Annotated in this window: 24 protein-coding genes; 7 read left to right on the forward strand and 17 right to left on the reverse strand. The window is 75.1% G+C overall.

Annotation, left to right across the window (positions count from 1 at the left end; all coding sequences use genetic code 11):
- The 4 genes from EF903_RS01445 to EF903_RS01460 form a co-directional block, all read right to left on the reverse strand.
- Positions 1 to 2,489, reverse strand: a 2,489-nt coding sequence (locus EF903_RS01445; RefSeq protein ID WP_125540768.1) for an SDR family oxidoreductase, incomplete at its 3' end; no start/stop codon positions are given.
- Positions 2,489 to 7,147, reverse strand: a complete 4,659-nt coding sequence (locus tag EF903_RS01450; protein ID WP_125540769.1) for a non-ribosomal peptide synthetase — start codon at positions 7,145 to 7,147, stop codon at positions 2,489 to 2,491. The genes EF903_RS01445 and EF903_RS01450, both read right to left, overlap by 1 nt.
- Positions 7,144 to 20,655, reverse strand: a complete 13,512-nt coding sequence (locus EF903_RS01455) for an SDR family NAD(P)-dependent oxidoreductase (RefSeq protein ID WP_125540770.1) — start codon at positions 20,653 to 20,655, stop codon at positions 7,144 to 7,146. The genes EF903_RS01450 and EF903_RS01455 overlap by 4 nt, the downstream gene beginning before the upstream one ends.
- 55 nt (positions 20,656 to 20,710) lie before the next feature.
- Entirely contained in the window at positions 20,711 to 26,812 is a 6,102-nt protein-coding gene (locus EF903_RS01460; protein ID WP_185902489.1) for an SDR family NAD(P)-dependent oxidoreductase, read from the reverse strand.
- A gap of 436 nt (positions 26,813 to 27,248) precedes the next feature.
- Here EF903_RS01460 and EF903_RS01465 point away from each other — a divergent pair, with 436 nt between their 5' ends.
- The 7 genes from EF903_RS01465 to EF903_RS01495 all read left to right on the forward strand — a co-directional run bounded on the left by EF903_RS01465 (position 27,249) and on the right by EF903_RS01495 (position 33,018).
- Entirely contained in the window at positions 27,249 to 27,968 is a 720-nt protein-coding gene (locus EF903_RS01465) for a 4'-phosphopantetheinyl transferase (protein WP_125540772.1), read from the forward strand.
- A gap of 264 nt (positions 27,969 to 28,232) precedes the next feature.
- Positions 28,233 to 28,982, forward strand: coding sequence for a HipA family kinase (locus EF903_RS01470; RefSeq protein WP_260614696.1), 750 nt, complete (start codon positions 28,233 to 28,235; stop codon positions 28,980 to 28,982).
- Positions 28,979 to 29,374: a DUF3037 domain-containing protein gene (locus tag EF903_RS01475; protein ID WP_125540774.1), complete on the forward strand. Its 396-nt coding sequence runs from the start codon at positions 28,979 to 28,981 to the stop codon at positions 29,372 to 29,374. The genes EF903_RS01470 and EF903_RS01475 overlap by 4 nt, the downstream gene beginning before the upstream one ends.
- Positions 29,375 to 29,589: 215 nt before the next feature.
- Positions 29,590 to 30,321: a TetR/AcrR family transcriptional regulator gene (locus EF903_RS01480; RefSeq protein ID WP_260614697.1), complete on the forward strand. Its 732-nt coding sequence runs from the start codon at positions 29,590 to 29,592 to the stop codon at positions 30,319 to 30,321.
- A complete protein-coding gene (gene facT, locus EF903_RS01485; protein WP_114508863.1) occupies positions 30,318 to 31,997 on the forward strand; it encodes a factumycin efflux MFS transporter FacT in 1,680 nt (559 codons plus the stop codon). Before EF903_RS01480 ends, facT begins: the two co-directional genes overlap by 4 nt.
- Before the next feature lie 55 nt (positions 31,998 to 32,052).
- Positions 32,053 to 32,388, forward strand: a complete 336-nt coding sequence (locus EF903_RS01490; protein WP_114059175.1) for a DUF6204 family protein — start codon at positions 32,053 to 32,055, stop codon at positions 32,386 to 32,388.
- A gap of 75 nt (positions 32,389 to 32,463) precedes the next feature.
- Entirely contained in the window at positions 32,464 to 33,018 is a 555-nt protein-coding gene (locus EF903_RS01495; protein ID WP_125540776.1) for a DUF2087 domain-containing protein, read from the forward strand.
- A 124-nt stretch (positions 33,019 to 33,142) separates the two neighbouring features.
- Here the strand turns inward: EF903_RS01495 and EF903_RS01500 are convergent, their stop codons facing one another.
- From EF903_RS01500 to EF903_RS01560, 13 genes are all read right to left on the reverse strand, one after another.
- Complete coding sequence (locus EF903_RS01500; protein ID WP_125540777.1) at positions 33,143 to 34,492, reverse strand: acyltransferase domain-containing protein; 1,350 nt, start codon at positions 34,490 to 34,492, stop codon at positions 33,143 to 33,145.
- 34 nt (positions 34,493 to 34,526) lie between these two features.
- Complete coding sequence (locus tag EF903_RS01505; protein WP_125540778.1) at positions 34,527 to 35,486, reverse strand: class I SAM-dependent methyltransferase; 960 nt, start codon at positions 35,484 to 35,486, stop codon at positions 34,527 to 34,529.
- A 27-nt stretch (positions 35,487 to 35,513) separates the two neighbouring features.
- On the reverse strand, positions 35,514 to 35,930 hold the full coding sequence (gene panD / locus EF903_RS01510) for an aspartate 1-decarboxylase (RefSeq protein WP_125540788.1): 417 nt from the start codon (positions 35,928 to 35,930) through the stop codon (positions 35,514 to 35,516).
- A gap of 14 nt (positions 35,931 to 35,944) precedes the next feature.
- Positions 35,945 to 37,150 carry a cytochrome P450 gene (locus EF903_RS01515; RefSeq protein WP_125540779.1) on the reverse strand — a complete coding sequence of 402 codons (1,206 nt, stop codon included), beginning with the start codon at positions 37,148 to 37,150 and terminating at the stop codon, positions 35,945 to 35,947.
- The gene (locus EF903_RS01520; protein WP_125540780.1) at positions 37,150 to 38,403 is read right to left on the reverse strand and encodes a cytochrome P450; all 1,254 of its coding nucleotides are present in this window, start codon (positions 38,401 to 38,403) and stop codon (positions 37,150 to 37,152) included. The genes EF903_RS01515 and EF903_RS01520 overlap by 1 nt, the downstream gene beginning before the upstream one ends.
- Before the next feature lie 75 nt (positions 38,404 to 38,478).
- Positions 38,479 to 41,799 (reverse strand): ACP S-malonyltransferase, encoded by a 3,321-nt coding sequence (fabD, locus tag EF903_RS01525; protein ID WP_125540781.1) that lies wholly within the window; start codon positions 41,797 to 41,799, stop codon positions 38,479 to 38,481.
- Complete coding sequence (locus EF903_RS01530) at positions 41,799 to 42,800, reverse strand: methyltransferase (RefSeq protein ID WP_125540782.1); 1,002 nt, start codon at positions 42,798 to 42,800, stop codon at positions 41,799 to 41,801. Before EF903_RS01530 ends, fabD begins: the two co-directional genes overlap by 1 nt.
- A 22-nt stretch (positions 42,801 to 42,822) precedes the next feature.
- Positions 42,823 to 45,918, reverse strand: coding sequence for a non-ribosomal peptide synthetase (locus EF903_RS01535; protein ID WP_185902490.1), 3,096 nt, complete (start codon positions 45,916 to 45,918; stop codon positions 42,823 to 42,825).
- Positions 45,915 to 46,706, reverse strand: coding sequence for a hypothetical protein (locus tag EF903_RS01540; protein ID WP_125540784.1), 792 nt, complete (start codon positions 46,704 to 46,706; stop codon positions 45,915 to 45,917). Before EF903_RS01540 ends, EF903_RS01535 begins: the two co-directional genes overlap by 4 nt.
- Positions 46,707 to 47,242: 536 nt before the next feature.
- Complete coding sequence (locus EF903_RS01545; RefSeq protein ID WP_125540785.1) at positions 47,243 to 47,416, reverse strand: CsbD family protein; 174 nt, start codon at positions 47,414 to 47,416, stop codon at positions 47,243 to 47,245.
- 103 nt (positions 47,417 to 47,519) lie between these two features.
- Positions 47,520 to 50,147, reverse strand: a complete 2,628-nt coding sequence (locus EF903_RS01550) for an RICIN domain-containing protein (RefSeq protein ID WP_125540786.1) — start codon at positions 50,145 to 50,147, stop codon at positions 47,520 to 47,522.
- Positions 50,148 to 50,189: 42 nt separating this feature from the next.
- Positions 50,190 to 52,553, reverse strand: coding sequence for a non-reducing end alpha-L-arabinofuranosidase family hydrolase (locus EF903_RS01555; RefSeq protein ID WP_125540787.1), 2,364 nt, complete (start codon positions 52,551 to 52,553; stop codon positions 50,190 to 50,192).
- A 467-nt stretch (positions 52,554 to 53,020) separates the two neighbouring features.
- Positions 53,021 to 53,568 (reverse strand): AbfB domain-containing protein (locus EF903_RS01560; protein WP_185902491.1); only part of this gene is annotated, 548 nt, incomplete at its 5' end.

Here is a 53,568-nt window from a genome sequence, read left to right on the forward strand (position 1 = left end):
GGCCGGGCAGGGGCGGTCGGGGCCGACGGGGCCGGCGCGTCCAGCACCGCCCGCAGGCGGTCCAGGTTGCCGTGCGCCACCAGGACGTGGTCGCCGTCGTGGCCGAGGGCCCGGTCGAAGGCCTCCAGTGCGGCGCCGGTGGGCATGGCCGTCAGCCCGACCCGGCGGGCCGTCCGGGCTGCCGCGGCCTCGTCTGCGTCGACGCGTATGCCCCCGTCGGCCCACAGCGACCACAGCACGGAGAGGCTGCGGCCGGGGCGGTCGCTGCCCCGGCGCCAGGCGGTGAACGCGTCCAGGAAGCGGTTCGCGTAGGCGTAGTCGGTCTGGCCGGGGCTTCCCGCGGCCCCCGACATGGAGGAGAAGGCGATGAAGAAGTCCAGCGGGTCGCCGGCGGTGGCCCGGTCCAGCTCGACGGTGCCGCGGACCTTGGGGCCGAGCACCTCCGCGGTCTGCCGGTCGGTCTTGCCGAGCAGCAGTGCGTCCCGGGTGGTTCCGGCGAGGTGCAGGACGCCGTGGAGCGGCCCGAAGGAGCCGTGGATCCGCTCGACGAGGTCCGCGGCGGCGCCGGGCACGCCCAGGTCGGCGGGCAGGTAGTGGACGTCGAGGCCGGCGGAGCGCAGCGCGGTGAGGTCGGCGTGTGCCGAACGGCCCGTCAGGACGTAGCGGGCACCGCCTCCCAGGTGGGCGACCAGCAGCCGGCCGAGGGCGCCGGCGCCGCCGGTGACCAGCACGGTGCCGCGCGGTGCGAGCGGTGCCGGGGCGGGGGCGACGGGCTCCCAGCGCGGCACCTGCCGGCCTGCGGCCGTGTACCGGACGCGGAAGGCGTGGGCGGCGCGCGCCTCGGACTCGACGGCGGCGGCGAGGCCGGCCGTGCCCGCGTCGACCGCGGCGACGAGGAACTGCGGGTCCTCGTTGGCGAGGGCGCGGGCGAACCCGTCCAGTGCCTCGGCCCGTGCGTCCTCGATCCCGCCGGACGCGCGGTACACGTGCAGGACGCGCACCGGGTGGCGGGTCGGCTGGGCCGCCCAGGACCGGTAGAGCCCGGTGAGGGCGGGCAGCGGGTCGCCGTCCGCGGTGTGGACGAGGAGGATTTCCTCGTCGCGGGGGAAGACGGCCTCCCCGGTGGTGCGCTCGGCGCCGGCGAAGCCCTCCTCGCCGAGCACGAGGGTGCGTACGGGCCGGGCGGCGGCCGGCGCAGGGGCGTCCTGCCACTGCTGGACCAGCAGATGGGCGCCTATGCCGCCGTCCAGGCGGGCGGCGCCGTCGACGGGCCGGGTGGCGGCGGCGCGCAGCCGCACGCGGACGCGGCCCTCGTCGTCGGCGAGCGCGATGTCGTGGCCCGCCGGGGTCCGCACGGCGTGGATGTGGCCCTGCTCGGGCAGCGGCCCGAAGATCTCGACCGCGTCGAGGGAGAAGGGCAGTTCCCGGGGGCGCGGGGCCGTGGGGTCCTCGTCGGTCCACAGGCAGGCCTGGAGCATCGCGTCCAGCAGGGAGGGGTGGAGCGCGAAACCGGAGAAGGGGAGGTCGGCCGCCGCGGGCACGGCGGCGTGCGCGAGGACCTCGCCCGGCGCGGACCGCACCGAGCGCAGCCCCCGGAGGCTGGGCCCGTAGCCGCCGCCGAGGGCGGTGAACACCGCGTAGCACTCCTCGGCGGTGGCCGTACGGGGCAGCCTGGCGCGGATCGCGTCCAGGTCGAGGCGCGGTGCCTCGGGAGCGGGGCCGAAGCGGAGGGTTCCGGTGGAGCAGAGCGCGCCCTCGGCGGCGGCGCCGGTGAGCCGGAGCTCGTAGGAGACCCCGTCGGCGGTGGGGGCGAGGTGCAGGCGCACGCGGACCGGCTCGTCCTCGACGAGCACCGGGCGCGCCCACAGCACGTTGGCGATGGCGGTGGCGCGGCCGTGGCCGGCTTCCTCGGCCGCGGCCACGGCGAACTCCAGGGCCGCCACGGCGGGCAGGATCCTGGTCCGGCCGAGCGCGTGGTCGCGCAGGTAGAACTCCTCCCCCGTCAGCAGCCGTTCACCGGGGCCGTCGGCCAGGGCGGCGGGCGGCTTGATCCAGTAGCGGCGGGTCCGCCGGGGCGGCTGCGGCAGGGAGAGCCGGGCCGGGGCCGGGCGGTCGCCGGAGGGCCCGGGCAGGACCACGTCCCGGCCGGTGACCCACAGGCGGGCCGCCTCGGCGGGGTCGTCGGGGGCCGCGGGCCCGGTGCCGCCGCCGGGGGCCGCGGGGGCGTCGGCCGCCGCGGTGCCGGTCAGGACGCCTTCGCCGTCGCGCAGGCGCGCGGCCAGTTCGGCGACGCTCCCGACGAGCAGGGCGGCGCGCTCGCGCAGCGGTTCCCGGCCGACGCGCAGGGTGTGCGCGACGGCGTCCAGGGAGGCCGACGGGTGCTCGTCCAGCCAGGTGCGGAGCTCGGCCCGGTAGCGGTCGAGCTCTTCGGGGCCGTCGGCGGACAGGAGGACCAGCCGGACGGTCCTGTCCTCGGTGGTGCCGCTCATCAACGCTGTCCCGCCTCTTCGACTACCACGTGCACGTTGCTGCCTCCCATGCCGAACGAGCTGACACCGGCCCGGACCGGTGTCCCCTCGCGTGATTCCCATGTCTGTGCTGCGGCCTGGATCCGGAAGGGACTGCCGTCGAGGTCGAGCATCGGATTCGGCGTCCGCAGGTCCACCAGGCCGGGGAGCGTGCGGTGACGCATCGCCAGCAGGACCTTCACGACGCCGGCGACGCCCGCCGCGGCCTCCAGGTGGCCGATGTTCGTCTTGACCGAGCCGACGCCGGTGCGTCCCGGGACCACCGGGATCCCCCACTCGGCGTACAGGCGGCCGAACGCCTCCTTGAGGGCGTCGATCTCGATCGGGTCGCCGATCGGGGTTCCCGTGCCGTGCGCCTCGATGTAGCCGATCGTGTCGGGCGCGACCCGGGCCGACCGGTGTGCGGCGAGCACGACGTCGCGCTGCGCCTGCGGGTTGGGGACGGTGAGCGAGTGGGTGTGCCCGCCGTGGTTCTCCGCCGAGCCGATCAGGACGCCGTGCACCGGGTCGCCGTCGGCCAGGGCCCGGTCGAGGAGTTTGAGGGCCAGGAGCACCACGCCCTCGCCCCTGCCGTAGCCGTCGGCGCGTTCGTCGAAGGTCTTGCAGCGGCCGTCGGGGCTGAGCATCCCGGCCCGCCGCAGGCCGGTGAAGCCGTGCGGGGACAGCAGGAGGTTGGCGCCGCCGGCCAGGGCCATGTCGCAGTCGCCCTGCTGGAGGGCGCGGGCCGCGCGGTGCACGGCGACGAGCGAGCTGGAGCAGGCCGTGTCGAAGACGGCGCTGGGGCCGTGCAGGTCGAACACGTAGGAGATGCGGTTGGCCGCGATCGAGGGGACGTTCCCGATCAGGAAGTGGTCGCCCATCTCCGGCGAGCCCGGTCCCAGCAGGCTGAGGTAGTCCGTGCCGCTCAGTCCGACGAACACGCCGGTCCGGCTGCCGGCGAGCGCGGCGGGGACCTGCCCGGAGTCGAGCACGGCCTCGTGCGCGGCGTGCAGCAGCAGCCGCTGCTGCGGGTCCATCTGCGCCGCCTCCCGGGGGGAGATGCGGAAGAGGGACGCGTCGAAGGCGTCGACGTCCTCGACGAAGGAGCCGCGCACGCCCTGCGGGAACACCCGCGCGGAGAAGCCGCGTTCCATGGGGTACGGCCGGGTGAGGTCGCGTCCGGCGGCGAGGTGCTGCCAGAACGCCTCCAGGCCGGCGGCGGACGGCAGCCGTCCGCCGATGCCCACGACGGCCACCGGCTCGTATCCGCGGGGTGCCGCTGCCGCGGGCTCGGACGGGGTGCGTGTGGCGGGCCGGAGGTCCGGCGCGGCGAACGCCCCGGGGTGGGCCGCCTCCAGGTGTGCGGCGAGCGAGGCGAGGTCCGGGTGGGCGTAGAAGACGGTCGGGCGGACCGTGACGCCGAACCCCTCGCGCAGTGCCACCGCGAGACGGGTGAAGCCGATCGAGTCGAAGCCCACCTCGCCCAGCGGGCGGTCGAGGGGGATCTCCTCGGCGGGCAGTCCGGCGACGGCGGCCGCGCTCCCGCGCAGCCGTTCGGCGAGGTCCGCGGTCTGGGCGGGCCGCGGCCCCCGGCCTGCGTCCCGGCGCGGTGCGGCGGGGCGGTCCCCGTGTCCGAAGCGGCGCACGAGCTCCTCGACGGGCAGGTGCGTCAGCGGGCCGGAGTCCACCTTGGCGTTGGGCGTCAGCGGGAAGCGGGCGAGCGCGACGGTGAGGGAGGGGACCATGTAGTCGGGCAGTGCGTCCCGGATCCGCGCGGCCGCGGCCTCCGCGGCCTCCGGGGCGGCCTGGACGAAGGCCACCAGGCGCGGCTGCCCCGGCAGGTCCTCGCGTACGGCGACCCGGACGTCGCGGATGCCGTCGGCGGTGCCCGCCGCCCCGGCGCGCCGGAAGGCGGCCTCGATCTCCCCGGGTTCGATGCGGTGGCCGCGCAGCTTGACCTGGCGGTCGGCGCGCCCGAGCAGCACCATGTTCCCGTCCGCGGACCAGCGGGCGAGGTCGCCCGTGCGGTAGAGCCTCTCGCCGGTCGCGGGATCGCGCACGAAGCGTTCCGCGGTCAGCTCGGGCCTGCCGCGGTAGCCGCGGGCGACGCCGTCGCCGCCGATGAGGAGTTCGCCGACGGCGCCGAAGGGCACGGCGGCGCCGTCGGGGCCGGCGACGCGGAAGGCGGTGTTGGCGAGGGGGGTGCCGACGGTGACGGGTCCGCCGCGCCGGATCCGCTGCGCCGAGGACCAGATGGTGGTCTCGGTCGGGCCGTACATGTTCCACAGCTCGTCGCACCGGTCGAGGAGCCGGTCCGCGAGTTCGGCGGTGAGGGCCTCGCCGCCGCACAGGAGCCTGCGCACGTGTCCGGTCCAGCCGGCGTGCAGCAGCATCTCCCAGGTGGCGGGGGTGGCCTGGAGGACCGTCGGACCGGCGGCGGCGATGAGGTCGGCCAGGGCGAACCCGTCGCGCACCGCGTCCTCGGGCGCGATGTGGACGGTGGCGCCCCGGGTCAGCGGGAGCAGCAGCTCCAGACCCGAGATGTCGAACCCGGCGGTGGTCACCGCCAGCAGGGTGTCGTCCTCGCCGCAGCCGGGCCGCTCGGCGGTCGCGGCCAGCAGGTTGACGAGGTTGCCGTGGCAGACCTCGACGCCCTTGGGCTCGCCCGTGGATCCGGAGGTGTAGAGGACGTACGCGAGGTCGTCGTCGCGGCGGGCGACGGGGGCGACGGTCTGGTCCTCGGCCGCGAGGCCCGCCGGGGAGACCCGCACGCCCGGGGCGTCCGCGGGCAGCCGGTCGGCCAGGTGCGGGTCGACGATCACGGCGGCGGGCGCCGCGTCGGCGGTGATGTGGGCGAGCCGGGCCGGGGGGAAGTCCGGGTCGAGGGGGACGTAGGCGGCTCCCGCGCACTGGACGGCGAGGAGGGCCGCGATCAGCGCGGCCCGCCGGGCGACGAGGACGCCCACGACGTCGCCGGGGCGCACGCCGTGTTCGGTGAGGATCCGGGTGAGGGCGTGCACCTGCCCGGCGAGCTCCCCGTACGTCAGCGGGCCGGCCGCGTCGACCACGGCGGTGCGCCCGGGGTCGCGCCGGGCGCGGGCGAGCACCAGGTCGGCGGCGGTGACGTCGCGCGGCCGTTCGGCGCGGGTGGCGTTGGCCCGCTCGACGGTGCGGCGCTCGGCGGGGGTGGCGGGGGCGAGGTCTGCGAGGCGTACGGAGGGATCGGCCGTGACCGCGTCCAGCAGCAGCCGGTAGTGCTCGGCCAGTCGTTCGACGGTGGAGCGGTCGAAGCGGGCCGGGTCGTACTTGAGGTAGAGGAGGACGCCGGTGTCGCGTACGACGACCTCGGCGACGAGGTCGTTCTCACCCTCCTGGGTGAGGTCGAGCGCGTCGCGGAAGACGGTCTGCCCGACCGCCATGTCCTGGTCGCCGCCGACCCCCTGCTGCATGTAGAAGCCGATGTCGAAGCCGGCCGCGGTGCCGCTCGCGCGGCGCAGGTCGTCGACGACGGAGGCGAAGGGGTACGCGCTGTGCTCCTCGGCCTCCGCCATCCGGGCCGCGACGGCGGCCGCGAGTTCGCCGAAGCTCCGGTCGGGGCCGCAGTCCACGCGCAGGACCACGGGGTTGATCAGGTAGCCGACGGTGCGGTCGAAGCGCTGGGCGGGCCGGCCGTCGGTCGGCACCATCACACTGAGGTCGCGGTGGCCCGAGTGGCGGTGCAGCAGGGCGAGGAAGGCGCCGAGCGCGACGCTGAAGGGCGTCACGCCGCGCGCGCGGGCGGTGTCCCTGACCGCCGCCCAGGTGGCGGGAGGCAGGCGCAGCTGCACCATCTCGCCGCGGGTGTGCGCGCCGGATCCGGTGCTCGGGCGGTCGGCGAGCGCGTCGAGGACGGGCGCCGTGGAGGCCCCGGCCAGCCGGTCGAGCCACCAGCGCCGGTGCTCCTGCGTCTCCGGGGCCGCGAGCATGGCCCGCTGCCACTGCACGAACTCGGCGTAGGGGGCGGCCGGTTCGACCGGCGGCAGTTCACGGCCCCGGTCGAGCGCCTCGTAGCAGGCGACGATGTCGCGCAGCAGCAGGTGGCTGGAGACCCCGTCGGTGATCAGGTGGTGGAAGACCAGGAGCAGCAGGGTGGCGCCGCCGGGGGCGGCGACGAGCCACATCCGGTACAGCGGGTCCTGCTCCAGGTCGAACGGGCGGCGCACCAGGTTGCGCACGCGGGCGGCGAACTCCCCGTCGGTCACGTGGCGCAGGTCCAGGCGGGCCACCTCCGGGGTGCGGCCGACGACCTCCTGGGCGGGTCCCGAGGCGTCCAGGCGTACGGAGATCCCCAGTTCCGGGTGCCTGCGCACCGTCGCGGCCAGCGCCTCGACGAGCCGGTCCTCCCGTACGTCCTGCCCGAGCCACAGGCCCAGCGGCAGGTTGTAGGAGACGGTCCGCGGCTCGTCGGTGTGCAGGGCCCACAGTGCGGCCTGTCCGCGGCTGAGCGGGTAGGGCCCGGTGGGCGCCTTCGGCGCGGCCGGGGCGGGTGCGGCGTCCGGAGCGGTCGCGTCGACCAGGCCCCGCAGCAGCAGCTCGGCCACCTCGTCGGACAGCTTGCCCGCGGCGATCGCCGTCAGCAGTTCACGCAGGTCGGTGCTCATCGGCCCGCCCCTCCCTTCAGTGCGGCCAGCGCGTCGTCCACGCGGAGGGTTCCGTCGCGCAGGCCGGCCAGCACGGCGGCCACCCGGTCCGCCGGGGCGGCGGCAGCCGGTCCGGGCTCCCGGTCGCGGGCCGGGGCCTGCGTCTGCTCCCGCTCCTGCGCCGGGACCGGCGCCTGCGTCTGCGTCTGCGTCTGCGTCCGGGGTGCGGGGAGCGGCCCGTACGCCTCGAACACGGCCCGGGCCACGGACCGGACCGTCTGGGCCACCCCGAACATCCGGGTCGGCACCTCCACCCGGTAGTCCGCGCCGAGTCGGCGGCTCAGGCGCCGCAGGCCCAGCGAGTCCACTCCCACGTCCGACAACGCCTGGTCCAGGGGCAGGCGTTCGGGACGCATGCCCAGATGGGCTGCGAGGAGTCCGCGGACGTGCGCGCGGACGGCCTCCTCGGCGCCCCCGGCCCCGTGTCCGACCGGCGCTCCCGGCCCGGGCACGGCGGCGGGTGCCCGCGGCCCGGCCGGGGCCGGGACGTCGGCTTCGGCTTCGGCTTCGGCTTCGGCTTCGGCTTCCGCGTCGGCCGCGGTGTCGGCGACCAGTCCCGCCTCGGCCGCCTGGAGGGCGTCGAAGCGGGGTCCGGGCGTGAGCCAGTAGCTCTCCCGGGCAAAGGGATAGGTCGGTGCGGGCACCCGTCGGGGCGCCGTCCCCGGCCACAGCTCCGCCCAGTCGACGGGGGCACCCGCGACCCACAGCCGGGCGACCTTGTCCAGCCGGCCGGCGTCCAGCACGGCCCGCAGGTACCGGCTGCCCTCGGGGCCGTCCAGCAGCAGGGCGGTGGTGGCGTCCTTGCCGTCCCCGGCGAAGACGCCCGGGACCGGATCGCCGGACCGCCACGCCTCCAGGGCGGCTGCCAGCGCACGGGGCGTGTCGGCGACCACCGCGAGCCGCTCGCCGAAGGCTTCGCGGCCGGTGCTCAGGGTGTGGGCCAGAGCGGCCGGGTCCACGTCCTCGTGGTCCGCTGCCCAGCGGGCCAGGCGGGCGGCGTAGTCGCGCAGCGCCTCCGGCGTCTTCGCCGACAGGACGAACAGCCTCTCCCCCGCAGCCGACCGGACCGGCGTCTCCCGGTACTCCTCCACCACCACGTGCGCGTTGACCCCGCCGAGGCCGAAGGAGCTCACCCCCGCCCTCAGCGGCGCCTCCGCCCCGTCGGCCGTGCGGACCGGGTTCCAGGGCTCGTTCCCCGACGGCAGGCGCAGCGGGCCGCCCTCCAGGCGCAGGTGCGGGTTGGGCTTCTCCAGGTGGAGGTTGCCGGGGATCCACCTGTGGCGCATCGCGAGCAGCGCCTTGATCAGGCCGGTGACGCCGGCGGCGGCCTCCAGGTGGCCGGTGTTGGTCTTCACCGCGCCCAGCACCACGTGCGGCTCGCCGGGGGCCGCGCCGTGGTCGGCGTACAGCTGCGCGAAGGCCGTCGTGAGGCCCTCGACCTCGACGGGGTCGCCGAGCTCGGTGCCGGTGCCGTGGGTCTCGACGTAGCCGACGGTCCGCGGGTCCACACCGGCGCGCCGGTGCGCCGCGACGATGCAGGCGGCCTGCGCGTCCGGATTCGGGGCGGTCAGGGAGTTGGTGCGGCCGCCGTGGTTGACGGCGCTGCCCCGCAGGACGGCGTGGATGACGTCGCCGTCGGCGACGGCCGCGTCGAGCCGCTTGAGCACCACCACGCCCGCGCCCTCACCGCGGACGATTCCGTCGGCGCCCGCGTCGAACGTGCGGCAGCGGCCGCCCGGGCTCAGCATGTCGGCCTGGCTCATGTCCACGAACAGCGTCGGCGAGGCGATGACGTTCACTCCGCCCGCGAGTGCGACCTCGCAGTCGCCGCCGCGGATCGCCTCCGCCGCCCGGTGGACGGCGACGAGCGACGAGGAGCAGGCGGTGTCGATGGTCTCGCTGGGGCCGTGCAGGTCCAGCAGGTACGAGATCCGGTTGGACATGATGGCGTGGGCCCTGCCGACGGTGCTGTAACCGTCGAGCGGGACGCCGAGGGCGTGCTGGAGCTCGAAGTAGTCGTAGGTGCTGCTGCCGATGAAGACGCCCGTGTCGGTGCCGGCGAGCGCGGAGGGCCGGATGCCGGCGTCCTCCAGCGCGCTCCAGGATGCCTCCAGGACGAGCCGGTGCTGGGGATCCATCGCGACGGCCTCGTGGGGGGAGATGCCGAAGAACTGCGGGTCGAACAGGTCGACCCGGGGCATGAAGCCGCCCCACTTCGCCGTCGTGCGGAACTCGCCGGGCGTGGGCTCCCCGAACAGGCGGCGCCAGTCCCAGCGGTCGGCGGGGATCTCGTCGACGAGGTCGTCGCCCGCCTTCAGGTGCTCCCAGAAGGCGTCCAGGCCGTCCGATCCGGGGAACATGCCGGCCATGCCGACGACGGCCACGGCGACGGCAGCGCCGGTGCCGGGCGCCGGGGCTGCGGCGCGGGAGGCGCCCGGGGCGGCGCCGGCGGCCGCGGATCCCGGGCTGGCGGGTTCCCCGGCGCTGCCGGGTTCGGGGCCGCGGCCGGGCTCGGGGCCGCGGGCCGGCGCGGCCTCCGGGTGCTCGGGGGAGGAGGCCGGGGCCGGGGCCGTGCCGGGCGCCGGGGTACCCGGCGTCGCCTCCCCCCTCATCCGCGCCTCCAGAGCGGCTCCGTGGTTCCGGAGGACCTTCTCGATCAGGTCCTCGGCGGTGGCCACCCCGAAGAACGCGGCCGGGGTCAGGTCGAGGTCCCAGCGGGCGTTCATCCGGGAGCTCAGCCGCGTGTACGTGATCGAGTCGAAGCCGAACCTGCCGAGCAGGTCGTGCGGTGCCAGCTCACCGGGCCGGACACCGGCCACCTCGCGGAGGAGGGCGAGCATCTCGTCCGCCGCCGCGGCGCGCCAGGCACCCCCCGCTCCCGCCGTGGCCGCCGTCCCTGCCGAGGGTGCGGCCTCCGCCTCGGCTCCGGCCTGCCGCCGTGCGTCGGCACCGGCGCCGGCGGCCGGGACTCCGATCCGGCCGAGGAACCCGTCCGTGCCCGAGACCACTGCCACCTGAACCTCCTGTCGGCCGAGCACCCGGCTCAGCGCTTCGAATCCCGCCTCCGGCGGGAGCGGGTGGATTCCGGCCGCGGCGAGCCGGTCCCGGTGGCGCTCGGTGAGGGCGGAGCCCGACCAGGCCCCCCAGTTCACGACGCGGACGGGGTAGGGGAGCCGCGCGGCGAGGGCGCGGCCGATGGCGTCCTGGGCGGTGCACCCGGCCGCGTAGGCCGCCTGGCCGGGGTTGCCGAGGAACGACTGCACCGAGGAGAACAGCGCCAGGAAGTCGGGCCGGCGGTCCCCCAGTGCCTCGGCGAGCGCCTCCGTGGTGCGGCTCTTGGCCGCCATGCCGCGCAGGAACGATTCCTCGTCCAGGGCCGCCAGCGAACGGTCGCTCGGCACGGTCACCGAGTGCAGGACCCCGTGGACGTCGCCCACCCGGTCGAGCACGGCGCGCAGCTCGCCCCGCCGCGCGGCGTCCGCCCGGTGGACCTCCACGCGGGTGCCCGACGGGTCGAGTGCCTTGATCCGGGCCGCCCTGTCCTCGTCCGGGGCGGAGCGCCCGACGAGCACGACGCGGGCGCCGTGCCGCCGTACGAGCTGCTCGGCGATGTCGAGGCCGACGTCGCCGGTGCCCCCGACGACCACGTACGTACCGCCCTCGCGCAGGACGGGCCGGGCCCCGGCCGTGTCGTCGACGGGCTCCAGCACCTCCCGGTACCAGCGTCCGGCGCGCAGCGCGTAGTCGCCGGGGGCGGCGGGGCGGACCGCCGCCGGGTCGCCCGGGCCGATGTCGACGGTGGCCACCCGCCAGCGCTCGCACTCGCTGCGCACCGACCGGGCGAAGCCCAGTGCGGCGGCCGAGGCGGGGTCGTCCGCGGAGCGGGTCACGACCGTCAGGGCGAGTTCGCCGCCCGATCCGGGGCGCAGCACCAGGTGGTTGACGATCCGGAAGAGGTCGAGGACGCCGCGCTCGCCCTCGATCACGGCGTGGACCGCGGCGGGGTCCGGCAGCGACTCCAGCGGTGCCGCACCGATCCGGTGGACGTCATCCCCCGGCAGGTCGGCGGGTCCGAGCAGCCAGACCGGGCCGGTGACCGGGCCGCGCAGGGCCGGGTCGGGGACCGGCTGCCGGCGCGGGGCGTACACGCCGGGCCCGGGCGGGACCGCCGGCACCGCGTCCGTGCCCGCTGAGGCCGGGGCCGCCGCAACCGCGGCCGCGGCCGGAGCCTGTGCCTGTGCCGACGGGGCGGCCGCGGGGGCCACCCAGCACCGGCGGCGTTCGAAGGGGTAGGTGGGCAGCGGGATGGCCACCCCGCCCGACGGCCAGTCGACGGGGCCCCCGGCCACCCAGCGGTCGGCGGCCGTCCCCCCGGAGGGCCGGGCCAGCGCCGGGTGGTCGATGCCCTCGGCGGCGGCCCGGAGGGCGGCGACGAGCGTGGGCCGGTCGGCGGCCGTGACCGCGAGCCGCTCGGCCATGGCGTCGCGGCCGTGCTGGAGGGTGTGGGCCACATCGGCCAGTTCCGGTGTCCGGTCGGCCCGTTCGACGGCACCGCGAAGTGCCGCCGCGTACCGGCGCAGGGCCTGCGGGGTGCGGGCGGACAGCGGGAACACCCAGGGGCCGCGCGCCCGCCGCACCTCGGGAGCGGCTTCCGCCTCCTCCAGGACCACGTGGGCGTTGACCCCTCCGTAGCCGAAGGAGCTGACGCCCGCGCGGCGCGGCCCGGCGGCCGGCCGGGGCCAGGGCCGCGCCGAGCGGAGCAGCTCGAAGGGGCTGCCGTCGAGCCGCAGGTGCGGGTTGTGCTCCCGCAGTCCGGCCAGCGGTGGCTGCACGCCGTGCTCCATCGCGAGGAGCACCTTGATCACTCCGGCGGCGCCGGCGGCCGACTCCAGGTGGCCGATGTTGGCCTTGACCGCTCCCAGGGCGCAGTACGGTGCGGCGGGCGCAGGGGTACCCGGGCGGCTCGGCAGTGCGTCGAAGGCCAGCCGCAGGCCGTTGATCTCCACCGGGTCGCCGAGCTGCGTGCCGGTGCCGTGCGTCTCCAGGTAGCCCAGGGTGGCCGGGTCGGTCCCGGCGCGCTCGTGGGCCCGTACTATCATCGCCGCCTGCGCGGCCGGGTTGGGGGCCGTCAGGGACCGGGCGCGGCCCCCGTGGTTGACGGCGCTGCCGCGCAGCCAGGCGCGGACCGTGCGGCCGCGGGCCGCCTCGGCGCGGGCGAGCACCACGAAGCCGTAGCCCTCTCCGCGTACGAACCCGTCCGCGCGGGAGTCGAAGGTCCTGCACCGGCCGGTCGGGCTCAGCATGCCGGTGCTGCTGAGGAGGACGTGGTTGTGCGGGGACAGCAGGAGGTTGATCCCGCCGGCCACGGCGATGTCGCACTCGCCGGAGCGGATGGACTCGGCGGCCCGGTGGATGGCGACGAGGGAGCTGGAGCAGCCGGTGTTCACCGGTTCGCTCGGGCCGTGCAGGTCGAGGTGGTAGGAGACCCGGTTGACGAGGATGGAGTGCGCGGTGGCGGTGGCGGCGTGCGCGTCGACGGGCAGGCCGCAGGCCCTGCGGATCTCGTCGTAGTCGCTCGATCCCGCGCCGACGAACAGTCCGACGTCGCGTCCGGCGAGGCTGCCCGGGGCCAGACCGGCGTCCTCCAGCGCCGTCCAGACCCCTTCCAGCACCAGCCGCTGCTGGGGGTCCATGCCCTCGGCCTCGTGCGGGGAGATGCCGAAGAAGAGGGGGTCGAAGCGGTCGACGTCGTGGACGAAGCCGCCGCGGGCCGCGTGCACGCCCTCCGGGAGGGCGCCGGGGTCCCAGCGGCCGGCGGGGACGTCGGTGACGAGGTCGTCCCCCGCGACCAGGTGCTCCCAGAAGGCGTCGAGGTCGGCGCTGCCGGGCATCCGGCCGCTCATTCCGACGACGGCGATCGCCTGCGGGTCGGCGGGGCGCACCGCCGGGGGCCGGGCGGCCCGGTCCTCCGGGGCCCGCGCGGCGGGCGGTGCCGGGGCGGCCGGCGGCGCGGCGGGGGGCGTCTTCGCGGGGTGTGCCGCGCGGTGGTCGCGCGCCAGGCGGTCGGCGAGGGCCCGCAGGGTGGGGGTCTCGTAGAACAGCGCGGGCGTGACGTCCAGGCCGAAGGCCTCGCCGAGGCGGCTGGCGAGGAGGTTGTAGCTGACCGAGTCGAAGCCGTAGTCGCCGATCTGCCGGTCGGGGTCGAGTTCGCCGACGGGGATGCCCGAGGCGTCCGACGCCAGGGCGAGCAGGGTGTCCGTGAAGGCGGCCGGGGCGGCCCCGGTGGCCGGCGCGGCTTCCGCGGCCGGTGCGGCCGTGGCGGCCTGCGCGGTCCCCGCCGCGGTCGGTGCGTCGGGTGCGGGGGCGCCGGCCGCCGCCCTGGCGACCAGGACGTGCTGGAAGTTGTGCGCGGTCCGGGCCGGGTCCGGCGAGGCCGTCACCGCCGCGTACCCGGCTTCGCGGAGCACTCCGGTCCAGCCGGGGACGTCCAGGAGCGGCGAGCCGGGCAGGCGCAGGCCGGTGTCGCCGTGGGCCCACCAGCCGTCGAACAGCCCGTAGGTGAGCGTGCCCGGCAGGGTGACCGTCGTCAGCTCGTTGAGGAGCAGTTCGCCGCCGGTGCGCAGCACCCTGCGCAGGTGGCGCAGGGCACGGCCGACGTCCGAGGTGGCGTGCAGGACGTTCGCGCCGACCACGAAGTCGAAGCCGCCCTCGCCGAAGCCCTGGCCGACGGGGTCGGTGTCGAGGTCGAGGCGCTTGAAGCGGACGAAGGGGTAACGGGCGGCGAACTCCTGCCGGCCGTGGGCGAGGAAGGTCACCGACAGGTCGGTGTACCAGTACTCGATCCGGCTGCCGTACGGCGCGAGGGCGCGCAGGAGTCCGGCGGAGGTGCCGCCGGTGCCCGAGCCCACCTCCAGGATGCGGACGGCCGCGCCGGCGGGCAGGCCGGCGAGGCGTTCCCCGACGTCGGCGACGAGGCGGTCGGTGAGGAGGTCGTTGTAGAGGTCGCTGATGGGGTTGCCGCGGTAGACGCGTTCCATGAGCGAGGTGCCGGAGGAGGGGAAGAGCAGGTCGGTGGCGAGGAGTTCGCCCCGCAGCAGTTCCGGGTAGCGCTCCAGGCACAGGGCCAGCAGCCGTACGAAGACCGCGGACTCGGGGTGCGCGGCGGCGAGGTCGGCGAGCTGTCCGAGGTGGCCGCCGAGGCGGGCGGCGGCCAGGGCGTCCGCCGCGGGGCGCAGGCGTCCGGCGTACGGCGTGAGCAGGCCGCCGTCCGCGAGCGCGTCGAGCAGGGTGCGCAGCAGGCGCTCGTACCGGGGGGTGACGCCGACCCGGCGCAGGACCTCGTCCGCGTCGGGGTCGGGGCCGTGCCATGCGCCCAGGCCGTCCAGCAGGGCGAGCAGGGCCCCGCCCGCGATGCGGGTCATCTCCCGGTCGAGCGCGTGGAAGTCCTCCACGACGCGCAGGTCGGCGGCGTCGGGCCGGCCGCTGGTGGGCGTCACGTCGGTGCTCTCCGTTTCCCTGTCGGCCGCCATGCGCGCGCGCAGGGCGGCCGTGCCGGGGACGACGACGCTCTGGGGCGCCGCCCCCCGGAGCGTCTCGACGAGCGCGGCGAAGCCGGCCCGGGGGGTGATCGACCGGAATCCGGCCGCGGTCAGGCGTTCGCGGTGGGTGTCGTCGGCGACGGCGCCGACGGTGCCCCAGAAGCCCCAGTCGACGGCGCGCACCGGGTAGGGCAGGCGGGCGTCGAGGGCGTGGGCGTAGGCGTCGAGGAAGGTCGATCCGGCGGCGTAGTTGGCGAGGCCCGGGTCGCCGAGGAAGGACTGGGCGGAGGAGAAGAAGACCAGGAAGTCCGGGTTCCGTCCGCGCAGGGCGTCGACGAGGGCCGCGGCGACACCGGACTTGGCCGCGAGGCTGTGGGCGAGGTCGGTGTCCGTGAGGTCGCGAACCAGCCGGTCGCGCCGTACCAGTGCCGCGTGGATGACGCCGTGGACGGGGCCGGCGCCGTCGAGGACGGCCGCCAGCCGGCCGGGGTCGGTGGCGTCGGCGCGGGCGTAGCGGATCCGGTCGCCGAGGTCGGCGCCTTCGAGCCGGCTGCGGCCGACGAGCACCACGTGGGCGTCCCAGTCCTCGGCGAGGCGGCGGGCGATGGCCAGGCCGATGCCGCGGGCGCCTCCGACGATCACGTAGGTGCCGCCGCGGCGCAGCGGGACGGGCCCGGCGGCCTCCGGGGCGGGCCGCAGGACCTGGGCGTGGCGGACGGTTCCGGTGTACGCGACGCGGGTTCCGCGGGGTCCGGGCGCCAGGAGGTCGGCGGAGGGGTGGGCGGGGTCGAGGTCGACGCAGGCGACGGACCAGCCGCGGTGCTCGTTCTCCATGACCCGGGCGAAGCCGGTGACGGCGGCGGCGTAGGGGTCGGTCAGGGTGCGGCCGGGCGGGGCGGCGGCCCCGGTGGTGACGACCACCCAGTCGAGGGTGTGCGCGCGGGACCAGGCCCTGGCGTACGGGGCGAGGGCCTTGACCCCGGCGTCCTCGCCGCGCGCGACCCGCTCGGCCTCGTTCGGGGAGGTGTCGGCGGGGTCGGTGGGCCCGGTCAGGACGTAGACCAGTCGGGGTGCCACCCGGACCGGGGTGCCGAGTTCGGCGAGGACCGCGCCCGGGTGGCGGGCGGCCAGCTCGCGGGCGAGGTCCGCACGGGCGGGCGCGTGGAGCACCACGACGGGGCCGTCCGCCGCCGTCGGCGGGGCGGGTTCCGGGACGGCCTCCCAGGCGGGCACGTCCAGCGGGAGCGGCTCCGTGCCGGGCTCATGGGCGGTCCCGGCGGCCGCGGGGCCGGCCTGCTGCGGGGCCGGTGCGTCGACCCAGCACCGCACGCGGGCGAACGGGTACTGCGGCAGCTCCACCTTGCGCGGCCGCCGGCCGCGGTGCAGGGCCCGCCAGTCGGGCGCGCCGCCCGCCGCCCAGCTGCGCGCCCACGCGGACGGGTCGTCGGCCGGGAGGGGGTCGGCGGCGAGCGGGCCGGGAGCGGCGTGCTGCCCGGTGACGGTGCCGCGGTGGAGGCCGGGCGCCGGCGAGCCGGCGAGGAAGGCCCGGAGGGCGGTGCGCAGTCCTGCCGTGTCGGACGCGACCACGGCGAGCCGCTCCTCCAGGGGTTCCCGGCCGATCTGCGTCGTGTACGCGATGTCCGCCAGCGGGGCTCCCCCCGCGGCGCCCGCCGAGACGGACGCGGCGAGGGAGGCGAGGGTGGAACGGGCGTCCACGTGCGGAGCGCGTCCGGGGAACCGGTCGGCGAGGACGCGCGCGAGCCGGCGCAGGTCGGCGACGTCCAGGCCGAGTTCGTCCAGCTCGGCCTCCGGGTCGGCGCCTGCGAGGCCGGCCGCTTCGGCCACGGCGGCCAAGGCGTCGAGCGGGTCGCCCGCCGTCGCCTCCGCGTACCGCTCGGCGAGTTCGCGCAGCGCATGCGGGGTGCGCGCGGAGAGCAGCACCACCTGCGGTCCGGCGGTGGAGGGGGCCGCGGCGGGCGGCGTCCGCTGCGCGAACTCCTCGACGACGACATGGGCGTTGGACCCGCCGGCGCCGAACGCGCTGATGCCTGCGCGGCGGGGCCCGCCCGCGGCCGGGACGGGCCACGGCTCGCTCTCGCGCTGGACGCGCAGGCCCGTGGCGGCCCAGTCGACGGCGGGGTTGGCCGGTTCGGCGTGCAGGGAGGGGACCAGGGTGCGGTGGCGCAGCTGGAGGAGGACCTTGGTCAGTCCGGCGATGCCCGCGGCCGACTCCAGGTGTCCGATGCCGGACTTCACGGATCCGATCCGGGGCCGCGCGCCGCCGCCGCCGTAGGCCTGGGAGAGGGCCGTGACCTCGATGGGGTCTCCGAGGGAGGTGCCCGTGCCGTGCGCCTCGACGTAGCCGACGGACGCGGGATCGACGCCCGCCCGGTCCAGGGCCCGGCGCACCACGTCGGCCTGGGCCGCGGGGTTCGGGACGAAGAACCCCCCGGCGCGCCCGCCGTGGTTGACGGCGCTGCCCTTGACCACCGCGAGGATCCGGTCGCCGTCGTCCAGGGCGCGGCCGAGCGGCTTGAGCACGACGGCCCCGACGCCCTCGCCGGGTACGTAGCCGTCGCCGCCCGCGCCGAAGGCGCGGCACCGGCCGTCGGAGGAGACGAAGCCGACCTGGCTCAGGTGCAGGTACTTGTACGGGTGGACGATCAGGTTCACCCCGCCGGCCAGCGCCAGCTCGCTCTCCCCGGACCGCAGGCTCTCGCAGGCCAGGTGCAGCGCGGTGAGGGAGGAGGAGCACATCGTGTCCAGGGCCAGGCTGGGGCCGCGCAGGTCGAGGAAGGCGGAGACGCGGTTGGCGACGGCGGAGGAGAAGGACGTCGGCAGGACGGGAAGCCGGTCCTCGGCGCCGAGTCCGAGCATCTGGTACTGGTTGAACATCACTCCGGCGAAGACGCCGACCATGCGGCCGGCCACGTCGGCGCGGGTGAGGCCGGCGGACTCCAGGGCGTGCCAGGAGGTCTGCAGGAACAGGCGCTCCTGCGGGTCCATCCCCGCGGCCTCGCGGGGGGTGATCCGGAAGAAGCCGGGGTCGAACTCGTCGATGCCCTCCAGGAATCCGCCCCACTTGCTGTACGAGTGGCCGTCGGAGCGGTCGGGCCGGTAGAAGCCCTCCGAAGCCCAGCGGTCGGCGGGGATCTCGGTGACGCAGTCCCGGCCGGCGCCGAGGTTGGCCCAGAACCGGTCGAGGTCCTCCGCCATGGGGTAGCGGCCGGCGACGCCGATCACCGCGATGTCCGGGCCGCCGTCCTCCGGCGTGCCGCGGGTCCGGGCGGGCCGCGGGGCATCGGCGGGGGCCGCGTCGGCGGGCACGGCGTCCGGCGGGGCGGCGGCGTGGGTGCCGGCGGCGTCGGTGTCGGTGTCGGTGTCGGTGTCGGCGGGGGTGAGGCCGAGGGCTCCGCGGGCCCGCTCCGGGTCGCCGTGGAGCACGACCAGCTCCGCGCCCGCCAGGCCGAGGGCCCGTTCGAACACGTCCAGCCCGGCCGCGGTCGGCAGCGGGACCTGGCCCTGCCGGGCGAACAGGGCCTCGGCGGCGGCGTCCGTGCGCATGCCGCCCCCGGCCCACAGCGGCCAGGCGAAGGAGAGCAGTCCGCGGTCGCGGGCGTAGGCGTCGAGGAAGGCGTTGGCGGCCGCGTAGTCGCTCTGCCCCGCGTTGCCCGCGACACCGGTCACCGAGGAGAACAGGGCGAAGAAGTCGAGGTCCAGGTGGCGGGTGGCCTCGTCCAGCAGCACGGCGCCGCGCACCTTCGGCGCGAGGACCGCGTCGAGGTCCGCGGCGGGCTTCGCGGTGAACAGGCCGTCGCGCAGGACGCCGGCCGCGTGCACGACGCCGTCCAGCCGGCCGTGCCGTTCGAGGATGCCGCGGATCAGGGCGTCGACCTCGGCGGGCTCGGTGATGTCGGCCGGGATGTAGGAGCCGTCGGACTCCGGGCGCGGCGAGCGCCCCGCGAGGACGGGCACCGCCCCCCGGGCGGTCAGCCGGGCGGCGAGCTCCCGGCCGATGCCGCCCGCTCCCCCGGTGATCAGGTAGACGCCGCCGGGCCGGACGGGGGCCGCCGGGCCGAGGTCGGCGTCGCGGTAGCGGCGCACCTGGCGGCCGTCGGGGGCGTGCCGTACCCAGGACTCCCCGTGGCCGGCGAACTCCGCGAGCAGGGCGTCCGCGTCGGCGGGGCCGTCGGACTCGACGGCGGTGATCGCGAGGCTGGGCTGCTCCAGGCGCACCGTGCGGGCCAGTCCGGCGACCGCGGCGGCCACGGGGCCCGGCCCCACGTGCACGACGGGGACCGGGCGGTCGGCGAGGACCTGGGCCAGGGCGAGCACCTCGGCGCAGGCGGACCGCACGGCCCCGGGGAGGCCTGCGGCGTCCCGGTCGGCGGCGTCCCGGTCGGCGGCGTGCAGGACGCCTTCCCACGCCGTGCCCCGGGCGGCGAGGTCGGCGAGGAGCAGCCTGAGGTCCGCGGTCTCGGCGGGGCGCAGCTCGTAGGAGCGGGTTCCGGTCCGGCGGAAGGCGGGACCGCGCAGGACGGTGATCTGGTCGGCGCGTACCCGCTGGTCGCCGATGACCAGCAGCGGTCCGGCGGCCGGCGCGGAAGGGCGCGGCGCCGCCTGCCACAGGCCGGTCAGGCAGTGGGTCCGTGCGGGGGTGTCCGCCGCGGGTGCGTACGGGGCCGGGCGTGCGGGCCGTTCGGCGGGGAGCAGTCCGGCGAGGTGGGCGGTGACCGCGTCGACGGTCGGGTACTCGAACAGCAGGGTCGGGTAGAGCGCGATGCCCCAGTGCTCCTCGAACAGCCGCACCAGGGTGAGCAGGTGGGAGGAGTCCAGGCCGAGGTCGTAGAAGCCCCGGTCGCCCTCGACCGCCAGGTCGGGGTCGCCGGCGGCCCGGCGGACCAGCTCGACGACCTCGGCCCGCAGGTCCCCCGGTGCGGCGCCGGCGGGGGCCGGCTCCGCGGGACTTCCCGGCCGGACGGAAACGGCGGCCTGGGCGGTGTCGGGCGCCTGAGCGGGGCCGGCTGCCTGCGCGGGGACGGCGCCGGCCGCGGCCCGCGGGGCCGGCTCGGGCCGCTCGGCGGCCAGCCGGGTGATCGCGGCGGCGGAGCGGACGCGCTTGAAGGTCAGGTCCGTGAACCGGGCGGCCAGCGCGCCGGAGGCGTCGCGCAGTTCGATGTCGGCCTTGACCAGGTCGTCCCCGGCGCCGGCGCCGGCCGGGTGCATGCGCAGGTCGACGGTGCAGGCGTCCCCGAGGGCGCGGGCGGCGCGGAAGGAGCCGATGTGCAGGGGGATGAGGGGGCGCCCGTCCCCGTCCGGCCCGTCGAAGGCGAGCGCGTACGCCTGCATGGTGGAGCCGTCGAGCAGGGCGGGGTGCAGCAGGAAGTCCTCCGCCGTGCTCCGCGCCTCGTCGCCCAGCGCGATCTCGGCGTGCACCCGGTCCGCGGTGGCGCGCAGGGTTCCCGTGCAGCGCATGAACGCCCGGTGCTCGATGCCGGCCGACCGGCCGGTGGCGTAGACCGTGTCGACGTCGCGCGGCACGCCGCCGGGCGGCCGGGGTGCGGCGGCGCCGGTGAGCGGGGGCAGGTCGGTGCGCAGGGTGGCGCGCAGGTGGGTGGTCGCGGTGTCGTCGACCGGCTGCCCGTCGCGCAGCCGGCGGCTGGTCGCCGTCACCCGGAGGACGGTGCCGTCGGGCGTGGCCTCGACGGTCAGCTCACGGTCGAACGAGTCCGCGGTGACCACCGGCTCGACGAACAGCACGTCGCTCAGCTCGGCGCGGTCCAGGGGGATGTCCCGGGCGGCGAGCATCCGGTGGACGATGTCGAGGAAGGTGACGCCCGGCAGGGTTCGCACCCCGTGCACCCGGTGGTCGTCGACGATCGGGTTGTCCCGCTTCAGGTGCAGGGCACAGCGAACGGACCTACGGTCCACGTGTTCTCTCCTGGTGGTCGGCGATGCGGGGGCGTGGGGGCCGGGCCGCGCCGGGTTACGGGAAGGTCAGGTCGAGCCGGGCCGAGCGGACCGGGGCGGGGGCCGGGCCGGGCGCCGCGGGCAGGCGCCAGAACCTGCTGCGCCGGTAGGCGGGCCGTGGCAGCGGTGGCCGTCCGGGTTCCCCGGGGGTTCCGGGGCCCAGCAGGACGTGGGCGTTGGTGCCGCCGAAGCCGAAGGCGCTGACGGCCACCCGGCTCCCGGCCGGCAGGTCCGTCACCCGGGTGACCGGGTAGAACGGCGAGTCGGCGAAGGCGAAGCGCGGGTTCGGCCGGTGGCAGTGCAGCGTGGGCGGGATCCGGCCGTGCCGCAGGATCTGGACCGCCTTGACGAATCCGGCGACGCCCGCGGCGCTGAGCGTGTGTCCGATCGAGCTCTTGACGCTGCCGATGCCGCAGTAGCCGCGGTCCTCGGTGTACGCCCGGTGCACGGCGGTCAGGGCCTGGAGCTCGATCGGGTCGCCGATCACGGTGCCGGTGCCGTGCGCCTCGACGTAGCCGACGGTGCGGGCGTCCGCTCCGGCGCGCGTCAGCACGTCGGAGATCAGGGCGCGCTGGGCGCGTCCGTTCGGCGTGGTGTGGCCCATGGTCCGGCCGTCGTTGTTCACGCCCGAGGACTCGATGACGGCCAGTACCCGGTCCCCGTCGCGCAGGGCGTCGTCGAGGCGCTTGAGGAGCACCATCCCGGCGCCCTCGCCCGGGACGAGGCCGTCGGCGGACTCGTCGAAGGTGCGGCAGCGGCCGGTGGGCGACAGCGCCCTGCCGGCGCTCAGCATGAGGTAGGGCTCCTCGTCGAACAGCAGGTCCACGCCTCCGGCCAGGGCCATCGACGACTCCCCGGACGCCAGGCTGCGGGCGGCGAGGTGGATGGTGACCAGCGACGAGGAGCACGCGCTGTCGACCACGAGGTTCGGCCCCGTCAGGTCCAGGAAGTGCGAGATGTGGGCGGCGACGAAGTTCTGGTTCACGCCGGCGATGTACGGCCGCAGCGGGGGCTGCAGGTGCGCGCGGTGGTTGCCCGTGCGCGTGCCGACGAAGACGCCGACCGCACCTCCCCGTACCTCGTCCTCCCGGTACCCGGCGTCCCGCAGGGCTTCCACGGACACCTCCAGCGCCTTGCGCGCCAGCGGGTCGAGGTGGCGGGCCGCCTCGGCGTCGAATCCGAAGAAGTCCGGGTCGAACAGGGCGGCGTCGTCGAGGAATCCGCCCCACTTGCCCGTGCTGCGCCCCGGTTCGCCGTCCGGGCTGTAGAGGGAGGCGGTGTCCCACCGGTCGGCCGGGACCTCGGTCACGAGGTCGCGGCCGGCGAGCAGGGCCTCCCAGAACCGCGCCGGGTCGGGCGCCCCCGGCAGGCGGCAGCCCATGCCGATCACCGCGATGGGTGTCGGCCGCCCGTCCGGGGACGGGCTCGGCGGCGGTGCCGGAGCCGGTACAGGGGCGGCGGCCGGAGACGGCCGCGCGGGCGCCGCGGGGGCGGGCGGGCCGACCGGCCCGGGTACGGCCTCGGCCGGGGGTGTGCCGAGCGCGGCGGCGAGGCCGCCGAGCGTGGGGTGCTCCTGGAGGAGGCTGGGGTCGACCGGGCGGCCGAGGATGTCCTCCAGGTCCCGGACGAGTTCGGCCATCAGCAGCGAGTCCACGCCGATGTCACCGAGCACGGTGTCGGCGGCCAGCAGGCCGGGGTCGACCTTGGTGGTGCGGGCGACGACGGCGTACAGCCAGTCCGGCGGCGCCGCCGGTGCGGTCCCGCCGGCCGGCACGGCCTCGGCGGGAGCGCCCACCGCGAACGAGCCCACCGCGGGCGGGCCCGCGGCCGGCGGGGTCCCGGCCGGCACGGCCGCCGCCTCGGCGGGGGCCTGCGCGGGCCGCGCCGGGACTTCGCGCCGCGGCGCGAGGAACAACTCGTCGGCGGCCACGGCGGTGCGCTCCACCCGGCAGGGCAGCAGGACGGGATCGCCGGGCACCCGCAGGGCCAGGTCGAGGAGGTCCAGCGCGTCGTCGGCGTCGAGGTCGGGGATGCCGAGGCCGCCGGCGGCACTCGTACGCTCCAGGCCCATGCCCACGCCCTGCCACAGGGGCCAGCGCAGGGCGCGCACCGTGCACCCGGAGGCGCCGGTGCCGTGGGCGGCGGCGAAGTCGTCCAGCACCCCGTTCGCCGCCGCGTAGTCCAGGTGTCCCGCGGCGAGGGACGGCACGGCTCCCGCCACGGAGGAGAAGAGCACCATGAGCCGGGGCGGCATGGCTCCGAACGCCGCCCACAGCACCCGCAGCCCGTCGCTCTTGGGCTGCAGCACCCGGGATATCTCCTCGGGTGTGCGGGAGAGGAAGGACGTGGGCGGGTCCATGACCCCCGCGCAGTGGAAGACGGCGTCGACACCGCCGGCCTGCTTCCTGACCCGGCCGATCAGCCGCCTCAGGGAGGCGACGTCGTCCAGGGCGTCGGTCCGCACGGTCAGCGTCACCCCCCGCTCGACGAGGGCGAGCAGCGCGCCGAGGCGCGCGCGCAGGGCCGGGTCGGTGGCGGGTGCGGCGACGAGGGCGGCCCACTGGTTGCGGACCGGCATGCGGGAGCGCCCGACGAGCACGATGTGGCGGGCCCCCCGGTCGGCGAGGTGGGCGGCGAGGCGCAGGCCGATGCCGCCGAGACCGCCGGTGATGAGCACCGCGCCACCGCGGCCGACGCCGGCGAGCAGGTCCTCGCCGGTCTTGGCCGGGGCGAAGGCGGCCACGGGCCGGAGGCGGCGGGTCCCCTCGTAGCGGATCTCCGTCTCCCGGTCCACGGCGGCGGTCTCGGCCCGTACGGCGGCGGCGAGTTCGGCGGTGCCGCCGTCGACGCGGACGGTGCGGCCGTGGAGGGCCGGGAACTCGCCGGACAGGGAGCGGTAGAAGCCCGCGAGCACGGAGCGTTCGGCGCCGCCGGCGTGGACGCACCGCAGCCCGACGCGGGGGTTCGCGGTGAGCGTCTGCTGCAGGAGGGCGATGCGCTCGGTGACGAGGGTGCCGGGGGCGGACCAGTCGACGAGGTCGACGATCCCGCCCAGGCCGGCCAGTACGGGCACGGGCTCCCCGGGGACGTGCACGAGGGCGTGTTCCCCCAGCACCGTGCGGGCCAGTTCGCGGTCGGCGGCGACCACCAGCAGCCGTCCGGGGTCGGCGGTGTCGGGAGCCGGTGCGTCGGCCCACTCGGCGGTGAGGAGTTCGGCGCCAGCGACGGGTGCGACCCAGTGCGGGTCCCGGGCGAAGGGGTAGGTCGGCAGGGAGGCGGGCGGTGCGTCCGGGGCCGTCCGGGCCGGGCCCGCCCCTTCGCGCTGCCCGTTCACGGGGGCGTCCGGCGGGGTGTCGAGCGCCGCGGCGAGGCCCGCGGCGAGTTCACCGAGGTCGCGGGCCTCGACGTCCAGGCGGTAGGCCAGTGCCGCGCGCCCGGTGATCAGGGTCCGCGCGATCGACGCGAGCGGCGGGGCGTCCGGGGAGCGGACGGCGTCCAGCAGGCGGGCCACGGCCTCCCGCAGGGCCTGCGGGGTCCTCGCGGAGACGGGCACGGTCACGGCGGAGCCCGCGGCGGGGGCCGTGGCGGGGGTTGCCGCCGGCAGGGGGGCCTCTTCGAGGACGACGTGCGCGTTGGTGCCGCCCATCCCGAAGGAGCTGACCCCGGCCCGCAGGGGGCCGCCGCCCACGGGCGGCTCCCAGGCGCCGCGTTCGCGCTGGAGGCGCAGCGGGGTGCCGTCGAGCTTGATCATCCGGTTCGGGCGGTCCAGGTTGCGCGCGGCGGGCAGCGTGCGGTGCCGCATCGCCAGGATCACCTTGATCAGGCCGGCGATTCCTGCGGCGGCCTCCAGGTGGCCGATGCTCGTCTTGACCGAGCCGATCGCGCAGTGCGGCTCGGTGGGGCGTGCGTGGCCCCACTGCGCGTAGAGCCGCTCGAACGCCGCGACGATGGCGGAGACCTCGATCGGGTCCCCCAGGCGCGTTCCGGTGCCGTGCGCCTCGATGTAGCCGATCGTGCGCGGGTCGACGCCCGCCTCGCCGTGGGCGGTGACGAGCAGGTCGGCCTGCGCGTCCGGGTTGGGGGCGGTGAAGGACCGGGCCTGCCCGCCGTGGTTGACGGCCGCGCCGCGGATCACCGCGTGCACGCGGTCGCCGTCGGCCAGCGCCCGGTCCAGCGGCTTGAGGAGCAGGGCGGCGACGCCCTCGCCGCGGACGTATCCGTCCGCGGTGTCGTCGAAGGTGTGGCAGCGGCCCCGCGGGCTGAGGACGCCGGTGCGCTGGTAGGCGTGGTGCCGGGCGGGGTCGCACAGGACGTTGACGCCGCCCGCGAACGCCTGGTCGCACTCGCCGGCGCGCAGCGCGGCCACGGCCTGGGCGACGGCGACGAGGGAGGAGGAGCAGAGGGTGTCCACGGCGACGCTGGGCCCGCGCAGGCCGAGGGCGTACGAGACGCGGTTGGCCACGAGGGAGGGGGAGACCGCGACGCTGAGGTGCGGCTCGTCCTGCCCGGCGTGCCGGGCGACGAGCGCGGCGTAGTCGGAGTGGCACACGCCCGCGTAGACGCCGGTGCGGGTGCCGGACAGCGAGGCCGGGTCGCATCCGGCGTCCTCCGCCGTCGCCCACACGGTCTCCAGCAGCAGCCGCTGCTGGGGGTCCATCAGGGCGGCTTCCCGCGGACTGATGGCGAAGAGCTCGTGGTCGAAGGCGCGTATGTCGTCGAGCAGGGCCGCCTTGCCGATCAGCCCGGGGTGTTCCGCCGCGTTCCAGCGGTCCGCGGGGATGTCGCGGACGGCGTCCTCGTCGCGGCCCAGGAGGTCCCACAGTTCGGGGACGCTCGGTGCGCCGGGGAACCGGCCGGCCATGCCGATCACGGCGATCGGCACGGCGGCGGGGCTGCCGGCCGGCGCTGCGGCCGACGCCGCCGGGGCGGCCTGCGGCAGGGCCGGCGGGGCCTCGGCCGCACCCGGCCGTCCGCCGCGCAGGACCCGGGCCATGGCGGTGACGGTGAACGCCTGGAACAGGCTGCTGGGGTCGATCTCGCAGCCGAGCTCGTCCTCGGCCCGTACGGCCGCCTCGGACAGGGCGAGGCTGTCCAGTCCGTGCGGGCGCAGGTCGTCGTCGGCGGTGAGCGAGCCCGCGGGCGCGCCGAGCACCGTCTCCATCACGGCCAGGAGCCGGCCCTCGAGGTCCTCGGGCAGGGCGGCGGGCGGCTGTTCGGAGCCGGGGGCGGCGGGCGGGGGTACGGACCCGGTCGCGGCGGCCGGGGCGGCGCGGTCGCCCGTGAGCGCGGCGAACGCGTCGGGCCGGAGCAGCCGTTTGACGGTCTCGAGGCGGGCCAGGGGCCGGCCGTCGCGTTCCCGCAGGAGGGAGGAGGTGAGGACCACCCGGTCCGGCGACTCCCGCCGGAGGGAGTCCAGCCGGTAGCGCACGGCGTCGGACAGGCCGCAGTTGCCCAGGTAGACGATGTCGCGGCTGAGGGTGACGGCCTCGACGGCCCACTCCTCGCCGGGGACGGCGGACCGCGCGTACTTGCGCTCGCCGCGGTCGTTGATGTGCGGGTAGGAGGCGAAGTAGAGCAGGCCTGCCGCATTCACGTCCGCGAAGGGGTTGAGCTCGTAGGTGTCGGTGAAGAGGCCGGTGGCGCCGCCGTCCTCCAGCCGGGCGTGGTCGCGGAACTCGCTGCGGAAGGCGCGGTGTTCCGCGCTCGCGTCCGCCACGGGGCCGCGGCCGGCGTGGCGCGGGGTGCCGGGGACGAGCCAGTTGCCGGCGCCCCTGCGGACGAAGGAGGTGAGGAGCCTGACGTCGACGGACGTCGCGGGGGTGGCGAAGCGGATGTCGCTGGCGAAGGCGTGCTCGTCGAGCCGGACGAGCGTGCCGGCGAGTTCTCCCTCGTCGTGCTCGGTGAAGAAGCGCAGGGAGTCGGCCGCGGCCAGGCGGGCCCGGGTGAAGGCGGGGAGCAGCCGTTCACCGTCGGCGTCGGCGAGTTCGGCGACCGGGAGGCCGAAGTGCTCGCCGATCAGGGACCAGTGGAGGTCGCCTGCCTCGCGTAACAGCCAGTTCTCGGAGAGTCCGCCGACGGAGAGGGCGGGGAGGCCCAGGACGATCCGGCGGCTCAGCATAGGGGCAGCCGTCCGGCTGCGGCAGGCCCTGCGGCCTCCGGCGGCCGGGCCGCGCGCCGGCCCGGAAGCGGCCATGACGAATGACAGCGCCGAATCATCCACATCCCCCGATGTATTCGCTGAAAAACCGGCCGGCGGACCCGTTTCACGGACCGGTCGGCCCGTGAAACCTGCACGCCGAGGCCTGTATAGCACAGGGCCGGTTAAAGTGGTTGAGCACTGAAACTACCCTCGGATCGACCCCCTCTCCACGACCGGAAGCGGAGGTCCGACGAGAATGCATCGTGGTTGATCATGACGAGTCGCGCAAGTGGAGGAAGCACCAGTGCCGCGAATTGCAGAGCCGATTCCCGATGTCCGAGGCGGGTCGGGAAAACCCGGCCCGACCTGGCCGGACGGTCCGGCCCGCGGCGGCCTCACGGGGCCGGGGCCCGGGGTGCACCCCGGGGATGGGGGGCCCGGCCTCCTCGTCGGCGCGCTGCCGGACGTCGTCACGGTGGAGCTGTTCGCCGACCCTCCGAACATCCACCTGTACCCGGAGGAAGCGGACAGGGTGAAGCGCGCGGTCGACAGGCGCCGGCGGGAATTCGCCACCGTCCGGCTGTGCGCCCGCACCGCCCTGGCCCGGCTCGGGGTGCCGCCCGGGCCGATCCTGCCCGGGCCGGACGGGGAACCGGCCTGGCCCGAGGGCGTCGTGGGCAGCATGACCCACTGCCCCGGATACCGGGCCGCGGCGGTGGCCGGAACCTCGGCGGTCGCGGCGGTCGGGATCGACGCCGAGCCGAACTCCGCGCTGCCCGCGGGGATCGAGCGGATGGTGGCCTCCCCCGGCGAACGGCGCACGCTGGACCGGCTGACCCTGTCCCATCCCGCCGTGGCCTGGGACCGGCTGCTGTTCAGCGCCAAGGAGAGCACGTACAAGGCCTGCTTCCCCCTGCTGGGCCGGATGATGGACTTCGGCGACTGCACGGTCACCCCCGATCCGGAACGGGGCACCTTCACCAGTTCCCTGCACGTGCCCGGCCCGGTGGTCGGCGGCCGCCGGGTGGACACCTTCACCGGCCGCTGGCGGACCGTCGCCCGGGAGGGCGTGGAGTACGTGGCGACCGGGATCGCCGTGCCGGCCGCCCCCGCGCCGCCTCCCCGGCGGCGGTGACCGGCGACCGGCGACCGGCGGCGCACCCGGCGACCGCAAGGCATGTTCCGGCCACGAGAGGCGCCCGGCCGGAATACAGGGGCGCTTGCGGTTTCCCCGGCGGCTCCGCAGGAATTCAGCCAAATACCGTGCCGCTTCCCGTACGGTCCGCCCCTGACGGGGAACCACCGCGCCAATGGCCGGAACTCGATCACACCCTTGGAGGCCCCTTCCTGCGCCAGTAGGGTGATCTCCATGTTGCAAGAGGTAAAAGGAACGCAATTTTTGACCGCCCTCCGCGAGGGCGGCTCACTTCCCGGTATCGTCGAGGCCGACAACGACGGCACTTATGTCGTCAAGTTCCGGGGCGCGGGCCAGGGGAGCGCGGCCCTCGTCGCCGAGATCGTGGTCGGCGAACTCGGCCGCCACCTCGGCATCCGGGTTCCCGAGCTGGTCCTCCTCCACGTGGACGCCGAACTGGCCCGCCGCGAGCCGGACCAGGAGGTGCAGCAGCTCCTCCAGGCCAGCACGGGGCCCAACCTGGCCATGGACTTCCTGCCCGGTTCGGTCGGCTACGACGGCATCGCCTGGCGGGCGCCGGCCGAGGAGGCCGCCCGCATCTACTGGCTGGACGCCCTCACGGCGAACGTGGACCGCACCTGGTCCAACCCCAACCTGCTGATCTGGCACCGCCGGCTGTGGGCGATCGACCACGGCGCGGCGCTGATCTTCCAGCACTCGTGGCCGGCGGTGGACGGCTGGGCCACCCGGGACTACGGGCTGGGCTCGCACGTGCTGTCCGAGCGGGTGTCCACGCTCAAGCCCTCGACCCTCGAAAGCCTCGACGCCGAGCTGGCCGCCCTCGTGACTCCGCAGGCGCTGGAGCGGATCCTCGCCCTCGTGCCCGACGACTTCCTGGACTCCATGCACTCGACGAACGGCGCCGACCCGCAAACCCTGCGTGCGCGCTACTGCGAATACCTGCTGGCCCGCCTCGCCGGCGGACGCGACTGGTGGCCGGAGTCGGCGGCATGAGCGACCACCTCTCCCCCTCCCTCGGCTTCGACTACGCGCTGCTCCAGGCAGTCCCGCGCGTGGACCGCGGCGAGCGCGTCAACGTGGGCGCACTGCTCTACTGCAAGCAGGCCGACTTCCTCGCGGCCGGGATCCACATCGACCCCGCACGCCTGCGCGCCCTGGACCCCGCCGTCGACCTGACGGGCGTCACCGACGCCCTGGAGGCGATCCGCGCCATCTGCGCGGGCGAGTCGAAGGCCGGCCAGGCCGGCGCCGGCACGCTGCGCTCCCGGTTCGGCTGGCTCACCGCCCCCCGCAGCGCCGTCGTCCAGGTCGGACCGGTGCACGGAGGGCTCACGGCCGACCCGGAGGCCGAACTGGACCGGCTGATGAACCGCCTGGTGCGCTGAGCCGCACCCCTCCCCCGCCATCTCCGAGGCCGCGAGACGGACTTCGGAGGCCGGGCGTACGCGACCACGAACTCGGCCACGGGCTGCCACCCCGCCTTCGGGCGGCGGTGACAGCCCTTTCGCATGCCCTCTCGCATGCCCTCTCGCATGCGCGTGCCCGGGGGCGCGGGGACGGGAGCCGCCCGCCGCGAATGCATTTCGGATACAGAACCGTATTGGGATACAGTCCTGTATTCGGGAAGCGCATCAAGGAGGCGGTCACCATCACGAAGCGACTCACCCGGCAGCAGAGCCGGCAGGTCACCCGCGAGCAGATCCTCCGGTCGGCGGCCGCCCTCTTCGCGGGCCAGGGCGTCAGCGGAACCTCGGTGGAGCAGATCGTCGAGTCCGCCGGATACACCCGCGGCGCCTTCTACGGCAACTTCGAGGGCAAGCACGAGCTCGTCCTCGCCCTGCTGGAGCAGCGGACCCAGCACGAGCTCGAAGAGATCCAGGCGATGAGCCGCGAGGCGGCCACCTTCGAGGAGATGCTGGACCACCTGCGCTCCTGGCACCGACGGCGCGACGAGAACCTCGCCAGCTGGCTCGCGCTGCGCACCGAACTCTGGCTCTACGGACTGCGCGACCCGGAGCTGCTGCCCCTGTTGGCGGACCGCGAGCGCCGCTCGCGGGACGCGATCGCCCAGTCGCTGGAGCAGGGCTTCGCCGCACGCGGGGTGACCACCCCGGCGCCCGTGGAGCTCCTGGCACTGATCGTCCACGCGCTGGACGACGGACTGTCCATCCAGCGCGTGCTCTTCCCCTCCGACAGCGGCACGGACTCCGTCGTGGACGTGGTGGAGCTCCTCATGAAGTCCTGGACCGCACTCGCCCGCAGCACCGCACCCGCACCCGCGGCCGAACCCGCCGCCGAACCCCCGACCGAGAAGCTGGAGAAGAACCCATGAACAAGGCAGGGCAGGCAGAAAAGCCGGCGGCAGCCGGCCCACCTGCCACTCCCGAGACGCCCGAGCCCGACCCGAAGCGGTGGCTCGCGCTGACAGTCCTGCTGGTCGCCACCTTCATGGACCTGCTCGACGCGAACATCATCACCGTGGCCATCCCGAGCATCCAACGCGACCTCGGCGCCTCGACCTTCGCCATCCAGGCGATGACGGCCGGCTACACCCTGAGCTTCGCGGTCCTGCTGATCACCGGCGGCCGGCTCGGCGACATCTTCGGCCGCAAGCGCATGTTCCTCGTCGGCGTCGGCGGCTTCGTCCTCGCGTCCGCGATGTGCGCCGCCGCGCCGAGCACCGACTTACTCGTCGTCGCCCGCGCGCTCCAGGGCCTCACCGCCGCCGTCATGGTGCCCCAGGTGCTCGCGCTCATCCACGTCTCCTTCGCGCCCCAGGAGATCGGCCGCGTCGTCAGCCTGTACGCGAGCATGGTCGGTCTGGCCATCGTCTCCGGGCCCCTCATCGGCGGTGCGCTGATCAGCTGGAACCCGCTGGACCTCGGCTGGCGCAGCATCTTCGTGGTGAACCTGCCGGTCGGCGTGCTCGCCCTGGTCGGCGCCGCGAAGTGGATGCGGGAGTCGAGCTCCCCCCATGCGAAGCGCCTGGACATCGCCGGCATGCTGCTGATCGTGCTCGGCCTGCTGCTGCTCATGGTGCCGCTGACCCTCGGCCGCGAGCTCGACTGGCCGGTGTGGAGCATCGTCTCGCTCGTCGCCGCCGCCCCCGTCCTCGTGCTGTTCGTCGTCTACGAGCGCCACAAGACCGCCAAGGACGGCTCGCCCCTGGTGACGCTGTCCCTGTTCAAGGTCCGCGCGTTCGGCGCCGGCATCGGCGTCCAGCTCCTCTTCAGCGCCATCCCCGCGGGCTTCTTCCTCAGCTGGACCCTCTACCTCCAGGCCGGCCTCGGCTGGTCGGCCCTGCACACGGGCCTGACCGCCATCCCGTTCTCCCTGTGCGTCCCGATCGTCGGCGGTCTCGCCGTCCGCAGGCTCTCGCCGCTCTACGGCCGCTACTGCCTGCTCGCCGGTGCCGTCCTGATGCTCGCGGGCATCCTCTCCTACGCCTGGGCGGCCGACCGCTTCGGCACGGACATCACCTCCTGGCACGCGATCCCGTCCATGCTCCTGATCGGCTCCGGCATGGGCATGCTGATGCCCCCGCTGACGGCGCTGGTGCTCAGGGAGGTCCAGCCGCAGGAGGCCGGCGCCGCCTCCGGCATCATCAACGCCACCGGCCAGCTCGGTGCCGCGCTCGGCGTGGCGGTCATCGGCAGCCTCTTCTTCGCGGCCCTCGCCGGCAACGCCGGGCCGCAGGCCGAACGCGTCGCCCCCACCGTGCAGTCGGTCTCACCCCGGCAGGCCTCCGACCTCCGGGACTGCGCGACCGAGGCGCTGGGCCAGGACGACCTGGCCAAGGTCCCGGACATCTGCTCCACCCTGGTGCAGGGCGCCGACGACGGCACCCGGGATACGATCAATGGCGCGCTCGGCGAGATCCGCGCGAAGACGTTCGTGTCCACCTACAGCGAGACGCTGTACTGGGCGGCCGGTGGCCTCGTCCCGGTCACCGCCCTCGTCCTGCTCCTGCCGCACCACCGCGTCCGGCGGGAGGAACCGGCCCAGTGAGCGCCTCCTGCGACGCCCACCCCCATCAGCGAACCACAACGGGAGACCGTCCATCATGAGCAGAAGCACGACCTACCAGGTCCTCACCCGGGGCAAGTTCGCTCCCCTCGACGAGGAGCAGCGCGCGGCACTGCTCGCCCAGGTCGACGACCACGGCGTGCTCAGCGCCCGGTTCACCGAGGAGGGCACGGTCAACTACGAGCGCGGGCTGCACGGGTTCACCTTCCGCGTGCTGATCCCCGCGACCGACGAGGACACCGAGCAGCTCGTCCTGTCCAAGGCCGAGGAGCTCGCGGTGGCGGCCGTCGCCAAGCTCGGCGCCGGGTGCGTCGAACTGAAGTCGGTCTCCACCGACCTCGCCAGCATCAAGATCAAGCGGAAGGGGCGCTGACCCCGAGGTCCCGGCCGGCACGGCGCCCCGGCGGCGCCGTGCCGGCCCGCACCGGCAGGGAGGCGGAACACTGCGATGACACCTGACGAATTCACCCTCGCGATGGCCGACCCGACGCTGCGCCGCGTCTTCTCCGCGGTCGCGCTCGGCTCGGCCACCTCGTCCGAGATCCTCACCGCCGCCGGGCTCGACACCCCGGTGGCGGCCAAGGCCATCGGCCGACTGACCCGGACCGGGCTGCTCGTGCCCGAGGGCCGCGGCCGGCTCGTCGTCAACGAAGGAGCCCTGGAGGACGCCGGGCAGGCCGCCGCCCGCCGCAGGGAGGAGGAGGCCGCGGCCGCGCAGCCCGACGCCCGGCTGCGCGGCTTCGTACGGGACCGGGTCCTGGTGGCCCTGCCCGAGGAGGCCGACCACGCGGCGCGGCGCACCGTGCTGCGGCACGTTGCCGAGGCCACCTTCGCGCCCGGGGAGGAGTACGACGAGCGCACGGTGACGGACCGTCTGGAGCCGTGGTGCGGGAGCGGTGTCCTCGACACCGTGTCCCTGCGCCGGGCCCTCGTCGACGTGGGGGTGCTGCGCCGGGAGGCGGGCCGGTACGGCCTCACCGCCGCCGGGGCCGGAGCCGCCTGACGCCGGGCGGCCCTCCCCGGCCGGGAGGCCGCCGGTCGGGCAGGCGCCGGCCTTCACGCCCCCGGTCGGGGCGGGGAGGCCGGCACCGGGCTGGCCGCACCGGCCTCCCGCCGTTCCCCGGCCGCTATGCGGAGACCGCCCGGCCCGCCGCCACCGGTACCGGCCGGGGCCGGCGCGCCGCCTCCAGTACGGCGGCCTGGTACGGGGTGAGGGCGTCGGCCCGCTCCTCGCGGGACAGCGCGGCCCAGTCCGGCTCCCGCCCGCAGGCGTACAGGGTCCCGAGCGAGGTGAGCATGGAGCGGACCTCGGCCCGCCGCCTGCCGGAGGGCAGCAGCCATCCCTGCCGCTCCCCGTCTTCGAGGGTCTGGCGCATCGGGCTCAGCAGCACCGGATGGGCACTGACCTCCAGGAACACCTCGTGTCCCGCGGCGCTCAGGTGCTCGACCGCTGCCGCGAACCGCACGGGTTCCCGCAGGTTGCGCATCCAGTACGCGGCCCCGAGCCCGGCGTCCGGCACCGGCTCGGCCGTCACGGTCGAGTACATCGGCAGGCGCGTGGGTGCCGGGGCGACCGTGCGCAGGGCCTCGTGCAGGTCCTCGCGCAGCTCCTCGACGTAGTGGCTGTGCGAGGCGACCGTCCCCTTGATCACCCGGCAGTAGACGTCCTTGGCCTCCAGCTCGCCGACGAGCGCCGCCAGGGAGTCCGAGTCGCCCGCCAGGACGGTGGAGCGGGGGCTGTTCTCCCCCGCCACGCTGATCCCGCCGCCGCTCGCCTCCGCCACCGCCTGCGCCTCGGCCGGCGAGAGTTCCGTCGTGGCCAGCGCCCCCTTGCCGGAGATGCGGCGCAGCAGCGCGCTGCGCCGGCAGGCGACCTTCAGGGCGTCGCGCAGGGTCAGGCCGCCGGCCGTGTGGGCGGCGGCGATCTCCCCCATGCTGTGCCCGACGACGGCGTCGGGGGTGACCCCCCAGCTGCGCCAGAGCGCGGTCAGGGCGATCTGCAGGGAGACCATCGTCGGCTGGAGGACGTCCAGTTCGTCCAGCCTGGCCTTCCCGGTCGGCAGCCTCAGCTGCTCGACGGCGGAGAAGCCCGCGAACTCGCCGACCAGCCGGTCGCAGCGGAGCAGCGCCTCCCGGAAGACGGGCTCCCGTGCGAGGAGTTCGCGGCCCATCCCGTACCACTGGGCGCCCTGCCCGGCGAAGACGAACACCAGTTTGGGCCGCCGGGCGGTGACGTCGGCGGGGATGCGCCCCACCTCTCCGGCGCAGGCCGCCTCCAGTTGCGTGCGGAGCTCGTCGTACGAGTCGACGGCGAAGGCGAGCCGGTGGACTCCGGTCGTGCCCGCCGCCGCCTCGTGGCAGTACCGGGCGAGCGGGGGCAGTGCGCGTCCCGCTCGGATCCTGTCGAGGTGGGCGCCCAGCAGGTCCCGGAGCAGCTCCTCGGTGTCGGCGGCGACGGCGAACAGCCGTGGGCTCATGCGTCCCCCTTTCGGTTTCGGCCCCGGTGGTGCGTCATCGGCGGACGGCGATCCGGTGGCGGTAGCTCTCCATCGGCAGGCCGCTCATCCACGGCACGATGCCCAGCTTGCCGAGCGCCTTGATGGCGGGCGGCGGCCGGTAGCCCGCGAACATGCCGCCGAACATGAGGATCTGGCTGTGCGCGGCGATCTGGCGCACCAGCGGGTTCATGCGCTGCTTGCCGAGGGTGGTCCGGAAGTGGCTGCCGGGTGCCATCCGGCGGCGGACGGCCGCGCGGACCCGGTCCGAGATGTCGTGGTCGGCCGTCCACTCCAGGCCATCGGTCGCCTCCGCGGTGCGCTGCATGGTCTGCGTGCGCTGCCGGGTGTAGACGTCGATGTGGCTGAGGAAGCCGCCGGGCCGGAGTACGCGCGCGGCTTCGGCGAGGAACGCGCCGAGGTCGGGGTAGGTGTGCGAGCTCTCGATGTTGACGAGCACGTCGACGGAGGCGTCCTCGAAGGGGAGCTCCTCCGCGTCGCCGTGCACGAAGGTGAGGTCGTCGCCGCGGGACAGGGTGGCGGTGGCCCGGGCGACGGCCTTCGGCGACAGGTCGAGGCCGGTCATGCGGGCGCCGGGGGCGATGCGGGAGAGGAAGTTGAGGCCCTCCCCCATGCCGCAGCCGACCTCCAGGACGTGGCGGCCGGCGTAGTCGTCGAGGGCGATGGGGAGTTCCCGCAGGGCGAGGAAGTACAGCTGCTCGCTGAAGCCGTCCGTCCAGGGCTCTCCGAAGCCGGGCACGCGGGCGCGGATCTCCTCGGCCAGGGCGGGGTCGTGCATGCCCCAGTTCCACAGGGCTCCGTGACCGGAGAGCGTCGCGGCCATGTCGTAGATGGTGGCGCTGGCGGACTTCATGCCGGCGGCGTTCGCGCCGCGGCGGGCGGTGCCGGACTCGTCGAGGTTGATGTCGGCGAGACCGCTCGTGAAGGCGGTCATGACGTCAGGGGTGGCACTCATGTGGGTCTCCGATGAGCAGGTGGGTGGTCAGGCGCTGACGGTGTCGCCGCGCACCAGGCCGTGTCCGTCGGGTACGTCGGCGGGGTCGGTGCCGGTGCTGACGGGCCGGTTGTCGGCGTCGACGAACACCACGCTCGGGCGGTACGAGCGGGCGTGCTCCTCGCTCATGGAGGCGTAGGAGATGATGATGACGAGGTCGCCGGGGTGGACGAGGTGGGCCGCGGCGCCGTTGATGCCGATGACCCCGCTGCCGGCCTCGCCCTCGATCACGTAGGTGCTGAGGCGGGCGCCGTTGTCGACGTCGACGATGTCGACCTTCTCGCCGGGCAGCAGGTCCGCGGCGGCCATCAGGGTGGCGTCGATGGTGACGGAGCCGACGTAGTGCAGGTCCGCCTGGGTCACCGTCGCGCGGTGGATCTTGGACTTGAACATCTCTCGGTACAGCATGTGCTCTCCGTTCACCAGGTCACCGGTAGCTCGTGGACGCCGTAGATCACCATGTCGGGGCGGGTGCGGACCTCGGCGGCGGGGACGCCGAGGCGCAGCCCCGGGAAGCGCCCGAACAGGGCCTCGAAAGCGACCCTCAGTTCCAGCCGGGCGAGCTGCTGGCCCGCGCACTGGTGGATGCCGTGCCCGAAGGCGAGGTGCGGCACGGGCTCGCGGGTGACGTCCAGCTCGTCGGGCCGGTCGCAGAGCGCCGGGTCGCGGTTGGCTGCCGCGAAGGAGAGCGAGACCGCGTCCCCGGCAGCCATCCGGTGCCCGTCGAACTCCAGGTCCTCGGCGGCGGCGCGGATGCCGCCCGCGTGGACGACCGTGAGGTAGCGCAGGAGTTCCTCGACCGCCCGCTCGGCCAGGGAGGTGTCGGCGGCCAGCGCGGCCGACTGCTCGGGGTGCTCCAGCAGCGCGAAGGTGCCCAGGGCGATCATGTTGGCGCTGGTGTCGTAGCCGGCGGTCAGCAGCACGGCGCCGACGGTGACGATCTCCTCGTCGGAGAGCCGGCCCTCGGCCACGAGGGTGCCGACGAGGTCGGCCGCCGGCTCGGTGCGTTTGGCCTGGACCAGCCGGTGCAGCAGGCCGGTGACGGCGTGCCATCCGGCGATGGCCTCCTGGGCGCTGGAGTGCACCGCGAAGAGTGCCGTGATGGCCCGGGCGAATTCCGGGCGCTGCGACAGGGGCACGCCCAGCAGTTCGCAGATGACCGATGCGGCCATGGGCTCGGCGAACCCCGTCACGAGGTCGACGGGGCCCTCGCCGCGGCCGGCGGCCATGGCGTCCAGGTGGGCGTCGGCGAGCTCCCTCAGCCGGGGTTCCAGGGTGCGGGTGCGGCGCGCCGAGAACCAGCCGGCCACCGCCCGCCGGTAGCGGGTGTGCTCCGGCGGGTCCATGGCCGTGAACATGCCCGGGGCCGGCTCCGTCCGGTCCGAGGCCATGGGCAGGGGGATCGGCGAGCGCAGCGCGTCCGCCCGGGAGCTCATCCTGGGGTCGGCCAGGAGTCCGCGGACCTGGGGGTAGCCGGTGACCAGCCAGCCCACGTGCCCGTCCGGGAACTCCATGCGGGCGACCGGGTGGTCCGCGCGGAGCGCCCCCAGTTCGGGCGCGGGATCGAAGGGGCACCGGCCCCGGGCCATCGGCAGACCCGGGACAGCGGGGACGTCGTCGGGCATCACACCTCCGGTGACAGGCGGACGGGGAGACGTTGCATCGACATCAGGTAGGGCGGATCGATCTCGTGCGGGTCGACGGCCAGCGCCAGGTCGGGGAACCGCCCGAACAAGGCGGTCAGGGCGACCTCGCCCTCGATCAGGGCGAGGCTCGCGCCCAGGCAGTAGTGCGCGCCGCGGCCGAAGCCCAGGTGCGGGTTGTGCTCGCGGGTGACGTCGAGGCGGCCGGGATCCTCGAAGACCTCCGGGTCCCGGTTGGCGGCGGCCAGGACCACCTGGATGGCCTCTCCGGGCTGTACCTTCACCCCGCCGATGTCGACGGGCTCGGTGGCGAAGCGGCGGAAGGTGTGCTTCACCGGCGCGGTGTGGCGCACGAGCTCGGCGACGGCGCGGCTGCCGAGCGAGGGGTCGTTCTTCAGCAGTTCCAGCTGGTCGGGGTGGCGGAGCAGGGTGAAGACCCCGAGGGCGACGAGGTTGCGGACGGTCTCGTGGCCGGCCTGTACGAGGACCATCGCGAGGGCCGTCAGCTCGTCGTCGCTCAGCCGGTCGCTGTCCTCCTCGTGGACCTGCACCAGTTCGGAGATCAGGTCGTCGCGCGGCTCGGCCCGGCGGGCGGCGATCAGTTCCCGGGTCACCCGGGCCATGCCGCGCACGGCGGGGGCGAACTGCTCGGGGTTGGGGCGCAGGGCCTGGGCGAGGGTTTCGCTCCACTCCCGCCACTGCTCGCGGTACTCCTCGTCCACGCCGAGGAGTTCGCAGATGACGATGATGGCCAGCGGGTGCGCGTAGTCGGCGATCAGGTCGGGCTCGGCCTTGTCGGCGAGGCCGTCGAGCAGGCGCTGCGCCACCCGTTCGACGGCGGGGGTCAGGGCCAGCATCCGCCGCGCGGACAGGGCGCGGGTGACGAGGCGGCGGACCCTCATGTGGTCCGCGCCGTCCATGGTCAGCAGCGTGGAGTCGAACATGTCGACGATGTCCTCGGGGATGCCCCGGCTGAGCATGCTCCGGCGGTGGGAGTCGCCCGGCGGACGGCTGCGCAGGGTCGGCTCGCCGAGCACCGTCCTGACGTCGTGGTGTCCGGTGACCACCCAGACGTCGCTGCCGTCGGCGAACTTCCCGCGGCAGACGGGGCGGGGGCCGCCGAGCCAGCGCTTGCCCGCCTCCGGGTCGGTGATGAACTTCGGGTCGGACAGGTCGAACTCGCTCGCCAGGTCGCCGGTTGCGGTGCCGGGTTCCTTGGCCGGGGTCTCGGTCATGCGGTGTGCCTCGCTCTTGCTGGGGGTGTCGATCACGGGGGTGGCTCGGGGCGCGGGCCCCGCCGTCCCGGGGGGTCAGGTGCTGCGGCCGCGGAGCCCGCCTCCTGCGATCTCCGCGGCCTCGTCCATCAGGCGCTCGGCGAGCTCGTCGGCGTGCCGGGCCGGCCAGGCGCGCAGCGGGGTCGGCGCCAGCCAGCGGTTGCAGGCTCCGAGGGCCGGTCCGCAGGGGATCTGGTAGTCGGCCTCGCGGCCGGGTGTGCCCTCGATCGCCCAGGTGGCCGCCTGGGCGCAGTACCAGCGGAAGACGAGCGCCATGCGCCGCTTGGGGTCGAGGGCGGAGTCGGCGTCGCCGCCGGCGCGGGCGAGGACCTCCTCGAAGGAGGCGCCCAGGTAGTCGCGCTCCACCTTGGCGCGGACGGAGGCGGGTACCGACTCCCACGCGTCGTGGTTGCGCCACAGGTCGTGGAGCTTTCCCGCGCGGGCGTGGAACAGCACGCCCTTGCGCAGCACCCGGGCGCGGCCGCCGAGTTCGAAGAGGTCTCCGTAGGGCGCGAAGGCGGTGTCGTGGACGTCCGCCTCCTGCAGGAGGTCCTTCGCCGCCGCGCTGGTCCCGCTCTCGGCGGTGCACGCGTTGACGGATCCGGTGAGGACGAAGTCGGCGCCCAGGACGAACGCGGCCGCCGCCGACTCGGGGGCTCCGATCCCGCCTCCGGCGCCGATGCGCACGGCGTCGGCCGTGCCGCCGAGCTCCGCGCGCAGTCCGCGCAGCGCGGGCAGCAGCGCCCACAGGGTCGCCATGTCGGAGTGGTCCCCGGCGTCCCCCACCGCGCAGACGTCGTCGGCCAGCGCGACGCGCGCCCCGGCCTCGGCCTCCTCCGCGGTGAGCAGGCCCTCCGCCGCCAGCCGGCGCACGAGCGGGGCGGGCGGCGGTTCCAGGAACAGGCGGGCGGCGTCGGGGCGGGTCACCTTCGCCAGGATCTTGCGGGGCACGTGCACGGTGCCGTCCGCGCGCATCCGGGCGCCGGTCAGCCGGTGCCGGACGAGGGCGGGAGTGGCCTCGACGTGGGTGGAGGCCTCCACGAACCGCACGTCGTCCCGGATCAGGACGTCGACCAGCTCGGACTCGGCCCGGGGGTCGAACGGGTCGTGCGTGACGTTGACGCCGAACGGCGCCCCGGCGGGGACGCGTGCGCGGATCTCGGCGACCGCCGCGGCCACGTCCCGGGGCGGGAGCCCCGAGGCGCCGAAGTACGACAGCAGTCCGGCCCGGGCCATCCGGGCGACCAGGCCGACGGAGCTGATTCCCCGGCGCATCCCGCCGGCGGCGTAGGCGAGGCGGACGCCGTAGTCCCGGCGGAAGTCCTCCGACCCGAGGGTCCCGGCGGTGGCCGCGGCGGGGCGTACGGACGCGGCCGGCGCGGCGGGCGGGGAGGCTGCCGGCCCGGTGCGGACGGGCGGGGTGCGGACCGGTTCGGCAAGCGCCGGCCCCGGCGTCCGCGGGGAGGCCGCCGGCGGCGTCGCCTCCTCGCGGATGCGGGCGACGAGCTTCGTCAGCACCTGCCCCGGACCGAGCTCGCGCACCGTGAAGTCGCCCTGGCCCATGAGGAACCGGATGCTGTCGGTCCAGCGCACGGGCGAGGCGATCTGCCGCCGCAGGGTGGCGGCCACCTCTCCCGCCTCGTAGGGCCGCGCGTCCACGTTGGCGATGACCGGGATCTTCGGTGCGGCGAAGGGGGTGGCGTCCAGCAGCCGACCGAACTCCTCGGCGGCGCCGGCCATGTAGCGGCTGTGGAAGGGCGCGCTGACGTTCAGCGGCGCGCACCGCGCGCCGGCCGCCTTCAGCGCGGGCAGGGCCCGGCCGACGGACTCCGCGGGGCCGGCGATCACGGTCTGGGTGGGCGCGTTGTGGTTCGCGATGTCGATGTCGCCGAGGCCCTCCTCGCGCAGCACCCGTTCCACGAGTGCGGCGTCGACGTACGAGACTGCGGCCATCGTGCCGCCCGTGACCTGCCCCATGAGCCGGCCGCGCTCGGCGACCAGGCGCAGGCCCGTCTCGAAGTCGTAGACCCCGGCGGCGAACAGGGCGGAGAACTCGCCCAGGCTGTGGCCGAGGACGTAGTCCGGCAGCCGCCCGCCCTCGCCCACGGCCGCCAGCCAGGTCAGGGAGTTGACCGCGTACAGCGCGGGCTGGGTGTAGCGGGTGTCGCGCAGGTTGCGGCCCGGATCCTCCAGGCACAGCTCCCGGAGGGAGTATCCGAGGACGGCGTCGGCGCGGGCGACGAGGTCGGGGAAGCGGTCGAACACCTCCCGGCCCATGCCCTTGGCCTGGGCGCCCTGCCCGGGGAAGACGTGTACGTGGAGGGTCGGGGCGGCGGCGGTCCGGTGCGCGGGGGGTGCTGCGGGCGCGCTCACGGGGTTCACCTCGATTCGTGCGGGGACGGCGGCGAGGCCGGGGCGTGCGTCGAGGACGGCCCGGTACAGCACCTCGTCGCGGGCGTAGGGGGACATCAGCGGCAGCACGCGGGAGCCGCTGCCCTCCGGCAGGGCCGCCCGCACCAGGTTCGCCATGGACCCGGAGGGCCCGAGGTCGAGGAAGAGCAGGTCGTCCCGTTCGAGCAGGGGTCCCAGCGCCCGGGTCAGGTCGAAGGGCTCGCGCAGCACCCGCCACAGGTGCGCGGGGTCGGGCATCCGCACGGGGGCGCCGGTGGTGCCGGAGATCAGCGGGACCGCGGCGGGCTTCATGGCGAGGTCGCCGACGAGGTCCTTGAACACGCCCTCCACGGGGTCGATCAGGGGTGAGTGGAAGGGGAACAGGACGGGCAGCCGCTGGCAGAGCGTGCCGGTGGTGTGGAGATGCCGTTCGATCCGGTCGAGGACCTCGGCGGTGCCGGCCAGGACGAAGTTCTCCGGGGAGTTCACGGCGGCGACGTGGGCCCCCGCGAGGGCCGGGTCGCGGTCGGCGAGCTGCCGGTCGGCCAGGACGGCGAGCATGCCGCCCCGCGGGCACTCGGCCTCGAAGACGTCCACCTGCCGCAGCAGGGAGCGCAGGCACGCCTCGGGGTCGACGGCGCCGGCGACGGCCGCCGCGGCGACTTCCCCGAGGCTGGCGCCGAGCACCGCGCCGGGTGCGAACCCGTGGGCCTGCAGCATGCGCGCCAGCGCGTACTCGACCATGAAGATGGCCGGCTGGGTGACGGAGAACCGCGTCATCGGGTGCTCGGGGCCGCGGCCGGGGCCGTGGATCGCCTCCACCACCGAGTCGCCGCGGACCTCGCGGACGGTCGCGTCCAGGGAGTCGAGGGTGTCCCGGAACACGGCGTCGGCCCCGTAGAGCCACTTTCCCATGCCGTGGTACTGGGAGCCCTGCCCCGCGAACAGGAAGACCGGCGTGAGCATCAGGAGGCGCCCAGGGCGGCTTCGAACACCTTGTGCTGCGTGGGCAGCTGCCCGACCGACCGCACGGTGAACCCGGCCTCCTCCAGGGCGCGCCGCATGGCGGGCTCGTCGAGGCCGATGGTGCCCTCGTCGCACGCCACGGCCTGGAACATGGCGCGCCACCCGTCGATGTCGTTCTCCACCAGGGGTTCCACGACGAGCAGCCGGGCGCCGGCGGGGCTGTCCGCCATGGCGGCGGCGACGGTGCGCAGGATCCGGACGCAGTTGTCGTACGTCCAGTCGTGCAGCACGTTCTTCAGCAGGTAGCGGTCGGCTCCGGCGGGCAGCTCGACGAAGAAGTCGCTCGGGGTGAAGTCGATGCGGTCGAGCACGTCCTCCTTCGCGACCCGCTCCAGGGCCGTGCGGCCCCTGGCGCACACGCTGGCCCGGTCGGCGACGGTGCCGCGCAGGTCCGGGTGGGCGGCCAGCAGGCCGGGAAGCAGGCCTCCGCTGCCGCCGCCCACGTCGACGACCGTCTTGACGGCGCTGAAGTCGTGGTGGCCGAGCAGGCACTGGGCCACCGGCGTCGCCAGGTCGACCATGCCCTTGTCGAACAGGTCCGCCGTCTCGGGGTGGGTCTCCAGGTAGCCGTAGAGGGATTCCCCGAACACCTCCCGGAAGCCGGACTTGCCCGTCTTCACGGTGTGCATCAGGCCGGCGAAGGCGTCGTCGTACAGCTCGGCGGCGAGGATGGCGAAGTGGCGCTGGGTGAAGGGGTGGTCGGCGCGCAGCGGCGCGTACGCCTCGGTCAGCCGGAACTTCTCCCCGTCGCGCTCCAGGACTCCCGGCACGGTGAGCATCTGGAGGAGGCGGTGGAGGACGTCGGGGTGGGTCCCGGTGCGCTCGGCGAGCTCGGCCGAGGTCATCGATCCGCCGTCGAGGATGTCGGCTATCTCCAGGCGGGCGGCGACCGCGAGGGCACGGGCGAACCAGCCGCTGACGGCCAGCTTGAGGATTTCCATGCGAGCGTCTCTTTCGGTTCCGTCAGACGAGCCGGCGCAGCCGGTCGGCCAGGGCGGCGGGGGTGGGGGTCTCGAACACGTCGGTCAGCGCGAGCCGGACACCGGTGATGTCCTTGATCCGCTGGGCGAGGGCGACGGCCAGCAGCGAGTGCCCGCCGTTGGCGAAGAAGTGCGCGCCGGCGTCGAGGTCGCTGCGGCCGAGCAGTTCGGCGAAGAGGCCGACGACGGTGGCCGTCAGGTCGTCGTCCTGCGCACCTGCGGCGGGGTCCGCGCCGGGGCCGGCGACGGCCGGGCCGCAGTGCCGGGCCGCCTGTTCGGCGAGGGCCAGGTGGTCGACCTTGTCGCTGCCGGTGCGGGGGAAGGCGTCCACGGCGATGAACCGGTGCGGTACGACGGAGCGCGGGAGCTGCCCGTGGGCGTGGTCCCACAGTTCGTCCACGGCCTCGGGGCGGCCCGGGACCCGGACGAAGGCGGCCAGGTAGCCGTCCGCCCCGGGGTCGCCGACGACCACGACCGCCGCCGCCTCCACGTCGGGGTGGGTGAGCAGGACCGCCTCGATCTCGGCGGGTTCGATCCGGTTGCCGCGCAGCTTGACCTGCCGGTCCATCCGGCCGAACAGGTCGATCCTGCCGTCGGGCCGCCAGCGGGCCACGTCCCCCGAGCGGTGGAAGCGCCCGTACTCGGCGTTCTCGCCGAAGCGCTCCGCGGTCAGGTCCGGCCTCCCGTGGTAGCCGGAGGCGACGCCGACGCCCGCGACGCACAGCTCTCCGCGCAGGCCCACCGGGAGGGGCCTGCCGTGCGGGTCGGCGATGAAGATGCGGGTGTTGGCGACGGGCGTGCCCACGTCGACCCTTGCGCCGTGGCCGGCCCGCACCCGTCCGGCGGTCGCCCAGATGGTGCTCTCGGTGGGGCCGTAGACGTTCCAGAGGTCGGCGCCGGCGTCGAGCAGCCGGGTGGCCAGTTCGGCGGGCAGGGGTTCGCCGCCGGTGAGCAGGACGCGTCCGGCCATCGCGTCCGCGGCCTCGCGGGCGACGATCCGCCACGTCGTGGGGGTCGCCTGGAGCAGGCCGATGTCGTGGGCCGTGACGGCGGCGGCCAGCAGGGTGCCGTCCGTGCGCGCCTCGTCCGGGAGGACCACCGTGTGGCCGCCGTGGAGCAGCGGCATCATCAGTTCGAGCGAGGAGGTGTCGAAGCTGTACGTGCTGAGCCAGCCGGTGGGGCGCGGGGAGCCGGCCACACCGAATCGGTCGGCGTAGTCGACGATGTGGTTGACGAGGCTGCCGTGCCGGATCGGGATGCCCTTGGGCCTGCCGGTCGAGCCGGAGGTGTGGATCACGTAGGCGAGGGCGTCGGGGTCGGCCTTCACCGCGGCCTCGTCCACCGGTACCCGGGGCACCTGCTCCCAGTCGGCGGCGGTGACGGCGGTGCGGCCCTCGGGGGCGGTGGTGCCGGCGCCGACGATGACGACGCGGGCCTGCGTGTCGTCGAGCTGGTAGGCCAGGCGCTCGGCGGGGTGCTGCGGGTCGAGGGGAAGGTAGGCGGCGCCCGCCAGCCAGGTGCCGAACACCGAGGCGGCCAGGGCGGCGCCGCGCGGCAGGAGGAGCGCGACGACGTCACCGGGGCGTACGCCGGCCTCGGCCAGCCGGGCGGCCGTGTCGGCGGCGGCCGACCACAGGGCGCCGTACGTGGCCGTGCGGTCGCCCTCCCGTACGGCCACGGCCTCGGGGGCGGCGGCGGCGCGGCGGGCGAAGCCGGTGAGCACCGAGGGCAGTCCGATCGCGCGGGCCGTGGCGTTCGACGCGTCGATGATCTCGTGGTCGCGGGCGGACCAGGACTCCAGGGAGGCGATCGGGGTGTCCGCGCCGGTGCCCAGGGCGACCAGCAGGGCGTCGTAGCGCCGGACCATCAGTTCGACGTCCGACCGGTCCAGGACGCCGGTGTAGAACACGGCGCGGACGGTGGCGGCGTCCTGGTTGGCGGAGACGAAGAACTCCAGGTCGAACTGGCTGAAGCCGTTTTCGACGACGAGGAGTTCGGCTTCGGCTCCGGCGAGGGTGAAGGTGCGCTGGTCCTCGGCGAAGGGGACGTAGTTGAAGACGTGCTTGAACAGCGCGTTGCGCCAGCCGGAGCCGTCGCGTTCGACCATGTCCAGCACGTCGTCGACCGGTACGTCCTTGTGCGCCATCGCCTCCATGAACGTGCGCCGGGTCAGGGCCGTGAGGTCCCGGAAGGTGGCGTCGCGGTCCATGAGCAGGCGCAGGACCACGAGGTTGCTGTGGTAGCCGACCGCGTCCACCGCCTCGCGGGGGCGGGTGTTGACGGGGGATCCGATCGTGAGGTCGGGCCCGGCGCCGTGCGCGGCGAGGAGGACCGCGTAGGCCGTGAGGAGGACGACGGACTCCGGCGCCCGCAGCTCGCGCTGGAGGCGGCGTACCACCGCGTGCGCCTCGGCCGACAGGACGTGGGTGACCTCGTCGCCCCGGAGGGTGGTGACGGGCTGGTCGCGCTGCTCGCACAGGAGCTCCAGGCCGGAGGAGCGGAAGCCGGCCATGCGGTCCTGCCAGTAGCCGCGGCTCTCGGGGGAGGGGGCGGGCTCGCGCAGGGCGGGTACCGCGGCGGGCGCGGGGCGCCGGCCGTCGAGCGCCGCCTCGTAGAAGGTGACGAACTCCGCGCGCAGGATGGCCGTCGACTGCACGTCCGACACAGCATGGTGCACGGCCAGGCACAGCACGTCGTGGTCCGGCCCGTGCAGCAGCAGGGCGCGCAGCAGGGGGCTGCCGTCCGGGGTGAAGGGGCGGGCCACGAAGGCCGTCAGGAGGGCCCGTTCGTCCTCCGCGCCGCCGTGGTGCTCCGCCTCCTCCAGGCCGACGGCGAGGGACGGCACGACGGACCTGGTCAGTTCGGCGCCCTGGCGGTGGTAGACCGTGCGCAGCACCTCGAAGCGCTCCGTCAGGAGGCCGAGGGCCTGCGCGGTGGCGGCTTCGTCGAGGCGACCGCGCACGCGCAGGGCGAGGGACAGGTTGTTGGCGCCGCTGCCCGGGACCAGCTCGTCGAGGAGCCAGAGGGTGGTCTCCTTGCGGCTCGCCGGCATGCGGGCGGACGCGGCCTCGGCACTCACGCGTGCTCCCCGGGGCGGCGTGCCAGGACCTTGCCGACCGCTTCGGCGATGGCGGGGGTGCGCAGGAGGTCCCGGTGCTCGGCCTCGAAGCGCCATTCGTCGGCGACCTCGACGGGGGCGATGCCGGGTGTGGTGCGCATCCGGTTCAGCCCGCTGGTCGCACTGGCGGAGGTGACGACCGTGGCCCCGCTCCAGCCGGGGCGCGGGTCGAGGTGGGCGGCGGTGCCGAGGTAGGACATGAACGAGCCGACGAGCTGTACGAGTTCGCCGGCGTAGTCCTCGTCGAGTCCGGCCCGCCGCAGCGCCGCGGTGCCGATGGGGCGGAAGGTCGCGTACAGGCCGGCGGCGAAGGAGGCCGGGGTGGTGTCGGGCCGGGCGGCGAGGCGCTCGGCGGCGGCGGACAGCTCGGCCGTCTCCTCGGGGGCCAGAACGGTGGTCATGTTGCCGATGACCCGGCCGAACTGGAGGTGGACGGTGGGCACGTCGACGAGCTCGGGGTCGAACAGCACCACGCGCGGGGTGGTCTGCTGCCGTGCGCCGATCTTCTCGGCGAGCACGCCGGCGAAGACGGAGCCCGCGCAGTAGCCGAGCACGGCGCGGACGGTGCGGCCGGATGCGGCCACCTCGGAGAGCCATGGCTCCAGGTAGCTGTCGTCCAGGGCGTCGGTCTCGGGGTCGCGGACCGGGGCGACCGTCTGCCACAGGTCGCAGTCGAGCTTCAGACCGGGCGCAAGATCGGCGAATCCGCCCTCGTTCCGGCCCGTCACCGGGAAATCGGCTGCGAGCACGATATCGCTGTCGGCGTCGACTCCCGCATCCGAAACGACATTCCACACGGTGGGGTTGGGCATATCGATCCCCCGAAAGTAAAAGTTTCGTCGATTGCTTTTTCTCGACCATCTCCGGCCAGGCCAGGGCAGAGCTTAGGGTCGTCAATCGGCACTGTCCACAGGCAGTTGATCATGCTCGCCGACTCCGCACCCGGGAGCACTTCCAGGCCGCAGAATATTCACCGCATACGTTTCGGACAGGTGGGGAGCGGTTTCCGCCACGCCTGTCGCGGCCCGCCCCCATTTCCGGGAAATTTCACAGGGCACGCACCCGCTCGGCCGTACGGGGCGCCATCCGGAGACCCCTCGGGGCCCGCGGGCGGAACTTCCTGGATGTCCCGGTTCGCCGCGTGACGGCCGCCACAACCGGGGCTCCGCCGACGCCGCGCCGCGCCTCGCGTCGCGTCGCGTCGCATCACGTCGCGTCGCCTCGCGGGGACGCGACTGGGCCCCGACCCAGGGGGAGGGGGTCGGGGCCCAGGTGCGGCTGCCGGTCAGCGGCGGAAGGTGTCCTTGACGTCCTCCTTGGCGTGGCGGGCGTTGCCCTTGGCCTGGTCGGCCTGGCCCTCGGCGGTCATCCGCTCGTTGCCGACGGCCCGGCCGACGGCCTCCTTGACCTTGCCCTTGGCCTGCTCGGCGTGCGCCTTGCTCTTCTCCGTGCCCGACATCGGGGACCTCCTCGTTGCTGTACCGGATTGGTCGTGACCGCTCTCCTGCTCCCGATCGGCGGCCGTAAACCCCACCGGGTTCCGCGGCCCCGTCGGGTGCCGTTCAGGAGGGGTCGCCGTACTGGAGGCCGCGGCCGTTGGTGCCGACGTACACGCGGCCGAAGACGTCGGGGTCGCCGGTGACGACGCCGGTGCCGCCGATGCCGCCCCACTGGTGGGCGTCGTCGTTGACGCGGAGCCAGGTGGCGCCCCTGTCGGTGGAGCGGAAGACGCCGGTGGTGTCCTTGACGGTGCCGATCAGGTACAGGGCCTGGTAGGAGGCGCCCGGTGCGGCCTTGCCGAAGCCCAGGGCGGAGGCCGACTTCACCGGGGCGATCCGGGTGAAGGTGCGGCCGCCGTCGGTGGAGTGCAGGAGGCCGTGGCCGCCGCCGGCGATCCACAGGTCCCCCGCGGCTCCGGGGACCGCCTTGAGCCGGCCGCCGGCGGGCAGGCCGGAGGCCCGGGCGGTGAACGTCGCGCCGCCGTCGGTGCTGGCGTACAACGTGCCGCCGGCCAGGGAGTAGAACGTCCGGGCCGCGGAGCGGTCGGCGACGACGGCGGCGTCGGCGCCCAGGCCGCCCGCCTTCGACCAGCTCGCCCCCCTGTCGGTCGAGCGGTACGGGGCCTGGCCGGTCTGCGTCCAGACGATGGCCGAGCCGTCGGCGGAGATCGCGACCCGGCCGGTGTCGGCGCCGGCCACCGGTTCGGACGCGAAGCCGGTCCAGGTGCGGCCGCCGTCGGCGGAGTAGGCGCCGTCCTGCGCGCCGCCCCGGCCGACGCGGACCATCACCGAGGGGTTGGACTGCGCGAAGTCGATCGATGTGCTGTTGGTCATCATCGGGTTCTTCAGCCGCCCGGCGGGCACCTCCGTCAGGGAGTCGTGGCGGAATCCGCCCAGGTCGCCCATGGCCGTGACGACGTGGGCGCCGCCGGGCGGGGCGATCGCGTCCAGCAGGGCGGTCTCCTCCAGCCCGCGGGCCCCGACGCTCCAGTGGCTGGTGCCGCCGCTGTCGGTGGCATGGGCGTCCTTGCTGCGCAGGATGCCGCTGCCGGTGCCGTACAGCACGTGCCCGGAGTCGAAGGGGTCGATGGCCAGGGCGGTCATCCAGTGCCCGGTGCCGGTGCCCACGTACGGCGCGGCGGAGGCGTCCCGCACCGACTTGTCGGCCAGGGCCTTCCAGGAGGCGCCGCCGTCGGTGGTCCGGTAGATCTCGTCCTCCGGCCACCAGCGGCCGAGGGTGGTGACCATCACCGTGGAGGGCTTGCGCGGGTCCACGGCCAGACCGGAGAACCCGTAGGTGCCCTGGGACGGGGAGACGTTCCTCCACGTGCCCGCCGACGGCGTGTGCTTCCACACCGAGCCCCCCGTCACGCCGTTGGGGCCGAGGGCGTTGGTGTACGTCAGGTACAGCGAGCCGTCGCCGGAGACCACGCCGTGCTGCGGCATCTGCCCGGTGGGCTGCCCGGGCACGGCCTGCCAGGTGCCGCCGCCGTCGGTGGAGCGGTAGAGGGAGGTGGTCCTGTCGGCGACGCCGACGTAGACGGTCTTGCTCCCGGCAGGACCGTACGTCACGAAGGAGATGCCGGCGCCGCTGCCCGCCCCGTCCTTGACGGGGAACGAGGAGACCCGGCTCCACGTCGCGCCGTGGTCGGTACTGCGCCACAGGCCGTTCTTGCGCGTGCCCAGCAGCAGGGTGCCGTTGTCCGCGGGGTCGACCGCCAGCCGTTCGCCCGCCCCGCGGCCGTCCTCGTTGCCGCCCAGCTTGAAGGGCAGGTCGGTGCGCTGGAAGGTGCGGCCGCGGTCCTTGGAGCGCAGGATCGCCCCGTTGCCCGCCCAGTCGTTGGTGTAGGTGCCGGCGGCGAGGTAGAGCCGGCCGGGATCGACGGGGTCGGTGGCCAGCGCGTCGATGCCCAGCAGGTTCCAGTCCTTCTCGCCGACCCAGTCGGTGAGCGGGATCCACTGCTCGGCCCCGGTGTCCCAGCGGTAGGCGCCGCCCATGTCGGTGCGCGCGTACAGCAGGCCCTTCTCCCGGGGGTTGAACACCAGTCCGGTGACGTAGCCGCCGCCCACCACCTGGGCGTTCCGCCAGGTGTACGGTCCGGATCCGGGCGCCTTGTCCCCGGCCGTCCTGACCAGTTTCCACTGCTGGTTGGTGCCGCCGTGGCGGCGGTACTGGATGACTGCCGCGCCGTCGGCCGTGGAGCCGCCGGAGACGTCGAGGGCCTGGCCGCTCCTGCGGGAGGTGAGGACGACGGCGTCGGAGCCGCTCACGGCGTCGATCCGCCATTCCTGCGAGGGGGAGGGGCCGTCGGTCTGCTGCTCGGCGGCGGCCGCCTGGGCGGTCGAGTCGCCGGCCACGCCCAGCACCTTGCCGCTGTTGCGGTTCACCAGCTCGTAGTGGCCGTCCCCGGTGGGCCGCAGCTTCCACTGCTGGTTGGCGGTGTTCTGGTCCGTCCACTGCTGGATGCGGGTGCCGTCGGCGGTGGAGAAGGCGTTGACGTCCAGCGCCTTGCCGCTGCGTACGGAGACCAGCCGGTAGTAGGCGTTGCCGTCGACCGTCGCGGCCTGCGAGTCGTCCTGCACGTACAGGAGGTACGGCACGAGGACGGCGGGCACGCCGAGCAGCAGTCCGGTGCCGGTCCAGCGGCGGCGGTGGCGTCCGCGGCGCCCGCCGTTCGTGGGGTTCTTCATGGGGGGTTGTTCTCCTTGCGTGGTTCCGTCGATCGGGGCGGGTCAGCGCCGGAGGGTGAGGAGGCCCGGCCGGTACGGCAGCCGGTCGTAGGGGCCGCCGGCCGCGGGCGCCTTGCCCTGGTAGAGGAACCGCAGGTTGCAGGGGTCGACGGTCATGGTCTGGTCGGGGTTGTCGCGGACCAGGTCGCCGTGGCTGATGTCGTCGGTCCAGGTGGCACCGCTGTTCGCCTTGCCCGCGAAGGGGTTCTTCTCGTCGGCGGCCTGCGGGGTCCAGGGGCCGTCCAGGCCGGGCGCCGTGAACGAGCGGAAGTAGCGGGCCTGGTTCGCGCCCCTCGCCTCGACGATCATGAGGTACTGGTTCCGGCCCTGGACCTTGTAGACCTGCGGCGCCTCGAACAGCTTCTCCGGGGTGTCGCTCATGACCGTCGTGTACGAGGTGCCGAAGTTCCCGGGGAAGTTCCCGATCGGCATGCTCGCCCGGTAGATCCTGCCGTTGTCACCGGCGAAGAACAGGTACATGTTCCGGTCGTCGGCGATCAGGGTCTGGTCGATCGGGCCGGTCGGGGACTCGGTGCGGGGGATGCTGCCGGTGAAGAGCGGCTGCGGCGCCGACCAGCCGCCGGGGTCGGCCGGGTCGCTCGACGTGCGGTAGGCGAAGGGCCACGGCCCCCACTGGTACGCCAGCACCCAGATCTTCTTGGGCGCGAAGTAGAACAGCGTGGGCGCAACCGCGGCCTGGCTCATCCCGGTCTGGCGGGCCGACGCCATGTCCGACCAGTTCGTGAAGGGCCCGGACATCATGGAGCCGTACGAGGATCCCGAGAAGTTCGAGCCGTAGACCAGGTGCTTGCCGTTGTGCGTCACGTGGGTGAAGTCCTTCAGCGAGGCCCACCCGTTCGCCGGCTGCGCCAGCGCGCCCGTCGACGTCCACCGGTAGGTCGACGGAAGGGGACAGGTGCCCGTGGGGGCGGGCGCCGCGGCGGCCGGCTTCCCCGAAGGGCCGGTCCACTTCTGGTTGCCGCCGGACCAGCAGGAGTGCAGCTGGATGCCGGTGCGGTTGGCGGTGGCCGCGCCGACCGCGTCCAGGCAGAGCCCGGAGCGGACCCCGGAGATCGTGCCGTCGGCGTTGACGTTCCACTGCTGGCCGTCGCCGCCGTCGCAGTCTTCGATGACCACCGCGGTGCCGTTGACCGTGCCGTTGCCCCTGGCGGCCAGGCACTTGTCGCCGTAGACCACCAGCTGCTTGCCGGCGGTACGGGTCCAGCGCTGGTTGGCCCGCCCGTGGCAGTCCCACAGCTGCGCCTGGGTTCCGTTGGCCTTGGTGGAGCCCTTGATGTCGATGCAGCGGCCGGAGGCGACGCCCTTGATCGTGCCGGTGCCGGTGCCGGCGGCTGCCTTGAAGGCGTTCACGACGGCGGTGTGGGCGGCCTTGGGGTTGCCGTTTCCGTCGAACAGCAGGGCGCTCTCCCCCTTGCGCCAGGAGTCGCTGTCGCGGATGCCCCAGACGGTGATGCCGGTGCACCGGGCGACGGACAGGCAGGCCTTCACCGTGTCGGCGTAGTGGGTCGGCGACGCCTGGGCGATGTCCAGCTCGGTGATCTGGACGTCGACGCCCAGGGCGGCGAAGTTGGCCAGGGTGGTCCGGAAGCTCGCCGGGGGGCCGCCGGCGCCGAAGTGGCTCTGGAAGCCGACGCAGTCGATCGGCACGCCGCGGGACTTGAAGTCCTTGACCATGGCGTGGACGCCCTGGGTCTTGGCGTCCGACCAGTTCTCGATGTTGTAGTCGTTGTAGCAGAGCTTGGCGGAGGAGTCGGCCGCCCGGGCGGTGCGGAACGCCTCCTCGATGAAGCCGTTGCCCAGCACGTCCTGGAACACCGAGCTGCGGTGCTGGGTGGAGCCGTCGGCGAACGCCTCGTTCACCACGTCCCAGGAGTGGATCCTGCCCTTGTAGCGGGTCATCAGGGTGGTGATGTGGTTGTTCATCACGCCGCGCAGCGTGTTCGCGTCGCGGATGGAGCCGACCCAGGACGGCAGCTGCGCGTGCCAGACCGCGGTGTGGCCGCGCAGGCGCTGGCCGTGCGCCGCGGCACGGTCGACGATCTGGTCGGCGGGACCGAAGGTGAACCTGCCGCGGGACGGCTCGACGGCGTCCCACTTCATCTCGTTCTCCGGGGTGACCATGGTGAACTCGCGGTCCAGGAGGGCGGTGTACTGCGCGTCGCCGAGCCTGCCGGCGGCCACAGCGGTACCGAAGTACCTGCCGGAGGGCGCCGCCTGCGTCCCCAGGGGCGTCGCGGCTCCGGCGGAACCGGGGAGGAGCGTCACGGCACCTCCGACCAGTGCCGCGGCCGCCAGTCCGATCGCGAGTGTCTTGCGGCGCCGGCCGCGCCGGTGCAGGCCCTTCATGCCGCTCCTCGGTGGTCTCGGGCCGTCTCGGGGTGCGTGTGGGCGGGTGCGGCGGCCGGCACGGCCCGGTGGGCCGCGGGGCGGGTGCGGTGAGGGACGGGACGCCGGTCGTGCGTGCGGGGCGCGCGGCGTTCGCGGGTGTTTCGCGTCATGGGGCGCTTTCTTTCCGGGGGTGTTGCCGATGCGTGGTGGGAGGCCTCCCGTGCCGGCTCGCAAGGTGAGCGGCGGGAAGAACACCACGAAGTGGAGGCTTGCGAACGCGCGGCGGCGTAACGGAAAAAGCCGCGCCACCCCGGCGATCGCCCCGTGATGCATCTCGCAGGCGAAAAGTGTTACGCCGAGCCCCGCCGTACGGTCGCCCGTGTGGGAGGGGAGGCGTTCGTGCCGTTCGGCGGTGTGCCGGAGCCGGCTGCGGGCCCGCCGGCCGTCACCGTGCGGCTCCGTCCGCGGTGCTCAGCGAGCGGTTCTCAGGACCCGGCCCCGGCCTTGCGGACCACGAAGGAGGCCTGCCCGGCGAAGGCCGGTGTGCCGTCGGAGCCGTCGAGCCAGATGCCGCCGTCGCGGTGGCGGACGACCGATCCCGGGTAGTTGTGGGAGTGCAGGGTCACCGATCCCGCGACCGTGCCGGGGCGCGGGCAGAAGGTGGCGTCCTTCCGGAAGAGTTCGCTGCCGTCGTCGGTGCTCAGCCGCAGCCGCAGGTAGTGGTGGCGCAGGTAGCGGCCATCCGACGCACGGAAGGTGACGCACCGCGTGTCGGCCAGCCCCCGGACCACCGTGAACGTGACGCGCTGCCGTGCCTGCGCGCCGCCCGGCTCGGGAAGCCGGCCCAGCGCCGCGAAGTCGCCGGCGTACGTCAGATAGAGGTCGGGCCGGTCGACGGACTCCAGCGTGTGCGCGCCCAGCGGAACAGTGCCCGGCGGGAGGGCGGACGGACTCGCCGGCGGGGATCCCGCCGACGCGGGGGTACCCGACGGGACCGGCGTGGGAGTGCCGGCTGTGGGGGCGGTAGTGGGGG

Origin of the sequence: Streptomyces sp. WAC05292 (assembly GCF_003949955.1) — a bacterium.
Lineage (GTDB): Bacteria > Actinomycetota > Actinomycetes > Streptomycetales > Streptomycetaceae > Streptomyces > Streptomyces globosus.

Excerpts from the sequence above, each read along its gene's own strand:
- EF903_RS01450 (WP_125540769.1), bottom strand. The coding sequence starts at position 7,147 with ATGAGCACCGACCTGCGTGAACTGCTGACGGCGATCGCCGCGGGCAAG.
- EF903_RS01460 (WP_185902489.1), bottom strand. The coding sequence starts at position 26,812 with ATGCTGAGCCGCCGGATCGTCCTGGGCCTCCCCGCCCTCTCCGTCGGC.
- EF903_RS01475 (WP_125540774.1), top strand. The coding sequence starts at position 28,979 with ATGAGCGACCACCTCTCCCCCTCCCTCGGCTTCGACTACGCGCTGCTC.
- facT (WP_114508863.1), top strand. The coding sequence starts at position 30,318 with ATGAACAAGGCAGGGCAGGCAGAAAAGCCGGCGGCAGCCGGCCCACCT.
- EF903_RS01490 (WP_114059175.1), top strand. The coding sequence starts at position 32,053 with ATGAGCAGAAGCACGACCTACCAGGTCCTCACCCGGGGCAAGTTCGCT.
- EF903_RS01495 (WP_125540776.1), top strand. The coding sequence starts at position 32,464 with ATGACACCTGACGAATTCACCCTCGCGATGGCCGACCCGACGCTGCGC.
- EF903_RS01500 (WP_125540777.1), bottom strand. The coding sequence starts at position 34,492 with ATGAGCCCACGGCTGTTCGCCGTCGCCGCCGACACCGAGGAGCTGCTC.
- EF903_RS01505 (WP_125540778.1), bottom strand. The coding sequence starts at position 35,486 with ATGAGTGCCACCCCTGACGTCATGACCGCCTTCACGAGCGGTCTCGCC.
- EF903_RS01515 (WP_125540779.1), bottom strand. The coding sequence starts at position 37,150 with ATGCCCGACGACGTCCCCGCTGTCCCGGGTCTGCCGATGGCCCGGGGC.
- EF903_RS01520 (WP_125540780.1), bottom strand. The coding sequence starts at position 38,403 with ATGACCGAGACCCCGGCCAAGGAACCCGGCACCGCAACCGGCGACCTG.
- fabD (WP_125540781.1), bottom strand. The coding sequence starts at position 41,799 with ATGCTCACGCCGGTCTTCCTGTTCGCGGGGCAGGGCTCCCAGTACCAC.
- EF903_RS01530 (WP_125540782.1), bottom strand. The coding sequence starts at position 42,800 with ATGGAAATCCTCAAGCTGGCCGTCAGCGGCTGGTTCGCCCGTGCCCTC.
- EF903_RS01545 (WP_125540785.1), bottom strand. The coding sequence starts at position 47,416 with ATGTCGGGCACGGAGAAGAGCAAGGCGCACGCCGAGCAGGCCAAGGGC.
- EF903_RS01550 (WP_125540786.1), bottom strand. The coding sequence starts at position 50,147 with ATGAAGAACCCCACGAACGGCGGGCGCCGCGGACGCCACCGCCGCCGC.
- EF903_RS01555 (WP_125540787.1), bottom strand. The coding sequence starts at position 52,553 with ATGAAGGGCCTGCACCGGCGCGGCCGGCGCCGCAAGACACTCGCGATC.